This window comes from Shewanella sp. (genome assembly GCF_041630135.1).
In the GTDB taxonomy this organism is placed as follows: domain Bacteria; phylum Pseudomonadota; class Gammaproteobacteria; order Enterobacterales; family Shewanellaceae; genus Shewanella.
On sequence record NZ_JBFKLW010000013.1, the window covers coordinates 1 to 57,671 of the forward strand.

50 protein-coding genes, 1 tRNA gene and 1 pseudogene (1 of these 52 running past the window's edge) are annotated in these 57,671 nt (G+C 51.8%); 29 read left to right on the forward strand and 23 right to left on the reverse strand.

Annotated elements, in window-relative coordinates:
• Both ABYK60_RS05280 and ABYK60_RS05285 read right to left on the reverse strand, forming a co-directional pair.
• Window positions 1-210: pseudogene (locus tag ABYK60_RS05280) on the reverse strand (glucose/galactose MFS transporter); the annotation flags it as partial.
• 50 nt (window positions 211-260) lie between these two features.
• A complete protein-coding gene (locus ABYK60_RS05285; RefSeq protein ID WP_372870881.1) occupies window positions 261-1,901 on the reverse strand; it encodes an alpha-glucosidase family protein in 1,641 nt (546 codons plus the stop codon).
• Between the two features lie 488 nt (window positions 1,902-2,389).
• Between ABYK60_RS05285 and ABYK60_RS05290 the strand changes: the two genes are divergently transcribed.
• From ABYK60_RS05290 to ABYK60_RS05305, 4 genes are all read left to right on the forward strand, one after another.
• The gene (locus ABYK60_RS05290) at window positions 2,390-5,137 is read left to right on the forward strand and encodes a TonB-dependent receptor (RefSeq protein WP_372870882.1); all 2,748 of its coding nucleotides are present in this window, start codon (window positions 2,390-2,392) and stop codon (window positions 5,135-5,137) included.
• A gap of 106 nt (window positions 5,138-5,243) precedes the next feature.
• A complete protein-coding gene (locus ABYK60_RS05295; RefSeq protein WP_372870883.1) occupies window positions 5,244-6,764 on the forward strand; it encodes a tryptophan halogenase family protein in 1,521 nt (506 codons plus the stop codon).
• A gap of 27 nt (window positions 6,765-6,791) precedes the next feature.
• The gene (locus ABYK60_RS05300) at window positions 6,792-8,717 is read left to right on the forward strand and encodes a glycoside hydrolase family 13 protein (protein ID WP_372870884.1); all 1,926 of its coding nucleotides are present in this window, start codon (window positions 6,792-6,794) and stop codon (window positions 8,715-8,717) included.
• Window positions 8,717-10,720, forward strand: a complete 2,004-nt coding sequence (locus ABYK60_RS05305; RefSeq protein ID WP_372870885.1) for an alpha-amylase family protein — start codon at window positions 8,717-8,719, stop codon at window positions 10,718-10,720. The genes ABYK60_RS05300 and ABYK60_RS05305 overlap by 1 nt, the downstream gene beginning before the upstream one ends.
• Before the next feature lie 182 nt (window positions 10,721-10,902).
• Here the strand turns inward: ABYK60_RS05305 and ABYK60_RS05310 are convergent, their stop codons facing one another.
• Complete coding sequence (locus ABYK60_RS05310) at window positions 10,903-11,520, reverse strand: FMN-binding negative transcriptional regulator (RefSeq protein WP_372870886.1); 618 nt, start codon at window positions 11,518-11,520, stop codon at window positions 10,903-10,905.
• 539 nt (window positions 11,521-12,059) lie between these two features.
• Here ABYK60_RS05310 and ABYK60_RS05315 point away from each other — a divergent pair.
• Window positions 12,060-13,658 (forward strand): MFS transporter, encoded by a 1,599-nt coding sequence (locus tag ABYK60_RS05315; protein ID WP_372870887.1) that lies wholly within the window; start codon window positions 12,060-12,062, stop codon window positions 13,656-13,658.
• A gap of 26 nt (window positions 13,659-13,684) precedes the next feature.
• Window positions 13,685-16,222, forward strand: coding sequence for a glycoside hydrolase family 15 protein (locus ABYK60_RS05320; protein ID WP_372870888.1), 2,538 nt, complete (start codon window positions 13,685-13,687; stop codon window positions 16,220-16,222).
• A 121-nt stretch (window positions 16,223-16,343) separates the two neighbouring features.
• Here the strand turns inward: ABYK60_RS05320 and ABYK60_RS05325 are convergent, their stop codons facing one another.
• Together ABYK60_RS05325 and ABYK60_RS05330 are read right to left on the reverse strand one after the other, a co-directional pair.
• Window positions 16,344-17,372: a LacI family DNA-binding transcriptional regulator gene (locus tag ABYK60_RS05325; protein WP_372870889.1), complete on the reverse strand. Its 1,029-nt coding sequence runs from the start codon at window positions 17,370-17,372 to the stop codon at window positions 16,344-16,346.
• A gap of 116 nt (window positions 17,373-17,488) precedes the next feature.
• On the reverse strand, window positions 17,489-18,175 hold the full coding sequence (locus ABYK60_RS05330; protein WP_372870890.1) for a DUF3334 family protein: 687 nt from the start codon (window positions 18,173-18,175) through the stop codon (window positions 17,489-17,491).
• 404 nt (window positions 18,176-18,579) lie between these two features.
• Between ABYK60_RS05330 and ABYK60_RS05335 the strand changes: the two genes are divergently transcribed.
• The 6 genes from ABYK60_RS05335 to ABYK60_RS05360 all read left to right on the forward strand — a co-directional run bounded on the left by ABYK60_RS05335 (window position 18,580) and on the right by ABYK60_RS05360 (window position 24,377).
• Complete coding sequence (locus ABYK60_RS05335) at window positions 18,580-20,196, forward strand: methyl-accepting chemotaxis protein (protein WP_372870891.1); 1,617 nt, start codon at window positions 18,580-18,582, stop codon at window positions 20,194-20,196.
• A gap of 108 nt (window positions 20,197-20,304) precedes the next feature.
• On the forward strand, window positions 20,305-20,703 hold the full coding sequence (locus ABYK60_RS05340) for an ACT domain-containing protein (protein ID WP_372870892.1): 399 nt from the start codon (window positions 20,305-20,307) through the stop codon (window positions 20,701-20,703).
• Between the two features lie 63 nt (window positions 20,704-20,766).
• Entirely contained in the window at window positions 20,767-21,024 is a 258-nt protein-coding gene (locus ABYK60_RS05345) for an HPr family phosphocarrier protein (RefSeq protein WP_372870893.1), read from the forward strand.
• A 15-nt stretch (window positions 21,025-21,039) separates the two neighbouring features.
• A complete protein-coding gene (gene ptsP, locus ABYK60_RS05350) occupies window positions 21,040-22,743 on the forward strand; it encodes a phosphoenolpyruvate--protein phosphotransferase (protein WP_372870894.1) in 1,704 nt (567 codons plus the stop codon).
• A 71-nt stretch (window positions 22,744-22,814) separates the two neighbouring features.
• Window positions 22,815-23,324 carry a PTS glucose transporter subunit IIA gene (gene crr / locus ABYK60_RS05355; RefSeq protein WP_372870895.1) on the forward strand — a complete coding sequence of 170 codons (510 nt, stop codon included), beginning with the start codon at window positions 22,815-22,817 and terminating at the stop codon, window positions 23,322-23,324.
• 447 nt (window positions 23,325-23,771) lie between these two features.
• Window positions 23,772-24,377 carry a GIY-YIG nuclease family protein gene (locus ABYK60_RS05360; protein ID WP_372870896.1) on the forward strand — a complete coding sequence of 202 codons (606 nt, stop codon included), beginning with the start codon at window positions 23,772-23,774 and terminating at the stop codon, window positions 24,375-24,377.
• A gap of 41 nt (window positions 24,378-24,418) precedes the next feature.
• Here ABYK60_RS05360 and ABYK60_RS05365 read toward each other — a convergent pair whose 3' ends face one another.
• From ABYK60_RS05365 to radC, 6 genes are all read right to left on the reverse strand, one after another.
• Entirely contained in the window at window positions 24,419-24,838 is a 420-nt protein-coding gene (locus tag ABYK60_RS05365; RefSeq protein ID WP_372870897.1) for a hypothetical protein, read from the reverse strand.
• Window positions 24,832-25,377: a hypothetical protein gene (locus ABYK60_RS05370; protein ID WP_372870898.1), complete on the reverse strand. Its 546-nt coding sequence runs from the start codon at window positions 25,375-25,377 to the stop codon at window positions 24,832-24,834. The genes ABYK60_RS05365 and ABYK60_RS05370 overlap by 7 nt, the downstream gene beginning before the upstream one ends.
• A 5-nt stretch (window positions 25,378-25,382) precedes the next feature.
• Window positions 25,383-25,928, reverse strand: coding sequence for a recombinase family protein (locus ABYK60_RS05375; protein WP_372870899.1), 546 nt, complete (start codon window positions 25,926-25,928; stop codon window positions 25,383-25,385).
• Window positions 25,929-26,062: 134 nt separating this feature from the next.
• Entirely contained in the window at window positions 26,063-26,254 is a 192-nt protein-coding gene (locus ABYK60_RS05380) for a hypothetical protein (RefSeq protein WP_372870900.1), read from the reverse strand.
• 53 nt (window positions 26,255-26,307) lie between these two features.
• The gene (locus tag ABYK60_RS05385) at window positions 26,308-26,760 is read right to left on the reverse strand and encodes a DUF2787 domain-containing protein (RefSeq protein WP_372870901.1); all 453 of its coding nucleotides are present in this window, start codon (window positions 26,758-26,760) and stop codon (window positions 26,308-26,310) included.
• A complete protein-coding gene (gene radC, locus ABYK60_RS05390; protein WP_372870902.1) occupies window positions 26,757-27,242 on the reverse strand; it encodes a DNA repair protein RadC in 486 nt (161 codons plus the stop codon). The genes ABYK60_RS05385 and radC overlap by 4 nt, the downstream gene beginning before the upstream one ends.
• Window positions 27,243-27,398: 156 nt before the next feature.
• Between radC and ABYK60_RS05395 the strand changes: the two genes are divergently transcribed.
• Window positions 27,399-27,872: a hypothetical protein gene (locus ABYK60_RS05395; RefSeq protein ID WP_372870903.1), complete on the forward strand. Its 474-nt coding sequence runs from the start codon at window positions 27,399-27,401 to the stop codon at window positions 27,870-27,872.
• A 60-nt stretch (window positions 27,873-27,932) separates the two neighbouring features.
• On the opposite strand, the gene ABYK60_RS05400 is transcribed toward ABYK60_RS05395, so the two are convergent.
• The 6 genes from ABYK60_RS05400 to ABYK60_RS05425 form a co-directional block, all read right to left on the reverse strand.
• Complete coding sequence (locus ABYK60_RS05400; protein ID WP_372870904.1) at window positions 27,933-28,103, reverse strand: hypothetical protein; 171 nt, start codon at window positions 28,101-28,103, stop codon at window positions 27,933-27,935.
• A 48-nt stretch (window positions 28,104-28,151) separates the two neighbouring features.
• Window positions 28,152-28,604 carry an acetyltransferase gene (locus tag ABYK60_RS05405; protein ID WP_372870905.1) on the reverse strand — a complete coding sequence of 151 codons (453 nt, stop codon included), beginning with the start codon at window positions 28,602-28,604 and terminating at the stop codon, window positions 28,152-28,154.
• Window positions 28,605-28,687: 83 nt separating this feature from the next.
• On the reverse strand, window positions 28,688-28,855 hold the full coding sequence (locus tag ABYK60_RS05410; protein ID WP_167388660.1) for a hypothetical protein: 168 nt from the start codon (window positions 28,853-28,855) through the stop codon (window positions 28,688-28,690).
• Between the two features lie 112 nt (window positions 28,856-28,967).
• Window positions 28,968-32,132, reverse strand: a complete 3,165-nt coding sequence (locus ABYK60_RS05415) for a type I restriction endonuclease subunit R (RefSeq protein ID WP_372870906.1) — start codon at window positions 32,130-32,132, stop codon at window positions 28,968-28,970.
• A gap of 34 nt (window positions 32,133-32,166) precedes the next feature.
• Window positions 32,167-33,540: a restriction endonuclease subunit S gene (locus tag ABYK60_RS05420; protein ID WP_372870907.1), complete on the reverse strand. Its 1,374-nt coding sequence runs from the start codon at window positions 33,538-33,540 to the stop codon at window positions 32,167-32,169.
• Window positions 33,541-33,688: 148 nt separating this feature from the next.
• Window positions 33,689-35,698 carry an N-6 DNA methylase gene (locus ABYK60_RS05425; RefSeq protein ID WP_372870945.1) on the reverse strand — a complete coding sequence of 670 codons (2,010 nt, stop codon included), beginning with the start codon at window positions 35,696-35,698 and terminating at the stop codon, window positions 33,689-33,691.
• An 811-nt stretch (window positions 35,699-36,509) separates the two neighbouring features.
• On the opposite strand from ABYK60_RS05425, the gene ABYK60_RS05430 reads away from it, so the two are divergent.
• Together ABYK60_RS05430 and ABYK60_RS05435 are read left to right on the forward strand one after the other, a co-directional pair.
• Window positions 36,510-36,836, forward strand: coding sequence for an ArsR family transcriptional regulator (locus ABYK60_RS05430; RefSeq protein WP_372870908.1), 327 nt, complete (start codon window positions 36,510-36,512; stop codon window positions 36,834-36,836).
• A gap of 138 nt (window positions 36,837-36,974) precedes the next feature.
• Window positions 36,975-39,647 carry a phage/plasmid primase, P4 family gene (locus tag ABYK60_RS05435; protein ID WP_372870909.1) on the forward strand — a complete coding sequence of 891 codons (2,673 nt, stop codon included), beginning with the start codon at window positions 36,975-36,977 and terminating at the stop codon, window positions 39,645-39,647.
• 60 nt (window positions 39,648-39,707) lie between these two features.
• Here the strand turns inward: ABYK60_RS05435 and ABYK60_RS05440 are convergent, their stop codons facing one another.
• The gene (locus tag ABYK60_RS05440; protein ID WP_372870910.1) at window positions 39,708-41,462 is read right to left on the reverse strand and encodes a recombinase family protein; all 1,755 of its coding nucleotides are present in this window, start codon (window positions 41,460-41,462) and stop codon (window positions 39,708-39,710) included.
• A 54-nt stretch (window positions 41,463-41,516) separates the two neighbouring features.
• On the opposite strand from ABYK60_RS05440, the gene ABYK60_RS05445 reads away from it, so the two are divergent.
• The 11 genes from ABYK60_RS05445 to ABYK60_RS05495 all read left to right on the forward strand — a co-directional run bounded on the left by ABYK60_RS05445 (window position 41,517) and on the right by ABYK60_RS05495 (window position 50,564).
• Entirely contained in the window at window positions 41,517-41,891 is a 375-nt protein-coding gene (locus tag ABYK60_RS05445; protein WP_372870911.1) for an arsenate reductase, read from the forward strand.
• Window positions 41,888-43,033, forward strand: coding sequence for a succinyl-diaminopimelate desuccinylase (gene dapE / locus ABYK60_RS05450; RefSeq protein ID WP_372870912.1), 1,146 nt, complete (start codon window positions 41,888-41,890; stop codon window positions 43,031-43,033). Before ABYK60_RS05445 ends, dapE begins: the two co-directional genes overlap by 4 nt.
• Entirely contained in the window at window positions 43,033-43,731 is a 699-nt protein-coding gene (locus tag ABYK60_RS05455; protein WP_372870946.1) for a M15 family metallopeptidase, read from the forward strand. The genes dapE and ABYK60_RS05455 overlap by 1 nt, the downstream gene beginning before the upstream one ends.
• Complete coding sequence (locus ABYK60_RS05460) at window positions 43,728-44,555, forward strand: alpha/beta fold hydrolase (protein ID WP_372870913.1); 828 nt, start codon at window positions 43,728-43,730, stop codon at window positions 44,553-44,555. Before ABYK60_RS05455 ends, ABYK60_RS05460 begins: the two co-directional genes overlap by 4 nt.
• A gap of 117 nt (window positions 44,556-44,672) precedes the next feature.
• Window positions 44,673-45,854 (forward strand): porin, encoded by a 1,182-nt coding sequence (locus ABYK60_RS05465; RefSeq protein WP_372870914.1) that lies wholly within the window; start codon window positions 44,673-44,675, stop codon window positions 45,852-45,854.
• A gap of 62 nt (window positions 45,855-45,916) precedes the next feature.
• Window positions 45,917-46,294: a phosphate ABC transporter substrate-binding protein gene (locus ABYK60_RS05470; protein WP_372870947.1), complete on the forward strand. Its 378-nt coding sequence runs from the start codon at window positions 45,917-45,919 to the stop codon at window positions 46,292-46,294.
• A gap of 154 nt (window positions 46,295-46,448) precedes the next feature.
• Window positions 46,449-47,060 carry a carbonate dehydratase gene (gene can, locus ABYK60_RS05475; RefSeq protein WP_372870915.1) on the forward strand — a complete coding sequence of 204 codons (612 nt, stop codon included), beginning with the start codon at window positions 46,449-46,451 and terminating at the stop codon, window positions 47,058-47,060.
• 173 nt (window positions 47,061-47,233) lie between these two features.
• Window positions 47,234-48,421: an 8-amino-3,8-dideoxy-alpha-D-manno-octulosonate transaminase KdnA gene (gene kdnA, locus ABYK60_RS05480; RefSeq protein WP_372870916.1), complete on the forward strand. Its 1,188-nt coding sequence runs from the start codon at window positions 47,234-47,236 to the stop codon at window positions 48,419-48,421.
• Between the two features lie 18 nt (window positions 48,422-48,439).
• Window positions 48,440-49,510, forward strand: coding sequence for a 3-deoxy-alpha-D-manno-octulosonate 8-oxidase KdnB (gene kdnB, locus ABYK60_RS05485; protein WP_372870917.1), 1,071 nt, complete (start codon window positions 48,440-48,442; stop codon window positions 49,508-49,510).
• 56 nt (window positions 49,511-49,566) lie between these two features.
• A complete protein-coding gene (gene kdsB, locus ABYK60_RS05490) occupies window positions 49,567-50,304 on the forward strand; it encodes an 8-amino-3,8-dideoxy-manno-octulosonate cytidylyltransferase KdsB (RefSeq protein ID WP_372870918.1) in 738 nt (245 codons plus the stop codon).
• A gap of 14 nt (window positions 50,305-50,318) precedes the next feature.
• Window positions 50,319-50,564, forward strand: coding sequence for a DUF2897 family protein (locus ABYK60_RS05495; protein WP_372870948.1), 246 nt, complete (start codon window positions 50,319-50,321; stop codon window positions 50,562-50,564).
• Between the two features lie 140 nt (window positions 50,565-50,704).
• On the opposite strand, the gene ABYK60_RS05500 is transcribed toward ABYK60_RS05495, so the two are convergent.
• From ABYK60_RS05500 to dnaQ, 3 genes are all read right to left on the reverse strand, one after another.
• Window positions 50,705-50,781: transfer RNA gene (locus tag ABYK60_RS05500), tRNA-Asp, on the reverse strand.
• A gap of 107 nt (window positions 50,782-50,888) precedes the next feature.
• On the reverse strand, window positions 50,889-52,184 hold the full coding sequence (locus tag ABYK60_RS05505) for a TIGR03503 family protein (protein ID WP_372870919.1): 1,296 nt from the start codon (window positions 52,182-52,184) through the stop codon (window positions 50,889-50,891).
• A 5-nt stretch (window positions 52,185-52,189) separates the two neighbouring features.
• Complete coding sequence (gene dnaQ / locus ABYK60_RS05510) at window positions 52,190-52,918, reverse strand: DNA polymerase III subunit epsilon (RefSeq protein ID WP_372870920.1); 729 nt, start codon at window positions 52,916-52,918, stop codon at window positions 52,190-52,192.
• Between the two features lie 71 nt (window positions 52,919-52,989).
• On the opposite strand from dnaQ, the gene rnhA reads away from it, so the two are divergent.
• The gene (gene rnhA, locus ABYK60_RS05515; RefSeq protein ID WP_372870921.1) at window positions 52,990-53,466 is read left to right on the forward strand and encodes a ribonuclease HI; all 477 of its coding nucleotides are present in this window, start codon (window positions 52,990-52,992) and stop codon (window positions 53,464-53,466) included.
• Between the two features lie 59 nt (window positions 53,467-53,525).
• On the opposite strand, the gene ABYK60_RS05520 is transcribed toward rnhA, so the two are convergent.
• On the reverse strand, window positions 53,526-54,422 hold the full coding sequence (locus ABYK60_RS05520) for a LysR substrate-binding domain-containing protein (RefSeq protein WP_372870922.1): 897 nt from the start codon (window positions 54,420-54,422) through the stop codon (window positions 53,526-53,528).
• 12 nt (window positions 54,423-54,434) lie between these two features.
• On the reverse strand, window positions 54,435-55,160 hold the full coding sequence (locus ABYK60_RS05525) for a class I SAM-dependent methyltransferase (protein ID WP_372870924.1): 726 nt from the start codon (window positions 55,158-55,160) through the stop codon (window positions 54,435-54,437).
• 205 nt (window positions 55,161-55,365) lie between these two features.
• On the opposite strand from ABYK60_RS05525, the gene gloB reads away from it, so the two are divergent.
• Both gloB and ABYK60_RS05535 read left to right on the forward strand, forming a co-directional pair.
• Window positions 55,366-56,163, forward strand: coding sequence for a hydroxyacylglutathione hydrolase (gene gloB / locus ABYK60_RS05530; protein ID WP_372870926.1), 798 nt, complete (start codon window positions 55,366-55,368; stop codon window positions 56,161-56,163).
• A gap of 134 nt (window positions 56,164-56,297) precedes the next feature.
• Window positions 56,298-57,671, forward strand: partial view of a LysM peptidoglycan-binding domain-containing protein gene (locus ABYK60_RS05535; protein ID WP_372870927.1) — the 5' portion only. The gene runs 135 nt beyond the window's last position; 1,374 of the gene's 1,509 nt are visible here — the first part of the coding sequence; it begins with the start codon at window positions 56,298-56,300; the stop codon falls past the right edge of the window.

Consider the following 57,671-nt stretch of genomic DNA (forward strand, 5'->3'; position numbering starts at 1 on the left):
ACCAAAAAAGCAGAACTGAATAAGCATTGCCTGGGCATAACTGAGATTGAACACCGCCTTTAAATGCGGGATCAAAATATCGTTAAGGCAGGTAATGAAACCCCACATAAAAAACAAGGTGGTCAGTGATGCCAGTGCAAAACCCACATTACCCTTTGCCGGGTTGGTCTGCGTACCACTGGCCGTTGTCACCGGAGCGCCGGATGCCATGTTGTTCTCCTTTATCTTGTTATCATTATTTTTGTGTTCCGTTATCCGGCTCAGTCAGGCTGCATTGATAGTAACAAGGCACCGTAACCATCAAACTCAACCTGCTTGCCGGTTTTACTGTCGGTCAGTACCGCACCACCAAGACCGTGTCCACTCAGGGGTGTATAACGGTATGTCTCGGGCAAATCGAACACCTGCTTGCCATCAGATAAATTGAACGCACACAGGATAGACTCGCCATCAACCGACCTAGCAAAGCTCAAAACGGGCTCGTTGCTATCAATAAAGTTAATCTCACCAGCAACCAGAGACGCATATTGCTTGCGCCACGCCATAAAGCGGCGGAATTGATTGAGGATAGAGTCTGCCATCATTTCCTGAGATGACACACTAATATCACGATGACTTTCCGGTAGTGGCAGCCAGGAAGCCTTATCGCTAAAGCCCATAAACTGCCCTTCACTGTGCCATGGCATAGGTGTGCGGCAACCGTCACGGCCCTTGAAATTAGGCCAGAAGGCAATCCCGAACGGGTCTTGCAATGCATCAAAGGGAATGTCAGCTTCGGTAAGCCCCAGCTCTTCCCCTTGGTAAATACACAAGCTGCCGCGCAGACAACCCAAAAGCGCAGAGAGCATTTTTGCCATCTGAGGTGTACCCTTTCCCTGTCCCCAGCGGCTCAGTACCCTTTCAACATCGTGATTGCCGATGGCCCAGCAGGGCCAGCCGTCACCAATGGCGTTTTCCAGTGCTTCCACCGTGCTGCGGATATAACTTGCGCTGTAATCCTTGGTTAAAAGCTCGAAACTGTAGGCCATGTGCAGGCGGTTATCGCCCTTAGTGTATTCGGCCATGGTGGCCAATGAATCTTCGCTTGAGACTTCGCCCAAGGTCACAGCGCCCGGATAGCGGTCGATCAGCGCACGTAATTGTTCAATAAAACCCAGGGTTTCAGGGCGTTCGTTGTTATACCAGTGGTACTGGTATGCATAAGGATTGTCTTCCGAGAAGCCCCTGCCCTGACGCTTATCTGCCGGTTTTGCCGGGTTGTCGCGAAGCTTGGCATCATGAAAACAAAAGGTAATGGCATCAAGGCGGAAACCATCCACACCCTTTTTAAGCCAGAACTCGACGTTATCGAGCACGGCACGGCGAACATCTTCACAATGGAAATTCAGATCAGGCTGACTTTTTAAGAAGTTATGCAGGTAGTACTGTTGACGTCTTGGCTCCCATTCCCAGGCACAGCCACCAAAGATTGCCAGCCAGTTATTTGGCGGAGTACCGTCTTCGCGGGGATCGGCCCAAACATACCAATCGGCTCTGGGATTATCTCGGCTCTGGCGGCTTTCTTTAAACCAGGCGTGCTCATCTGAGGTATGACTGAGAACCTGATCGATAACCACCTTCAGCCCCAAAGCGTGGGCTTTGGCAATCAGTTCGTCAAAGTCAGCCATGGTGCCGAACATGGGGTCGACATCCAGATAATCGCTGATGTCATAACCAAAATCTTTCATTGGCGAGCGGAAAAAGGGTGATATCCAAATGGCATCTACATTCAGGCTGGCGATATAGTCCAAACGTTGAATGATCCCTTTCAGATCGCCGATACCGTCGCCATTGGTGTCCTGCAGGCTGCGCGGATATATCTGATATATGGCGGCGCCGCGCCACCAGGGAGTATTGCTCATTCTCGCCTCTTTTTTATGGCCAATTGGCCTTTGGAACCCGCTTCACTGTTGGCAGATTGTTACCCCAACGTGTGCAGTTCTGTGTCGCTGATAGTGCGATGAGAATACGTGACAAGCAAAACCCCCAGCAATACACCTGCATACGTATGCAAAGCCTGACCACAATAAACTCAACAACAACACACCAATTAAATACATTAAAATTAACGAGTTATGAAGAGAAAGGCTTGTAGCACATTTGTTACCAACCTTCATGACTATTACGGGTGATGGTATGGGTAGGGCTTTGAATACGTATGCACTCAGTTGTGAACCAGAATAAGGCGGGAGTAGTATCTTCACCGTTGCGCAACAAGTTGGTCATAAAAACAGCTCTTATGCAGTCAATTAAGTGCTTGGATGCCCAATTACACCAATAAACAAAGACTGTTGTCCCAACACTTCAGTTCGCAGGCACCCTAGCCCGGCGACACAAAGGGGAAAGATGAATGATGCAATTTAAACCAAGTGTGCTCACCCTGGCGCTTATCGCCGCCGGTGCAAGCATGTCGAGCTATGGCGCCGAAGAAGCAGCCAACACTCAAACTGCCACCGAAGAGCCCATTGAAGTTATTCAGGTAACCGGGATCCGCCGTTCACTGCAAGAGTCTCAGGCAACCAAAATGTCTAACTCTTCAGTGGTTGAAGCCATTTCCAGTGAAGACATCGGCAAACTGCCTGATGTCAGTATCGCTGAATCTCTGGCCCGCCTGCCAGGCGTAGCGGCGCAGCGCCTCGATGGCCGCGCCAACGTGATTTCTATCCGCGGTCTGGGCCCGGACTTTACCACTGCCACCCTCAACGGTCGCGAGCAGGCATCGGTAAACGACAACCGTGGCGTTGAATTTGACCAGTATCCTTCTGAACTGCTCGATCAGGTAGTGGTTTACAAGACCCCCGATGCAACCCTGATGGCGCAGTCCATCGGTGGTACCGTCGATATGCGTACCATCAGCCCCCTCGCCCATGGCGAACAGACTTTTGTTATCGGTGCCCGCGGCGAATACAACGATTTGGGTGCTCTGAACAGCGACAGCACCGACAAGGGCTACCGCTTCAATTTCTCGTATGTGGATCAGTTCCTTGACGACACCCTGGGTGTAGCCGTGGGTTATGCCCGCATGAGCTCTCCAAACCAGGAAGAGCGTTGGCAGGCCTGGGGTTACCCAGAACATGAATTTGTGACTACCAATCCAAAAGTCTTGGGTGGAGCCAAACCATTCGTACGTTCTAGCGAACTCAAGCGCGATGGCGTGCTGGCTGTGGTCGAATACCAGCCAAACGATAAATACCGCAGCCTGTTCGATCTTTACTACTCCAAGTTTGAAGATCAGCAACAGTTGCGTGGTATCGAAATTCCTGGCGCCTGGGGTGGTCCTGCACCTTGGGATCCCATTGGTTGGGCCAACAAAGGCATTACTGCGACCGCACAGGACAATGGTTTGATCACCGAAGGTGTTATCAAAGAAGCTGCTGTAGTAGTTCGTAACGATATCAACACCCGCGACGCCGACGCCCTGTCTATTGGCTGGAACAACCAGTATCAAATCAACGACAACTGGGCAGTTGAAGCCGATATCGCCCTGTCCCGTGCCAGCCGCACCGACATAGGTATGGAAAGCTACAGCGGTACCGGCCGCGGTAATGGCAATGGCGCCACCGATACCCTCGGGTTTGCCTACGACGGAGAGGGCCGATACACATTCAGCCACGATCTTGATTACGCCGATGCAGCACTGATTAAGCTGGGAGGCCCTTTCAGCTGGGGCAATCCAATGGGTCCAGACAGTCAGGACGGCTTTATCAACAAGCCTGAAATCGATGATGAACTCAAATCCATGCGTCTTGCCGCCGAATATATTTTTGATGACGGCGCCGTGCGCAGCATCGAGTTTGGCGTCAACTACACCGAACGTGAAAAAAGCAAGCTGGATCAGGGCTTCTACCTGACCCTGAAAGACTACCCAAGCATGGTGACCGTGCCTGAGAAGTATCTGCTGGACCCAACCTCACTGGAATTCTTCGGCATGGGTAACATGCTGAGCTACGACTCTCTGGCGTTCTACAACGATGGCAACTACATCGAAACCAACGCTGATACTATCGACCTGAGCCGTGCCACCAACTCCTGGAAGGTGTACGAGGAAGTCACCACCGCCTTCGTTAAGGCCAATTTGGAAACCGAAATCGGTGGTCTGCCGCTGACCGGTAACGTTGGTCTGCAAGCTGTGCACACCGATCAGAGCTCTGACGGCACAGTCGCGACAGTTGATTCAGGCTCTGTGGTGAAAACTCCAATCACCGCCGGCGACAGCTACCTTGAGTGGCTGCCAAGCATGAACCTGACTCTGGAAGTGGCTGAAGATCAGGTGGTGCGCTTTGCCGCTGCCCGCACCCTGACCCGTGCCCGCATGGATAAGATGAACGCCAACGTCAACTTCAGCTACGACGCCAATCCAAGTGACGGCGTGAACTGGAGCGGTGGCGCCGGTAATCCCGAGCTGCGTCCCTGGCTTGCCCGCCAGTATGACATAAGCTACGAGAACTACTTTGCCGATCAGGGCTACTTTGCCGTCGCAGCGTTCTACAAGGATTTGGAAAACTATATCTACAATCAGAACAGTGACTTTAACTTTGGCGAAGTCTTCCCGGACGTGCCAGGTAACCCAATCGGTAACGTCAGCCAGCCACAAAATGGTAACGGCGGCTACATCCGCGGTATCGAAGCCACAGTGCAGCTGGACTTTGGCTACTTTGCCCCGGCAATGGAAGGTTTCGGTGTGTACCTGAGCGGTACCTACAACGAAAGCGAAGTGAAAGAAACCGCCGATTCAGAGCCAACCACATTGCCTGGTCTGTCTGAAAAGACCTTCAACGCCACCATGTACTATGAGAACAGCGGCTTCCAGGCACGGGTAAGCTCACGCTACCGCTCAGACTTCCTCGGTGAAGTGACCAAGATCAGTCTGCAGCGTGAAAACGTGAACATCATGGCCGAAACCGTAGTGGATGCACAGATTGGCTACGACTTCTCTGAGAGCGGTATTGATGCGCTCTATGGTCTGTCAGTGCTCTTCCAGGTGAACAACCTCACCAACGAGCCGTTTATCTCCTACTTCGGTGATGACAAGCGCTTTGTTCGTGACTACCAGAACTATGGCCGCAACTTTATGCTGGGTGTGAACTACAAGTTCTAAGCCAAGCGGCTACCTGACTGCCCTCACACCCGTGAGGGCATTTTTTTATCCGCTGTCGCCTGATAAGGTTCAGAACCGACCAACGTTGCCTGATCCGGAGCGCAAGATGACAAATCCTCAAACCCAAATCAAATCAATGCTGATTGTCGGTGGCGGCAGCGCCGGATGGATGAGCGCCGCCCTGCTTGCCCGCGTATTCAAAGGCAGACTTGCCATCACGCTGGTGGAGTCCAGCGAAGTGGGCACCATAGGCGTTGGCGAAGCAAGCATTCCGCCACTTACCCTCTTTAATCAGGCGCTTGGGATAGACGAAGCCGAATTTTTGCGCCGCACCCAGGGCAGCATCAAACTCGGTATCGAATTTCAGGGCTGGGGCGACAAACACAGCTGCTACATGCATGCTTTTGGCGCAATGGGCAAAGACCTGGGGCTTATTCCCTTTTATCAGCTGTGGCTGAAAGACCGGGCCGAAAAAGGCGCAAGTGCTCAAAGCCACACTGATTTCTGGCGCTACTCTTTCAACAGCCAGGCCGCCAAGGCCAATCGCTTCGCGCCCATGGCACAGATTAACGGCACGCCACTCCAGGGTCTTACCCACGCCTACCATTTCGATGCCGGGCTTTATGGCGAATATCTTAAGGATTTCAGCACGGCGCTCGGCGTCAAACGGATTGAGGGTCACATTGCCGCGGTGAACCTTGAACAAGGGCATGATGAGCCCCGCATCGCCTCTGTTACCCTTAAAACCGGCGAGACGCTGTCAGCCGATTTTTATATCGACTGTTCGGGCATGAGAGCGCTGCTGATTGAAGAGGCTCTTGGCGCCGGTTTTGATGACTACAGTGCCCTGCTGCCTTGCAACCGTGCAATAGCGATACCTTCTGAGCGCACCGAGCCCCTCAGACCTTACACCCAGTCCATTGCGTTTGAAGCCGGATGGCGCTGGCGCATCCCCCTGAATCATCGCACCGGCAATGGGGTGGTGTACTCCAGTGAATTTATGTCCGACGATGAGGCCGAAACTAAGCTGCTTGAAGGCCTGGATGGAAAAGCCCTTGGCGAGCCAAGGCGCATCCGTTTTACCACCGGCAGGCGTAAACGGCAGTGGGCCGGGAACTGCGTCGCAATCGGCCTGTCCAGTGGTTTTTTAGAGCCCCTTGAGAGTACCAGTATCCATCTGGTGCAATCAGCCCTGATGCGGCTGGTACGGTTTTTCCCTGCCACCACAGACTTTGAGGCAAGTCGAGAGAGTTTTAATCGCGACTCAAAACAGGAACTTGAAGAAATCCGCGACTTTATCCTGCTCCACTATGTGCTTAACCGGCGAGATGAACCCTTCTGGCGCGCCCGTACGGCGGTGGCATTGCCCGAAAGCTTGGCCAGCCGGATGGCGCTTTTTACCGAAAACGGCAGCCTTGAGCGCCACAGTGATGCACTCTTTTCCGAGCTGGCATGGCAACAGGTTCTCCTTGGTCAAGGTCTGTCCCCAAAAACTTATGCCCCGATAGCAGATACAGTGGCATCCGCCCAAATAGCCGAATACCTCAATAATATTGCGAGAATTCAGCAACAGGCGCTTTCGGCATTACCACTTCACAGTGATTTTTTGGCGACGCTGCCGCGCTGACATGACCACAGTTAAAGGAATTCCGCCATGCCCTATCCACTCTTATCCGCCCGCATGATAAGCGTTTCAAGCCTGATATCACTGTGCTTATCAGCCAACGCAATGGCCATTGACACCAGCGTTACAAAGGCTACGTTAACAAAAAATGCTGCTGTGGAAGTGTCACCACCGGACTGGTGGACTGACATGCAAAACCCGACCCTTGAGCTGATGCTTCACGGTGAGAATCTCAGTGGCAGCAAGGTAAGCATCAAAACAGACACCGGCGGCGACGCCGGTATTAACATCCTGAGCATAAAAAATGCCGACAGCCCCAACTACCTGTTTGTGACCCTTGATTTGTCCCATGCCAAAGCTGGCGGCTATGTCCTCAAGGTTGTGAAAAATAACGCGACCCTGACTGTGCCCTATGAACTCAAGCATCGAAGCCATGGCATGGCACATCAGGGATATTCCAATCAGGACGTGATTTATCTCATCACCCCGGACAGGTTCGCCAACGGCGATACCGGTAACGACAATGTGCAAGGCTATGCCGAACGCACCAGGCCAGACTTTGATGGCGGCCGTCACGGGGGCGATCTGGCAGGGATCGCGCGCAGACTCGATTATCTCAACGACCTAGGCATCACCCAGCTTTGGATTAATCCACTGCTGGAAAACGCCCAGCCTGAGTATTCTTACCACGGTTACTCCATCACCAATCACTACCAGATAGACCCGCGCTTTGGCAGCAACCATGATTACCAAATGCTCAGTGAGGAAGCTGGTCAGCGCGGAATGGGCATTATCATGGATGTGGTACTCAATCACATTGGCTCGGGCCACCCCTGGATGCAGGACTTGCCGTTCCAGGACTGGGTAAACCCACAAACTAAACACACCAGCCACAGACGCACCGCAGTGCAGGACCCTTATGCCGCACCAAAAGATGCGGCCGAGTTTGCCGATGGCTGGTTTGTGGATTCGATGCCCGATCTGAATCAGCGCAACCCACATCTGGCGCGATATCTTATTCAGAACACCCTCTGGTGGATTGAAACTGCCCGGTTAAGCGGCCTTCGCATCGATACCTGGTCGTATTCAGATAAAGCCTTTTTGAAGGCCTTTTCCCATGCAATGCTCACCGAATATCCCAGGTTGAACATGGTGGGTGAAGAGTGGAGCAGTAACCCTGTGGTGGTGAGTTACTGGCAGGCCGGCAAGCAAAACCCCGATGGCTATGACAGCGAACTGCCGGGGCTGATGGATTTCCCCCTTTACGAAACCCTGCTGCAGGCCGTAAACGAAGACGAAAGCTGGGGAACGGGCCTTATTCGGCTATACGAGGCGCTGGCCAATGACAAGCTGTACCCTAAAGCGCAAAATCTGGTGCTGTTTGAAGGAAATCACGACACCAACCGCCTCTACAGCCTGCTTGGGCATGACATGAACAAGTTCAAGCTGGCGCTGGCCTACGTGCTCTTGTCAAACCGGGTACCGCAGATTTTCTATGGCACCGAGTTTGCCATGCAAAGTCCGGTTGAGGGCCGCAACGATGGCGCTGTGCGTGCCGATATGCCGGGTTTCACACAGCCAGCCTTCGGGCCAAAAGAGATAAACGCCATGGCTGCGGAGGCCAAAGAAGCCTTTGCCTTCACCCGCGCGCTATTGCATTACCGCAAAACAAGCGACGCCATTCACCATGGCAGACTGATACACTTTGTTCCCGAAAACGGCCTCTATGTGCAGCTGCGACTCGCGCCCGAGAACCAGGGGCAAAAAGCTCAGACCAAAGGCAAAAGCCTGATGGCGATTTTCAATAAAAACAATGATTCAACCAAGCTGAACATGCAGCGCTTCGCCGAGTTCCTGCCTATTGGCCACCCGGTAGCAGATATTCTTGAACAGCAACATTTTTCGCTGCCAGCCACGCTGGACGTGTCAGCCCCTGTGACCTTATTGGAGTTTTAATGACCATGGATTTGTTTACTACAGCACCCGCCTGCCACCCTGTTCGCTTTAACGTGCGCAGCCTGTGCACTTTGGGCGCATTAACGGCCCTGCTTGCCATCAATGGCTGCGCCGCGCCCGCAGAGAGTGCTGCCAATACCGCAATCAATGCCAACACCCGGCCCGATACTGCACAAAAGTCCCCTCTTATTTACCAAATGCTGCCACGGGTGTTTGGTAACCAGAACCTGACCAATAAGCTCTGGGGCAGCATCACGGACAATGGCAGCGGCAAGTTTGCCGATATCAACGATGCCGTGCTGGCCGATATCGCCGATTTGGGTGTGACCCATGTGTGGTACACAGGGGTATTGCACCATGCGTCGCTCACCGACTACAGCGCCTATGGCATAGATAAAGACGACGCCGACGTGGTTAAGGGTATCGCAGGCTCGCCTTACGCCATTCGCGACTACTACAACGTTAATCCGGATCTGGCGCTCGATCCGGCAAAACGCCTGGATGAATTCAAAGCCCTTATCGACCGAACTCATCAGGCCGGGCTTAAGGTGATTATCGACATAGTGCCCAACCATGTGGCGCGCCGTTACCACTCCATCAGCGCCCCCGAGGGCGTTGAGGATTTTGGCGCACGGGACATTACCTCGGTTGTGTTCGATAAACACAATAATTTTTACTATGTGCCCGGCAGCGACTTTCAGGTGCCCCAAGACACCAACAGGCCACCAGCCGCAAACCTTGACGGAGTTGGCGCCGCTCAGGATGGCCACTTTGCAGAAAAACCGGCCAAATGGACCGGCAATGGCTCAAGCGCTGAGCAGCAACAGGCCAACCAGCCGGGGCTGAACGCCCCCAAGCCAGACGACTGGTATGAAACCGTAAAACTTAACTACGGTATTGATCCCGACGGCAAACAGCACTTTCCGGCACTCCCACAGCAACTTGCCTTTGCCCCGATAGCTCACCATCAGGCCTTTTGGGCACAGCAGGCCGACTTACCGGATACCTGGCTTAAGATGCGTGATATCAGCCGTTTCTGGCTGAGTATGGGAGTGGATGGCTTTCGGTTCGATATGGCCGAAATGGTGCCTGTGGCCTTCTGGAGCTTCCTTGCCAGTGATATCAAGTCCTATCGCAGTGACGCGCTCTTGATTGCCGAGGTCTACAATCCCGCGTTGTATCGGGATTTTATTGGCCTGGGTAAGTTGGACTTGTTGTACGACAAGGTAGGTCTGTACGACACCCTGAAGGCTGTCAGTCAGGGCAAGGCACCTGCCGGACAAATTCAGCAGCGGTTAGATGAAATCAAGCCCTACGCATCCCATATGCTGCATTTCCTTGAAAATCACGACGAGCAGCGTCTCGCCAGCCCCGAATTCCTAGGCGACGCACAAAAAGCCTTACCCGCACTGGCGGTATCGACCCTCGCCACCGAAGGGCCCTTTATGCTCTATTTCGGTCAAACCCTGGGGGAAGACGGCAGTGAATCCGGCGGATTTGGCAAACCCAGTCGCACCAGTATATTTGACTATGTGGCGGCTCCCGCCATGGCGAGGTATCTGCAAACAGACGATAAAGGCACCTTTGGCAGCAACAGCCAGCCTCAGGAGCTGGTGCTTCGGGCCGACTATCGCGCCCTGCTCGCTCTGGCCGCTGAAATCAAGTCTGAACCTGTTGCCAGGTTTTCTGTGTTTCAAGGTGCCAGGATGACCAATGGCCAATTGCGTAAACACAATTACGTCAGCATTGCCCGTGGCGACTATGTCATTTTGGCAAACTTCTCCGATGCACAGGTGGCAGATGTTGGCAATCCCGGCAAGCCATTCGCCCTGTTTGAACCTATGACCAAGCCCCGAGGAACTGAAACCGGGACCGAGACTGAGGCCACGGCAGAACGCAGTGATGTCTCCATGCCAGAGCTGCTGTTACGCCTGCCACAGGCAGCTGACAGTGAAGGACTTGCGCCCTGGGGCGTGAACATCTATAAATTGCCATCAAAATAGTTTGCAACAAAGTAAAAAGCACGGCCTGAATTGTGTTCAGACCGTGCTTTTTTTATACCTTAACCAAGTTTTCTTGCCCTTTAACGCCTGTGTCACTCACATTACCGCCATCACTTTCACCTTGCCGGTTACCTCTCGTATCACTGGAGTGGCGGCTACTCCTGCTACTCATGATACTCGTGCTACTTGGGTTCCACGACCCCAGTGCCCAGTTGCAAGTGGGACATCTCAGTCAGCAATGCCTGAGCATCTTTATGACCTGACGCTTCAAGACCGGCCACAACGCCTTGCTGATCTTCGAGCTTTCGCTGCTGCCCAAGTTTAGCCTTGCCTTCGATTTTTTCGATTACAACCTCAAATGCCACTATGGCCGAACTGAGTTTTTCCACATATTCACCGGGCATTAACCCTGAATCCAACAGCGTTGGCTCGAAGCGGTTGACCGTATCCATTAAGCAGCTGATGGCCTGCTCACCCTCAATCAGTTTAAGCTGACCTGTTACGTGCACGGCAGTGTAATTCCAGGTTGGCACTGCGGGACCTTTGGCGTACCAAGCCGGACTGATATAAGCATGTGGCCCTGAAAATACCGCCAACACCGACTGACCATCTATCGATTGCCACTGGGGGTTGGCTCTGGCCATGTGGCCATAAAGCCGGGTGCCACATTCGCTTATGATCAGCGGCAAATGGCTGGCTTCAAGCCCGCCTTCAGCGGAAAACATCACAGCAAAAGGCTCGCGCCTGATTAGTTCACAGGCTTGCGCCAGTTCAAGTTGTAGCTTGGGTGGAATGTACACAAATTGCTCTCTGCTGAATTGTACCGGTAACGCTGGCTGATATTTACCAACCTGAAGCGCACAGATTAAACACCAACATCAGCTTAACAGGCTTGATGACAAATCAGAAGGAGGCACCTGAAAATACACAGATATTCAATCACTAAGAAAATTTACCATCGTTTATCCACATCCAAACCCCTGTTACATCAAGGTTACTGCAGCGGCATGAATACGTATGTAGAGAGTTGTCAGTTACATTGCTGCAACTTAGGATGAACACGCTGATTATGGGCCCCTTCGGGGGCTGGGTCGTTACGGAAGAATGGACTTTCCGGCTTTGGAGTACCTTCCCGGGTTTCGCTGCCACGAAAACGGGTTTAAGGTCTTGGGCGGTGAGGGTCTGAGGGAGATCCTCGCCGCTTATTTTTATCCTGTTCAAAGTAGCATAAACCTGTATCCGGAAGCATAACTGTACCCATCAGCATCAATGCCCAATAATAACAGACAAGGCAGCTCCCAAAGAGCGCAGCCATTGCCGGTCAACAAGCAGGACACCTATGAACTCATCCCGCACTACTGCCCTTGACAGCGCCGAGGCAAGCCTCAACCAGCAGCCCAGCGCCCAGCAAAAGCCGATGCTGTCGTTCTGGCAAATTTTCAATATGTGTTTTGGCTTCCTCGGCATTCAATTCGGCTTTGCCCTGCAAAACGCCAACGTCAGCCGTATTTTCCAAACCCTTGGCGCCAGCATCGATGATATTCCGATTTTGTGGATTGCAGGCCCCCTTACCGGCCTTTTGGTACAGCCCATTGTTGGCCATTTGTCTGATGGTACCTGGAACCGTCTTGGCCGTCGCAGACCCTACTTTTTAATTGGTGCCGTACTGACCACACTGGCGCTTTTTGTCATGCCCCATTCCCCGTATCTGTGGGTTGCGGCAGGCATGTTGTGGGTGATGGATGCCTCGATAAATATCGCCATGGAGCCTTTTCGGGCCTTTGTGGGCGATAAGCTGCCCCAAAACCAACGTGCCAACGGCTTTGCCATGCAAAGCTTTTTTATCGGTATTGGCGCTGTAGTGGCCTCAGCGTTGCCCTATTTTTTGTCTAATTACGCCGGTGTAGCCAATACCGCGCCTGAAGGCCAGATTGCCGATACAGTGCGTTACTCCTTCTACCTTGGTGGCGTGGTGCTGTTTTTGGCTGTGGGCTGGACCATAATCACCAGCCGTGAATACAGCCCTGAGCAAATGGCCGCGTTTGAGAAAGCTGATGCCAGTGATAACAAAGTCGAGAAGGCACACAGCCGCAGTGCTGTCCAGTATCGCAGTGGTGCCCTTATCTGGTCTGCTGCCGGCCTTGCCATTACAGCGCTGACCGCCACGCTCGCCCTTGATAAGCAGCTGTATATTCTCGGCCTGGGAGTATTCGCCTTTGGCCCGCTGCAATATTACTGCGCTGGCGTGGTCAGTCGCTGCGCCGGTGAAGCCAATGCAGAGGCTCGCAGCAAGCAAGGCATGGTATTCACCGTGGTGGATGACCTTTTCCATATGCCCGACGCCATGAAGCGCCTGGCCTGGGTACAGTTTTTTTCGTGGTTTGCCCTCTTTGCCATGTGGATCTACACCACAGCGGCAGTGACCTCCTTCCATTACGGCACCTCAGATGTGCTTTCCAAGGCCTACAACGATGGCGCCGATTGGGTCGGGGTGCTGTTTGCCGCCTACAACGGCTTTGCGGCCCTGGCCGCCATGGTGATACCGCTGATGTGCATAGCATTTGGCCTGCGTGCGGCACACATGATTAACCTTTGCTTTGGCGGTCTGTCGCTGATGAGCTTTTTCATCATCAAAGACGGCAGCATGCTGTGGCTGCCCATGATCGGCGTTGGTTTTGCCTGGGCGTCGATTTTGTCTGTGCCCTATGCCCTGCTGTCCACCAGCCTGCCTGCGGGCAAGATGGGAACCTACATGGGGATCTTTAACTTCTTCATTGTGATCCCGCAGCTGCTGGCCGCTACTGTGCTGGGATTCATCCTTAAAATGGTGTTCGCCAACGAGCCCATTTATGCCCTGATTGTTGGCGGACTCTCCATGGTGATTGCTGCCCTGTGTATGTTGCGCCTGCCAAACACAGCGCCGTCCAACAACGCCTGATACCAATAAAAACCGGAGACATTGACATGCCATCCATGACCTCTTTTGTACGGCAAAATGCCTGCCAGCGAACCCGCCTGAGCGCCCTGTCTTTGGCCGTAGTGGCCGCCCTCGCTGCCGGTTGTAATGATAAAGCTCCCAAGCCTGCCGAAGACAGCAGTGCAACTTCAATTGATGTTAGCATTGCCCCGGGCGCCCCCGGCGCCACACCCACCTGGGCCTTTGCCGGCAAAACCGGTATCGGCACCAGTTATGAGCCCTATATGGATGGGAAGTATCAGGGCAGCGATGCCAATCCGCTGAGCCGGGTGTGGTTCTCTGTCGCCGATGGTGTACTGACCGAAACCATGTACGGCCTTATTCATAACGCCCAGCTGCGGGAACTGTCTTTTATTATCAAAGGGAAAGACTTCGTCGACTTTGAAGCCAAAGACACCAGCCACAGCCAGCGCTACCTGCACACAGATGCGCAGGGGCGCCCTGAGTCGCTGGCCCTGGTGCTGGAAAATACCGACAAGGATGGTCAGTACCGGATTGAAAAGCAGCTTATTACCGACCCACACCGTGACGCGCTGGTGATGAAAGTGACTATTACGGCCATGGCCGATGGCATCACCCCCTATCTGTACGCCGATCCGCAAATGGATAACGGCGGCGTCGATGATATTGCCTACCTCTCCGACGGCGGTTTTATAGCCGCCCAGGGCAGCACCACAGACGCCAAAGGTGACACAAGTGCCATGAGCATTCGCACCAGCGTGCCTTTTATCGCCCGTCAGGTTGGCTTTGAAGGCGTCTCATCGGGCGTAGAGGCTATCAAGCAAGGCTCTGCCCTGAGTGGCTTCAGCCAAACCTTTGAGGGTGCGCCTGATGAAGCAAAGCAGCTTGGCAACATTGCCTTAAGCGGACAATTTGCGCCACTTAACAAGGGCGAAACACTGAGCATGGAAGTGGTACTTGGATTTGGAAAAGCCAGCAGTATCGCGGCTGCTGCGGATGCTGCCGAAAACACAGCTGAAGCGAGCCTGGATACCGGTTTTGATGCCCTTGCCGCTGACTTTGCCGGTAATGACAAGGCACAGGGCTGGCGTCAGTACCTTAAATCGCTGCCCGCGCTCAATGCTATGGCGAAGCAAACAGCCGACGGCGGCAAGCTGCTGAATCTCTCAGCCATGGTACTCAAAGCACAGGAAGACAAGACCCACGCAGGGGCGCTGATTGCATCCCTGTCCAATCCCTGGGGCGACACCATAGCGGCAGTCACTCCAAGCACTGGCTATAAAGCCGTTTGGCCACGTGACTTTTACCAGTGCGCCATGGCATTTTTGGCCATGGGCGATACCCAAACCCCCAAGGTTGCGTTTGAGTACCTCAAACAAATTCAGGCAGGGCCAAACCTCGCGGGCTATGAAGGCGTTCCCGGCTGGTTTTTGCAAAAGACCCACGTCGATGGCGAGATTGAATGGGTTGCGGTGCAGCTGGATCAAACCGCTATGCCGGTGATGCTCGGCTGGAAACTCTGGCAAGCGGGCGTGCTCAGCGATGATGAGGCCCGCAGTTGGTATCAGGAGATGCTCAAACCGGCAGCGGATTTTCTGGTGAGCGGCGGCGCCGTGAGCCTTGACTGGAACAAACGCAGCATCACGCCGCCCAAAACCCAGCAGGAGCGCTGGGAAGAGCAGGAAGGCTATTCCCCTTCCACCATGGCAGCGGTGATTACAGGCCTGAATGCAGCCGCCGCCCTGGCCCGTCATGCAGGTGATGAGCAGTCTGCCATGACTTATGCAAACGCCGCCAGCGACTACGCAGCCCAGCTTTCATCACTTACGGTTACCAGCACAGGCCCGCTTGCCGCACATCCCTACATAGTGCGTCTGTCACCCAATGGTGAGCCCAACAGCAGTGCCAAACTGGCCGACAACAACGGCAGGCCCGGTCTTGATCAGCGTGAAGTGCTGGATGCCGGCTTCCTTGAGCTGGTGCGCTACGGCGTGGTCAGCGCCGATAACCCGCTTATCCGCGACAGTCTGGCGTTGGTTGACAGCGAAGCGCTGAGTGACAACCTGAGGGTGAAATACAACTTTGTGACCCGCTCTGGCAACCCTTTCCCCGGCTTCAGACGCTACGGCAATGACGGCTACGGTGAAGACACCCAAACCGGCGCCAACTATGCTGAAAAAGGGGAAAACAGCCCCAACCAGCGTGGCCGGGTCTGGCCGTTCTTCACTGGCGAGCGTGGCCACTACGAGTTGGCGGCAGTGACCCAAAATGGCAATGCCCTCAGCGATGAAGCGCGCCAGGCGCTGGTCAGCATCTATGTTGCCGGGATGGAGTCCTTTGCCAACGCCGGTGGCATGCTGCCCGAGCAGGTATGGGATGGTATTGGCGATGCAACCCGTTTTCAATACAAACCCGGCGATGGCACCAACTCGGCCACTCCGCTGGCCTGGACCCATGCCGAGTATGTCAAACTGGTTCGCTCGGTCACCGATGGCGCTGTGTGGGATGGCTACCCGTTCAAAACAGACGCCAGCTTTGGTGAAGCCAAAGAGCCTGCCAACTAACGGTCTGCTCAAGTAGAACCATTGCAATAAAAAAGGAGCCCACAGGCTCCTTTTTAATTGTTAACGCAGCCGCTTTTCATTACAGCCCAGCGGTTTACCTTATGGTTGTGGCGGATAAGCGTCAGAGGTCGATGCCGCAGGACTTTCGAACCACCAAACTGGTGGGAATGAGTTTTGGCGGTACTTTTTCGCCGCGAATAAGTTTAAGCAGTGACTCCACCAGCATTTCACCGGCAAGCTGGGTATTTTGCTTGATGGTGGTGAGCGGCGGATTGGCAAAACTCGCCACCGGAATATCATCATACCCCACCACGGCCACATCTTCCGGCACCCTGAGCCCAGCTTCTTTGAGGGCGCGAATGGCACCGACTGCAATCAGATCGCTGGCGGCAAAAATCGCATCAAAGTGTGCGCCCTTGCGAATAAGCTGACCAGCCGCCTCAAAACCGGCATTCTCGGTGCTGATGGCATCCACCTGACGGCGCTTGTCAACGACAATACCTGCATCTTTGAGGGCTTTGACATGCCCCAAATACCGGTCACGAAATTCGGGGCTATGACTGGAAGCATCCCCCAAAAAAGCAAATTCGCGCCTGCCAAGGGAAATCAGATGCTCTGTGGCAATCAAACCGCCCTGTTGATTGTCGCAGGCCACCGACGCCACTGAGGATTTATTATGCTCAGCGCCCCAAATCACAAAGTGAGTGTTTTGCGATAACAGCCGCTCCAGCTTGTGTTCGTAATCCACAAAGTCGCCATAGCCCAGCAAAATAATACCGTCAGCCTTGTTGCTGTCTTCATAGTCGGCGTGCCAATCGCTTGAGAGCTGCTGAAATGAGATAAGCAAATCATAGCCTTGCTTGGCAGTGGCCCGGGTAATGGAGCCGAGCATCGACAGGAAAAACGGATTGATGAGCGAATCATCATTGGTGGGATCTTCACATAACAGCAGCGCCAGCGTGTGGCTGTTCTGGGTACGCAGATTACTGGCGTTTTTATCAACCTTGTAATTCAGTTCCCGTGCTATCGCCTTGATTTTTTCTTTGGTCTCTTCACTTACGAGCGGACTGTCCCGCAGCGCCCGGGACACCGTGGACTGGGAAACCCCTGCACGGTATGCAATGTCAATGGAAGTCGCTTTGCTGGTCATATACGGACTCTACATATCGTTGCCCGGCGACTATCGTCCGGGCATCAGACCGCGACTGAGTTGGTCGCAGCAACCTCATGGTAATTCAACAAAAATCCCCTGTATAGCTACAGCTATCAGATCCCAAGTTCATCGAGCAGATCGTCAGCATCGTCGGCCACTATGCCCTTACTGGCCATTTGAGACCATGGCGACTTGGTATTGCCGTGCTCTTCGATTAAGGAGTCAGGATCGAACTCCTCATCCATTTCAAATTCTTCTGTTTTGACAAATTCCGTTCCGTCCATGGCAAACTCAAGATAAAAAATATGGTTGCTCTCGGTTCGGAAAGATACTCTTCTGGTCACAGGTTCATCGAGATTGGCATCAATCGAGATAGTCAATTCTTTATTAATGGTCAGCATCTTGGGCTGGCTTTGGCTGATGGAAGTCTGCAGTTCCTTTGACACCTTGCCAATGAAGTCTCCGAGGATCTGATTCATCAACTCCCCCATGACATTGCCCACTTCATCTGAAGTGTGGGAAAACGCCAGTTCACTCTCAGGCATACCCATGTTGAGCATATAGCGGCGATAAATCTCCACCGCAGCGTCAGCCGAAAAGTTGATCACCACCAGACCGGAAAATCCACCGTCAAAAATGGAAAAACAGCCCAAATCCGGGCGTAACCGAGTCCGGCCGATATTCTGAACCATGGCGGCATGGGTTACCCTGCTGCCACTGGTATGGGAAAGAACATGTGACACCGAATGACACAGCTTTAATAAAATATCATCGGAAGTAACTGTTTGCGTGGTGCTCATGGTGATTCGCCCTGTTCTATAGATATTTTATCTTGTACATAAATTATCGATTGTTCAAAGGTAAAACAAACCAAATGCCTTTCAATTGCTCAATTTGACAACAAAATTCCATTTACACCATAGGAAAACATCTCATGTTGCTGTGCCGGGGAATTGGAGTAACGCTATAAGGTGCAGCGAAAAGACAACTTTCGTTGTCCTTCACGCAATTTTAGTACCGAAACCAACCAATCTTCACTTCATTTAACCCGTCGTTAGCGCTTTATATGAACCTTTGATACTGAATTGAGGTGCGGCAGATCACGGAAATTAATTTTTCAGTCTTTTTTTTACACCTGCGTACCGCTGAGCACAACGAATTGTCCGGTAAAATCTGTCGGTCTAACCCACATTTGGAGGTGGAAATGATTTCCCTGCTCAGAAAGTTCACCATACTGCAGCGGTTGATACTCATGTTGGCCCTGGCGGCTCTGGGTACCTTTTGTTTTGCAGCATTTAATATTCAGGAACAGTACAACAACCTGGAAAGTCAGAAATGGCTGCAAAATGATGGTCAGCTGGATACCGCCCTCTCTATCATCGATGCCCATTATCGTCAGTCACAAGCCGGAACCATTTCCGAACAGGATGCCAAGGCTGAAGTGGCTGAACTATTGGCAACAGCACATTATGGCAATGGCGGCTATTTCCTGCTGGTGGATAAAAACGACACTGTAATTGCGGCCGGCGGTCAGCGTCATCTCACCGGTCAACCACTTTCAGACAGGGCATTACAACAACTGGTAAGGGAAGCACGACAACAAGATAAGTCCATGGCCTCGGTTTACACCCTTAATCCGGATACCAGGGTTCACAGTGAACAACTGGCTGAGGCCAGAATGTTTCAACCCTGGAACTGGGCCGTTATCACCGGCGCCTTCGTCACCGATATCGATGAGGCCATGCACACGGCAATCTGGCACACCTTAATCATTATGATGGTGATTTCAACGCCTTTGTTCGCCCTGTTTATGGCTCTTAATTTCTCAATTACATCCCCCCTTGGTGCAGCAATTGACGCCATGGAGGATATCGCTGATGGCGAGGGCGATTTGGGTGCGCGCCTGGATCCGCAAGGTAAAGATGAAGTCGCCCGCCTTGCCGGCGCTTTTAACCGCTTTGCCGAAAAAATCGGACTGCTTATTAAAGATATCAAACCCATGGGCGCTGAATTGTCAGAGGATGCCACGGCACTGACCCGCGCAGTGGCAACGGCCAATCAGAGCGGCGAGCAGATACACAGGGAAACCGAAAGCGTTGCCGCGGCCATTCACGAAATGCTGGCAACCAGCCATGAAATGGCCAGAAACACCCGGGAAGCCGCCAACTCTGCCTCCCGGGTAAAATGTCAGGCACAGGAGAGTCAGTCTCTGATGAATCAAACCGTCAATCAAACTGAAGTACTGGTGGATAAGCTGGTTACCGCAGAACAGACAACGATTCGCCTAAGCAGTGCATCCGGTCGGATTGGCGGTATTTTGGACGTGATACGTTCAATTGCAGATCAAACCAATCTGCTGGCACTCAATGCCGCCATTGAAGCAGCACGGGCAGGAGCTCATGGGCGGGGCTTCGCCGTGGTGGCAGATGAAGTCCGTGCATTGGCAAACCGTACCCAGGATTCAACCAATGAAATCCAAAAAATAATTTCGGAAATTCAAAATGGTATTGATGAAGTAACTCAATCAAACAGTGCCAATCAGCAACTGTCGAGTTCACTGCAGAGCCGGGCAAGACAGGCCGGCGAGGCGATGGGCGCCATTTTATCGCTGGTTGCCCACATCAACGATATGAATACTCAGCTTGCCAGCGCAACCGAAGAACAGTCGCTGGTCACGGAAGAGATAAATCGTAACATCAGCAATATATCAGAGCAGATGCAACTTTCGGTCCGCACCAACGACAGTAACAGTCGTGCCGCAGCCTCTTTGCAGTCCATCGGCACTACCCTGGCTCAGGCTCTGGGACAATTTAAAGTCTGATAGCGTCATGATAGAGGGATCGCTACAGGTCCCTCTTTTTATGCGTTAAATTTGTGTTAGGCTAGACACATAAGTCAATTTTGGCAGGTCAATAAATGGAGGTAGTTTGTGCGCATGACTCTGGCGGTGCATCCCGAACTTTATACCATTCACAGCTTCAGCCCTGAAGCGGTATTACCTTCTGATGTTTTTACCCAGGAAATGTTTTTCATCGGCAAAACCCGCGAAGAACTTTCTGTGGTAGTGCCATCCCATCTTACGCTGGATAGCCTGGAATGTGAGTCCAATTGGATTTGTCTTGAAGTGCTTGGCCCCCTGGGGTTTTCGATGACAGGTATATTGTCACGGATCTCCGGCGCGCTGGCTGAAGTGCAAATCAGTATTTTTGCCATTTCCACCTTTGATACTGATTACATCCTGGTAAAAAAGGACAAGCAATCCCAAGCGCTGACTGCGCTTAAAAAAAGTGGTTACCAGATAATCGAATATCCCGAACGCCGTACCTGACCGCCTTGCCTGATGTTGTTGCTTGGTGGACAATAGCCCCACAGAGTCTCAAAAATTCAAGCCATGTACGAAAAAACAGTCACCATTACCGCACCACATGGGATCCATACCCGCCCAGCCGCCTTACTGGTTAAGGAAGCCAAATCATTTGGATGTGACGTAATCGTTGAGTGCAACGGAAAGCAGGCCAGCGCCAAAAGCCTGTTTAAATTACAAACCCTCGGATTATACCAGGGCGTCAATGTCCGTGTTTTTGCACAGGGTCCCGAAGCCGAAGAGGCTGTAGAAAAAGTCTCCGCTTTATTAATTACATTGAGCTGAAGCGTCGGAGGACTTATGCAGGTTAACGGAATAGCCATCAAACCCGGCGTCACCTTTGGAGAGGCCTTGCATCTGAATCACAGTCATAAGCCACTGGATTATCGGATGCTGCCCATAAAACGGGTGCCGCAGCAGGTTAAGCGGCTCGATGATGGGCTGGCGCGTCTTAAAGAGCAGCTACAAACCAGCCTTAATGCCCTCTCGGTGGAAAGTGACACCCATGCCCTGGTTGAAGCTGACCTGATGTATCTGGATGACCCAGAACTTCGTAATCACATCGTCGACACCATCACCCAATTACAATTTTCAGCCTGTGTTTCAATTGAACGGGTATTTGCTCACCAAGCCAGTGAGCTTGAGGCGCTGGAAGACCCTTACCTTGCCCAGCGCGCTGAAGATGTCCGCATCCTGGGTAAAAGACTCATTCAGGCAGTGTTTGGCAAATCGGGCGCTGAGCCGGGAAAGCTGACCACACCCACGATTTTGCTGGCCGAAGACATTACTCCTGCCGAATTCGCCACCTTACCGCTCGAGAACGTTGCCGGCATTGTGCTCAAAACCGGCGGGCTGACCAGTCATACCGCTATTCTTGCCCGCGCCGCCGGCGTTCCTGCACTGCTGAGCACTCCGTATGGTGAACTCGGTATCGTTAATGGCGATACCCTTGTCATTGACGGTGACAGTGGCACTTTAGTTAAAAATCCCACGAACGATGCGCGTGTCGAACTGGAATTGAGAGCCAAAGAAAGCGCGGCAGCAAGAGAAAAACTGAACGCGTTTCGTGACAGAGCCGCCATGACTGCCGACGGGCACGAAGTGAGCTTACTGGCGAATGTTGGCAACCTTAATGACATAGTTCAGGTTGCAGGCCTGGGAGCCGACGGTATTGGACTGCTTCGCACCGAATTTTTATTGATGCACAGCCTAACCCTTCCGGACGAGCGCAGCCAATACCAGCTTTATTGCGACGCCCTGCATGCACTGGAAGGACGGGTGCTGACCATACGGACCCTGGACATAGGGGCAGACAAAGAACTGCCTTGTCTGTGTCTGCAAAAGGAAGAAAATCCTGCGTTGGGAATGCGTGGCATACGCTATACCCTCGCCAACCCCGATTTACTTAAAACTCAACTTCGGGCAGTTCTCAGAGCGGCAAATAAAGGCCATATCAGGCTCATGTTCCCCATGGTCACTCAGGTGGAAGAATTGGACGCGGTTATCGCTCTGCTGGAAGAATGTCGCTGCGAACTGGACAACGAAGAGAAAGGTTTTGGCGACATCAGCCTTGGCATAGTAGTGGAAACCCCAGCCGCAGTGCTCAACCTGCCTGCTATGTTGCCCCTGCTGGATTTTGTCAGCATAGGCACCAATGATTTAACTCAGTACGCCATGGCCGCCGACCGCGGCAATCCTTGTCTTGCCAAAGACTATCCGGCACTGTCTCCTGCTGTTTTGCGCCTTATCAGTATGACATTGCAAAGCGCTCGCAGTCAGGACGTTAAAGTGTCTTTGTGCGGTGAAATGGGCAGCGATCCCAAGCTGGTACCGCTGCTGTTAGGGCTGGGGTTCGACGAAATCAGCGTGAACGTAGGCTCTGTGCTGGAAATCAAGGCCACCATCTGTTCGCAGGATATTCAGCGTTGCATCCAGCTAGCCGGTCAAGCTTTGATGGCAGACCGGCTAGCTGAGTTAGCCGACTGTATAAGTAGCTATAAATAAGCTAAATGTTTCAGTATGATGTCAATTCCGCTGCCGCAAAGAGCAGCCTATGAACAAAGAGGCAAGCAGTCATGGGATTTTTCAGCCGTATTCGGCGACTGATTTCCGGGGCGCCAACCATTGAAGGTGGCATTGCCATCTACGCGCCGGTTTCCGGCGAAATTTACCCCATCGAAAAGGTGCCCGATGTGGTATTTGCCGAAAAGATTGTCGGCGATGGCATTGCAATCGATCCGGAAGGCGACACCATTCTCGCCCCCATCGACGGCACTATCGGTAAAATTTTTGAAACCAACCACGCTTTCAGTATTGAGTCACCACAGGGACTCGAGCTGTTTGTACACTTTGGCGTTGGTACGGTGGAGCTTCGCGGTAATGGCTTTAAGCGCCTCGCGGAGGAAGGCCAGCAGGTTAAAGCCGGCGAACCAGTACTTGCTTTCGATCTTGAGTACCTCAAGGGGCAAGTCGATAGCCTGCTGACACCGGTAGTACTGGCCAATATGGAAGATATAAGATTTCTGGAGAAATCCCATGGCCGGGTCGAAGCCGGTAAAGATATCATTTTCACCGTAGAGATTTGAAATTCCTTCAAGGGGCCGCCGGACACTTGAGGCCATTAGGCCCAAATGCCACAATGCGGCCCTTTCCTGTTATTAAGCGGAGTCCCCACTGTGACACTCTTTGGTATTAAAAACTGCGAGCTATTTTTGTAAGATATGCCACAAATGACTAAAAGAAAGGCTGAGCGCTCTCCTTTCTCGAGCCTAACCAATCCATTGGGGTGAAGAATGTTGGGGCCTGTGCCATTCGAGAAGAAAACAGACGTCCTGTGACGCCTTCGTTCAAGAATGTGGCGGGAGGGATTCGAACCCTCGACACCGCAACCTAAATCATAAAAACCAATAAATCATAGTGTTATACACCTAGACTTATCCAAATTGTATCCTGACTTTGTACAACCCCACATCGTGCAGAGAACGACAGAGAATCTATACTGATGGGACTTATCATAGTTGTCAGACGGTGTCATGGATAGTCAGTTAAAGCAGTTTCTTAATTGGGGATCTGAGCATCCTGTCAAAACAGCAGTTGTAGTAGTCGGGACTGTTGTAGTTACTGTTGGTGTGGCATACATTGCGGGTCCATATCTTTGTCGTTTGGTCGGACCGATTGGGGCTGGACTTGCAGAAGGTATGACATCGAAACGAAAAACGAATCCTCAAAGTAACGAGGCACGACAGGCCAGTAACTTTCAGTGCAAGGCATGCTCCCCAACGCCAGATATAGACACGGTTTCTAAAACCACCCTAGAGACTGGCTTAGCTGGCTCTGCACTTAAACCGGGCAGGCCTTGCCAACATGAATCCTGCAACTCTATTGAGAAAGGACTACGCGGTGTCTATAGAATCAAAGATGAGGACAATACACCCAAGTACATTGGTAAAACTGTCGATATGCGTCGACGGTGCCAAGAGCATTCTCGCAGTGGTGTGTTCAATGAAGATTGCGATCGCTTTGAAGTCTTACCAGCCAAGCAGGAAGCTAGCATCATCCAGTTGTTTGCAGCGGAAAGAGAACAGATAAAACGTCATTCTCCCTATCTTAACAAAACTGCTGGTGGTAATGGCCGTTGACCTAGCCTCATAGACATGCGGCGAATTGCTAAAAGAAGGGCTTAACGCCCTCCTTTCTCGAGTCTAATCAACTCCATAGCGGTGAAGAACATTGGATCCTGCGTCATTCGGTTCGCCAAGAACTCCAGGTCAGCCTTATTGCACTCCATGCCTTTTACTTGGTTGGGAGCCCACACTTTCGCCAGGTTATCCAGTTGGTCAAACCACATTGAGGCCCTTCCTTCAGGAGCCATAGACGCCTTTAGTTCATCTCTGATGTTTTGCTGCCACAGCATGATCTGCTTGTCGTGGAGCTGTACCATCAGGGACCAGTCTTCTTGGTACTCAGGAGCCTTGTTTAGACATAAGGCAGACACCTCTCGCCAAGCGTAAGCCCGTTTGAGGTACTCCATCATGTCGTTTGCCGCTGCTGGCTTGACCATCATCAGGAACAATATGGTTAGCGTTGCTATTCTTACCATTTTAGGAAGGTCCTGAAGTACCAATCAAATGGTGTGAATACTCCATTCCAGCCCATTCCATTACGACTTTGCCAATCATACATAACCAAGAGTTGATTGCTATCAAGCACTTCATCCAGTTCTTCCACACATCCTGCAACGTGCTTGGCGAAAGTTGCATCATTTTTTGCCTTGGCGGATTGATAGAACATGAGCAATTGAACTGAAGTAAGAACTGTTATTTTGGTGGGTTTATCTAATGTTGATGAGGCAATGTATAGCTCCTCAAAGCAATTCCAATCGCATTGCTTTGGGATCCTTGCCTGCAAGGTTGACGCTATCTCTTTAACTTCCTTTTCGATAACCTTTTTGTCTCCCCTGAAATGGTAATCAGGCCAGCTGAGTCCACCCCGGCACTGTTCAGATAGTACCGCCCCCATTTTCTCACCTTGCCATTTGGGGATGTCATAAGCTCCCCAGTAGATAATCGCGTTTAACCCCAGGAAAGCTCCTAATCCAATTAATACTCTTTTCTTCAAAACCGACTTAATATCCATCATTACCTCTATCGTTGTTCTCTTGCTATCCGTTGCACACTGGACAGGGATATACCCGTTCGTTTGGCGATTTCGGGCTTTGGTATCCCCTCTTCCAGCATTGGCACGACTTGGTTTCTCTTCAGCATGGCTGTTGGTTTACGGCCTTTGTACTTGCCCCTTTGCTTGGCGAGTGCAATGCCTTCGGCCTGTCTTTCCAACATCAGCTCCCGCTCAAAGGTGGCAATAGCTCCCACCATGGTCAGCATCAACTTTCCGGTTGGGGTGCCGGTATCAATTCCGAGATTCTGGATCTGTAATGACACCTGCTTCTTCGCCAGGTATTCGGCAATCTCAAGTAGATGCCGAGTGTTTCTGGCGAGCCTGTCCAACTTGGTCACAATGACCACATCTCCCTCTCTGACAAACTCCAGCATCAGTTGCAGTTGCGGACGGTCATCCTTGGCACCACTGACCTTTTCCTGGAATACCTTGTCGCAAGCGGCCAGTGCTTTCAGTTGTGCATCCAGGCTTTGTCCCGTGGTAGAAACACGGGCATATCCGATCTCTGCCATAAGAAACTCCTGTTCAATAGGGCAAGGTACACTGACCAAGCATTTCAGAAGGTGCGAATGGACCCATGTGACACGGGTGAAAGTACCAATCACACCCATGTCACATGAGCTTGGTTAAATGACTTTGCAAACAGTCAGTTACGATTCTCTTGATCTTCGTCATCAAGAGGCTCTTCCCAGGCTTCCTCTTCCGACAAGTAGCGTTCGGTGAAGGCCTGGATAAGTATCGGCACTATGGTCAGCAGTGCGGCTTTAGCGACCCGTTTGAGTAGCTCGTTTATGATGTTCTCCTTTGGTTGGTTGATAACGGGCAGCCGAAACCCCACCACATGGGCCCATGTAGTGACGGATTGACTGCCGTTCGGTTGATTGGGACAGCTTAGTCCCAGGTGACGGTTAGCTGATAAACGCCTAACCGGAGGTAGTAGCGGAAGTTGGCCTCCCAGACCCGGTAAAGTCCCCGGAAATGGTTGAGCGGATACTCCCCCATGTAGGCCTGATACCCGGTGCCATTGGACAGGTTGAAGTCCAGCTCTTTCTCCAGCTCGGGATACACCCGGCCAAAGAAGGCAAAGTCAGTGACATACACCAACCGCCATCCAGAGCTAGAACCTGATTGCTCAAGTCTGATCTCCACTGGGTGATAGCCACCCTGCTCCGCTGAGTAATCAGGATCCCGATAGTTCAGGGTTACGCCATTAGCGCCCTGCTCGTTTGGATGTGCCTCCAGTGTTTTCCGTAGAATGCCAACCAGCGTGACAGTCACAGGCAACCAGCGGCGTGCCTCCACTAAATCGATTGAGATAGCTTGCAGAACCTTGCCGTCCGTCATAACCAGCCCCTCTCTGCAAACGACACCACATCCACCTGGCCGATAACCAGATGATCCAGTACCGGCACATCCACAGTGGCCAGAGCGTTCACCAGACGCTCTGTAATGCGTCTATCAGCTGCCGAAGGCTCTGGTATACCCGAGGGATGATTATGGGCAAATATCACCGCTGCGGCGTTCCTTGAAAGAGTCAGCTTAACCACCTCCCTCGGATAAACAGCGGCGGCATCTATGGTGCCAAAGAACAACTCCTCACAGGCAATCAAACGGTGCTGGCTGTCCAGCAGCAGTACCGCAAAAACCTCCCGCTCGTAAGCCGCCATCCTTAGCTTCAGGTAATCCTTTACCAAAGCCGGAGAAGTGAACACCGAGGTTTTGGCACTGTGGTCCTGATAGCGGGCCTCCAGAATGCTTATCGCCTCCCGAATGACCCGTTCCTGATAGTCCCCCTGAAGAGACGTTGCCTTTGATGTTAGTGACATAGCAAACCCTTCCTATTGATTTAATTCAGGTTTCTTATGCCTCAAAATGAGGGGATTGATTAACGGTATAAGAGGCTTAACGGACGCCTGATCGCATTAAACTAGTAATAACGGGGATGACAAAATCTGCCCCACCAACCAATTGGAGAAATCGAAATGTACGAACCATGTACGCCAGCACAATACCTGGCCCCCGTGCCCAACACCCGCCGAGGTGACGTCCGCTGGCCTGAAGAAGTTGCATTGAACTACCCGCCATTATTGGTGCTGGAGCGATGTAAGGAGAAGGAACGGGAACGACAGTTAGACGGAGCTCAGGCCTCCAAATTGCCATACTTTGACGTAGAGATAGTGCCCGACAACTGGGGGACACGGCAAAAACAGATGAAGCTCACCGGCGAGTTATTTGATGGCGACTTCAGGGACCCTGATGCCATTACACGCTTCCTTATCGCGAAAGGCTTTACCCCGGAATCGATAGACCTCAGCAAGGGTGAGGTGCTTTACGCTACCCACCCCAAGGAGCATCTGCCGTTCATGCACTGGATTGTTCGGTTGCTTGTCCACTTTCAGGCTACCGGTGAATGGCTGAACGTCGCTTACTGGTATGCGGACTATCCGGACCAATAAGCAACACATAAAAGAAAAGGTAGCCCTGAGGCTACCTTTGCGAAGTACAATCAAACACCATCACTGCATGGCAGCGGCTTGTTCAATCACTTTTCGCTGCTCTGCTGAGGCTGCTTTCAATACCTGTGTAAACACCTTCTTCTTGTCTCTGGAAGAAGCATGCAGCACAAAGTCCGACAGCTTACTGCTTTTGGGTTCAGCGTCTTTGGACTTGAGAAACTTGTTAGCCACATATCCTCCCTTCTGATGTTGGACTCCAGACATCCAACCATACTCTATTCAACCAGACACAACCGTGTACATCGTAACTAACCCTTTCTCGTTGCTAGTTGTATGTATGAGCTTGAAGCCTTGGGTTTGATATAACTCGATCAATGGAGGAGTGTTTTCACATTCAAGAATGATTGCTCGACCACCAACCAAAGCTCTAGCCTCATCAATGACCATATATACTTCATCGAGTATACGGCGTAAGTTTATGGGGTTAGGCACAACAGAGTAATTCTTGCCGATCTGACCTATCAAGTAAGCTTTAACTCTCTCTGCCCGTTTACTAAAGCCATCAAGCTTTTTAACCTGGGCCCCAGACAACGAGGTGTCGTTAAGTTGCAACTCTTTAAATGACAGGGAGAAATAGGCCAAAATACTACCATCTTGGCCGACTAAAAGATAAGTCCTAGCCGCATCCCTACGTTCAAAATCGATTGCCTTATTGTGAAGAAACGACTCCACATCAGCATTTCTTGGACACGTAAATGAACTAAGGAGCTCTCTGACTTCTGTTTCAGAGAACTCCCCGCTGTTTAATAGGTCACTTATTTTGACAAGCGTTGTTTTAATAGCCTAATACCTTTCTCGGCATCTTTCTTATGATCGCGATGCTTCACCTTAACTTTCCTGGGTGATTGCATGTCACTCTTTAAGTGTGCAATGGCATCGCTATCGGCAACAACAAAGGCTCTGTCAAATGAAGTAGTAGACATAATGAACCTCCTCAGTTGAACGGCTGCAGATCATAGCCTAACTTCCCTGTACTGACTAGACCGTCAATATGTTTTCAGCATATCGCAGCAAATCTTTAGTTTCAATGCGATGTTACCCCCTCATCTCCCGGCCAAGGCCCTTCAGTAGCACATCCAGCAGTAGGTTTTGTAGGATCTTCGCCGTATCTGGGCGTGACAGGTAATCCATCGACATCCCCTGCTGGGTATCCATACGGTCGATCACCGCCTCATCCACCGCCTTGGGGAAGTCGCCCTGCATAATGGCCTTGCGATCGTTGTTATGGATTTGGGCCATCACAGCTTCGTTTTCGGCGATTTTACTGGCCATCCCATGGAGCCAATCAAGCTTATCTCCCTCGGTCACCCCCTCACCGAAGGCCTCGTTTAACCTGGCGAGGATCTCCGACAGAAAATCCTTTTTATCCTGCTTGGGCTTGGCTGAGCCCAGGCCAGTAATGCCATCGAGCCCTTCGCCCTGGCCTTCCCTCAGCTGTAAATCCTGGGTACGTTTCTCTTTGAGCTTGTAGTGGCTGAGCACAAGGCCATCGAGGTCGATGTCATCGTCCTCCAACACCTCTTCCCGCAGCAATGGCAGCAGGTGTTTGGCGTAAGTGCTGAGCTGCTCCAGATCCACAGCGTTAAATGGCGTTATCTGCGAGGCAAACTCATAGAAACGAATAAAGCTGTTCAAATCCTTCTTGAACATCACCAACTCGTTACGGGCTTCCTCGGCAGCAGCAATCCGCTCTTCGGCGTTACTCTTGTCCACCTCGGTGCCATGCAGTTTCAACTCTTTAAACTGGCGTTTGGCGGCCCTTAAGGTGTCCATCGCCAACTGATAGCGTTTAAGGAAACGGTCGCGGCCCGGCGACAGGTAATGCAGCAGGCCCTCAGTGCCCCGTTTGGGGTCGAAGTATGAGTCAGCAAAGGCCTCAACTTCACTCCACATAAAAATCCCCTCATTCACCAACTTGTGCTTAAGGTCATACACCAGGTTGGGATCTGAGGTCGTTTCCAGGGTGGCGGTTTCATAGTACTTCTGGAACTCGGCCAGCACATCATCCGGGTCATTCACAAAGTCCAGGACAAAGGTTCTGTCCTTGCCGGGATACGTGCGGTTAAGCCGCGAGAGGGTTTGGATACAGTCCACCCCGGTCAGCTTCTTATCCACGTACATGGCACACAGCTTGGGCTGGTCAAAGCCGGTCTGGAACTTATTGGCCACCAGCATCACCTGATAGCTGTCGGTATCGAATGCCTTACGCATGTCCTGGCCATTCAGGTTAGGGTTCATGCTGCGTTCTGTGTGGGCTATCCCTGTGTCCGGATCGGTCACCTCACCTGAGAAAGCCACCATGGCAGTGATGTTGCCATAGCCCTGCTCGGCCACGTACTTGTCAAAGGCGAGCTTATACTTGGCGGCCTCAAGGCGGCTGCTGGTGACCACCATGGCCTTGGCCTGCTGGTTCAGCAAATGGGCCACATTGGCCTTAAAGTGCTCCACTATCACCTGCACCTTCTGGCCTATGTTGTGCGGGTGCAGCCTGAACCACTTGTTTAAAGTCTTCTTGGCCTTCTTGCTGTCTACTTCCTGCTCGGCCTTGTCGCCGCTGATGGCCATCTTGTACGCCAAGCTGTAGCTGGTGTAGTTTTGCAGCACATCGAGGATATAGCCCTCTTCAATGGCCTGTCGCATGCTGTACACATCAAAGGCTTTGGGCTTGTTGTCATCGCTTAAGGGCATCGCCGGGTTATCCGGCCTGCCAAACAGCTCCAGCGTTTTACCCTTGGGGGTGGCTGTAAAGGCAAAGTAGCTGATGTGATTGCTGCCAAGGCGAGCCGCCAGGGTCATGTTCATCACATCCTCGGCGCTCAGCTCTTCATCCTCATTCAGCTGCTCGGCCATCAGCACTTCACGCAGCTGCCTTGCAGTGCTGCCACTCTGGCTCGAGTGGGCCTCGTCGGCAATTACCGCAAAGGTATGGTCCTTCAGGCTGGTGGACTCCTGAATGGCTTTCAGCACATAAGGGAAGGTCTGAATGGTCACCACAATAATCGGTGTACCGTTGGCCAGTGCCGCCGCCAGTTGGGCAGACTTGCTGCCATCGCCCTCATCGCGGTTAATCCGGCTTATCACTCCTTCGGCATGCTCAAACTGGGAGATGGTTTCCTGCAACTGGCTGTCGAGCACAGTGCGGTCGGTAATCACAATCACCGACTTAAACCATTTGTTGCCATCGGCGTGATACAGTGACGCCAGCTGATGGGTCAGCCAGGCAATGGAGTTCGACTTACCCGAGCCCGCCGAATGCTGGATCAGGTACTTGTGGCCGGAGCCTTCCTGCTGCACCTTAGCAAGCAACTTGTTCACCACCTGCCACTGGTGATAACGGGGGAAGATAAGGGTTTCTTTCTTGTGTATCCGCCCAAGGGCATCTTCCTGCTTTTTCACCTCAAGATGGATAAAACGTCCCAATATCTTGAGCCAGTTATCCGGTGAAAGGATTTCATCCCACAGATAACCGGTAGCAAAGCCTTCGCCCTCGGCAGGCATATCATTACCTGAGCCACCGGCCTTGGTGCCTCGGTTAAATGGCAAAAAGAAGGTGCTGTCACCGGCAAGCTTGGTGGTCATGGCCACTTCAAACTGATTCACGGCAAAATGCACCAGTGCCCCACGGCGAAACTTAAGCAGCGGCTCGTCCTTGTTGCCAGTTTTGGGCAGGCGGTCTTTGCGGTACTGCTGTTTGGCGTTCTCAAGGCTTTGCTTAAAACAGGACTTAAGCTCTAATGTCGCCACCGGCAAGCCATTCAAAAACAGCGTCAAATCGATGCGGCCATCATAGCCATTGGGGCTGTAGATAAGCTCTGGCACGACTCTTAAGCGATTGGCCTGATATCGGCTGATAAGCTCGCTATTAAGGCCGTGATCGGGTTTAAAGGTGGCAAGTCTCAGCCTGGCCCCCCGGTCTTCCAATGGGTTTCTGAGCAGCCAAAGGGTGCCCTTATCGGGGTGCTCAAGATGCCTTACCACGGCACTCAGCAGGTGCTTTTCCGTCGCCTCGGGGTAGATACGGCAAAAGCCTTCCCAGGCCTGCGGCTGGCTTTCTTTGACATAGGCCAGCAAGTCTTCAGGATAAAGCGCCCGCTCTTTATCGAAGCTGGCGGAATCGCCCACCAGCCAGCCCTGAGATGCCAGAGCATCGATAATGTAGTTCTGAAACGCCAGCTCCCTGGCCTTGGCTTCCATGCTCATTGGCTATCCTTCAACAGGGTTATCTTAAGGGAATTCATGCGGCATCCTCCTTGACGGGTGGTGTCCAACCACGCAGATCAATCTTGCCGGTCACAGCAGCAGAAATCAGGGCGGTGCGGCGTTCTTGTAAAAGAGCCACTTGTCGAAGCCCCTTACTTATCGCCTTATCAAACAGTTCCTTTTTACATTTCGTGTACTGTTCAATATCTTTTTGCTCATCCATTGGAGGCAGTGGAACAGGTAAATTTCCGAATCCCTCCTGATTTACATAAACGAGCGTTGCTGCAGTTCCAACCAAATCAAAATATACCTTAGAGCAGCCAATCAGGTCTCGAAGGTATGGAGCAGAAATTTTTTTGGGGATATAGGCCTGCAATTGTTGATTGATCACCACATCAACGTCCAGAACAGACGCAATACCAAAGTTACCAACACAACTCGCAACAACTGCACCTTTTCTTAGTACTTTTGAACCAGCTGCTTCAAACGCATCTATTGAGACGAAACGTTTTGTCGCCTTAATGTTGTCACTCTTCATGTCTTCCATGGTCGCCCAATTTACGCCAACCCCAGAGTCGTTCAGCTCAGGCTTATTTCGTTGTGGCACAAAGATGTCAGAGACTAACTTGGCACGAGTAACACCCCAATGCTCTGGCACTTGGCCGAGCCACTCGACGCCGGAGTCCTTCATGGGGGCTGCTGGGTTTAGGCCCTTGGTGACGGCGTGGGAGATGACCGCCTGGCGTTTTTCCTTGAGCAGTTCAATCAGCCGCTGCTGCTTGTCAATCAAGCTGTCTATCCGGGCGGTTTCGTAATCGAGGAAGGCGGCGATGGTGCGTTGTTCTTCGATTGGAGGGACAGGTAAAGCTACATCCTTCAAGATCCCTTGGGTAACACTAAAGACCTTAACCCCTTTCACAGCCAATTTAACTTGGCTCCGACATTCCAAAGAATCAAACGCATAAGCTAGAAAGCGAGGTAAATTGTCATGTTGAGGACGAAGAACTACTGTGTGATAACCCGCAAACAGGTCACAGCTACCATCAAAATGAGTAAAATTGCCAGCACCCTCCAAATCTTCGGAAGTATCAGCAAACACAAAATCTCCCCTGCGAAGAAGAGCACCAGGGTTAGTCTTTAAGTATTCCGAGGATACACACTTTAATGGATGGATTACCGGGTCAACTACAAATCCATATTTTGAATGTACTTCTCCATAGTTCACTACGGGAATACCGGTATCTTCCAAATTAGCCTTTGTAATGTTCAAACCCCTACCAAATGAAAAGAGGTAATTAACCTTCTTTACACCCCATGTAGCGGGGAGCCGCCCAAGCTCCTCAACTCGAGAATCCTTGTAATCAGCATACCCAACGTACTTGTTATTCAATGCGGCTTGTTCACTCATACTCGCCCCCCGATTGCGGATTTTGGGTTCAGGGCAAGGCGTCGCGGCGCACAGTGAGGGAGCATAGCGAGCTGATTTCTCGGAATGGGTGACCGAGCGAGCACCGGGACAACGCCGCCATGGATACAAAAGACCATTCGGAATGTCATCAAGAGTGTACCTCCGCCAACAGCTGCATAATCTCCTTCGCCACCTCATCCAAATCGGCATCAATCTCTTGCAGCGAACGTGGTGGCTGGTACTGGTAGAAATGGCGGTTAAAGGGGATTTCGTAACCCACTACCCCGACCTTGCCATCGAGGGGGTCGGTTTTGCTGGTGTCTATCCAGGCATCGGGTACATGGGGCAGCACTTCACGGGCAAAATAGGCGTTGATGTCCTCTGTCAGTGGCACGTTTTCGTTGTCGCGAAGCTCGGTGGCAGGCTCCGGCTCACCCTTGCTGATGCACACCTTGGCCGCCTCATCCTGCTCGCCCAGGCTTGAGTACAGCAGCTTAAGCACGGCCGCTGGCAGCTTGTCCGCTGACATGGCACTGAACGCCTTGGTGAAAGCCTTTTTGAACTCATCGCGGCTTAAGAACTTGTCGCTTGCAAGACTTGCCAGTGACTTAAGGACATCGGCTTTGATGCTGGCATCGAGCTTTTCCCAGGCTTTGCCCTGCTGCAATGACTCGAGCTTGGCGGCATCCTTGGGGTAAATGGCGAGCTTTAACGGCCGCTCAACCGTGATGCGGCGATAACCAAAGTCGGTGGTATTAAACACCTTGGCGATTGGGCTATCGACTGCCTTGCCATCGTAACGGCTGTAGAGCTCGACAATGGTGTTGATGGCGGCTTCATCGAGGAACTTGCGTTTACTGCCGAGCGACTTACGCATGCTGGAGTGCATATCGGCAGCATTGATAAGCAGCACCTTGCCCTTACGCTCAGCCGGTTTGTGGTTGGACAGCACCCAGATGTAGGTGGCGATGCCGGTGTTGTAGAACATATCGGTGGGCAAGGCCACTATGGTATCGAGCAAGTCCCGCTCAAGGATATAGCGGCGGATTTCGCTCTCACCACTGCCTGCCCCGCCGGTAAACAGCGGCGAGCCGTTGAGAATAATGCCAATACGGCTGCCCTGGGCTTTATCCGAGCCGGGGTCGGCGGGCTTCATCTTGCTGATGAGGTGCATCAGGAACAGCAGCGAACCATCGGATACCCTGGGCAGGCCGGGACCAAAGCGCCCCTCGTGGCCCTTGAGCTTGTGCTCGTCGTTAACCTGCTTTTCAACCTTCTTCCAGTCCACCCCGAATGGCGGGTTGGAGAGACAGTAATCGAAACGCTCGAAGCCTAGTTGGTCATCGGAGAGGGTGTTACCCAGCTTGATGTTGCTGATGTCCTGCCCCTTAATCAGCATATCGGCCTTACAGATGGCGTAGGACTCGGGGTTGAGTTCCTGACCATAGGTGGCAAGGCGGGCCGACTCGTTGATTTCGTGCAGGTATTCCATGCCAGACGACAGGAAGCCGCCGGTGCCTGCGGTGGGGTCGTAGATAGAGCGAACCACACCGGGTTTACTGAGGGCATCGTCATCGCCGGTGAACACCAATGAGGTGGTGAGCCGGACGATATCGCGTGGGGTAAAGTGCTCCCCGGCCGTTTCGTTGGAGCTTTCCGCGAAGCGGCGGATTAGCTCTTCAAACACCAGACCCATGTGGTAGTTATCAACCGCGGCGGGTGACAGCTCAAACTCACGGAACTTTTGCACCACCTGATACAGCAAGTTGGCATCATCCAGGGCGTAGATGGTGTTGACGAAGTTGAAGTGCTCGAAAATTTCGCGGGCATCTTTAGAGAAGGCCCGCACATAGGCATCGAGGTTATCGCCGGTGTGGGTTTCACCGAGCTTGGACAGGTCCATTTTGGAGCTGTTGTAGAAGGTCTGGCCGGAGGCATTGAGCAGTAACTTCTCGCGGGCGAGCTCCGGCAGGTCTTTGGTGGCCTCAAACTGAGCCAGCACCTTGTCTTTACTCCCTTCCAGTACGCATTCGAGGCGGCGAAGTACGGTAAACGGCAGAATAATGCGGCCATACTGGGACTGTTTGAAATCACCTCGAAGGAGGTCGGCGACTGACCAGATAAGACCGGCCAAAGAACTGATGCGGGAATGGTCCATACGTATGCTCACAGCCTTACCAACGCACTCCGGCATCGGCAGCAATTGGGTTTACGACAAAAGTATCCCGCAGTGTACCAACAGCCCTATAGGGTGAACAGTTGTTATTTCACAGTTTTTTACTCTGGATAGAGCATTCGGTTAAGCCTTCTGCAAGCCCCCCTCATGGCGGGATAAATGACCTGCAAGTTCCTTAAAGCTCAGTCAAGCCAGCTGGTGGATAATTGTGCTGATTGACTGGTGATGGCTGCCCCTGCAATGACCTCAAAGAGACTGTCAGGGAGTGCTCTTTAGCTATTGGCACTGACAACTGCCCTGCTTCCACTGTCAGCCGCCTCTCATTCATCCCTCAATCATTCCTCGATAGACAGAGCTGCTGATCCTCTGCCGATTTCTGAAAGCAGCTGTTCGGCCAAAGCCCCTGCAAACAGGGCACTTTAACGGATTAATGGATTTACTCTGCTGATTTTCTATTGATTTTATAAAAGTATCTAAGGGAATAAGAGATAAGAATAGTTTAGTCAGTTTGCTGATTTTTCGGCAGAGGGGGAGCTGTAGGCTAGACAAGACTCAGGTTGCAGCCAAACCAAACCTGATCGGTCATAACATGTTGTAAAACAAATGCTATTCCATTAGGGAATTACATATCGCTTGCATATGAATATATTTCATATTGCGACATTCAACGCTGATAGCAAGGACTTCCTCCGATTCACTCATTTTGGACTGATACAGGGGGTTTTACTGGCGGGAAAAATCGATTAAAACATTAATAAGGGTGTGACATAAAATGACACCCGCAGGAGATAGTATGTTTAATCAATTAGTTAATAAGGAGGTGTCGGCACAGCATAACGCAGCTGATGCATCAGATAGCTTCAAGGTGCCTTTCGAGCTGTTACAAAACCAGCTTGGTAAGACCCTCTTTGAGATTAGCCGTTTGTCGGTCCATAACGGACTACTGCAAACCGGCAATATCAGCCTCGCCAGATTGCTGGCCAGGCGTTGTGGATACTCACTTAGAACTGCCAGACGTCATATCAGACGTTTGCAGCTGGCTGGATTACTGACCAGCCAAACCAACCAAACCGCAGCGGGAATGCAAGCGGTTAGCCTTTATCAGCGTAGATTCGATTGATGAGGTAAATGCCCCGGCAAGTGACTCAGGATAGAGCACCCACCGGGGAAGAGCCCAAACAAGGCTCGAAGGCCAAAATAGCAGGTTTTCTCAATAGTTATTTTAATCTGCTGGCCTATGTTTCAAGGAGATGTCCTCATGACATCACGCAATATAGCTTCAATCCGTAACACCCATCCGATGCTGAAAGAGCACCGTTTAGCTGGCGTTAAGGCCATGTTCGATTTGCCAGAACTGATTTGCCAGCTCACCGGCAACACCATCAAGCCAACGCAATCCGACTGCTGCCAACTCGACGACGATGTATGCCCCTTCTGTGGTCATAAAGGCTGCTTTAAGATTTACCATAGCGACTCTGAAGAGCAGCACTATCACTGCTATTCATGTAAAAAGCATGGGGACATCTTTAGCTATTTAGTAACCTGCAAACTTGCTAAAAACGCCTACGACGCAGCCAATAAGCTGCTGCGTGGTGAGATTGAAGGGATTACCGTTAACACCCAGCCCCGCACCCAGACCACCAAAGCTGCTCAAGAAATGCCCGAGTTGGCCCCTGAGCAATTTGAGCGGTGTCAGGCGTTGCTGGAGAAAGCATGGGAGTACTATTGGGAACCCATGTTAGAGGATAACAGCCAGCACCTGTCGTGGCTGATGGACAAGCGAAAACTAAGCTCAAACACCTTGATTGATCAGGGCGTTGGTTTCAGTCGCGGAGGGCTATCGCGTCACCTGATAGATGCTGGTTTTACATTGGACGAGATGTATGCATCAGGGCTGGTGGCAGAAACCCAATACGGACCGAGGGACTTTTTCCCCAAAGGCGTCTATATCTTCCCTCACCTTGATGAGCAGAAGCATATCTGCCGCTTTACCTTTAAAGATCCCAGGAAAGAGAAGGAGTTTCAGCTTCAAAAGATTCACTGGCTCAAAGGCATTCAGTTTTACGGCCAGGATTCGATGTTACGCCCAGGTCTTGTGGCACTGGTGGAAGGCGAGCACGATCTGCTGGCCATGATTGAGCACGGTTGGCAGGGTCCTGTGCTGGCGAGCAATGGCCAGTTGAGCCAATCCCAGCTGAGCTGGCTGAAGGAGCGGCTACAGCAACGTGAGCTGGTTACCTTCTTCGATATGGACGATGCCGGAAACAAATACCGCGAGCGAGTCGGAGTCCTCGGTTTACCTTCGTTAATTCAGGTAACGCTGCCAGAAGGTCAAGGCAAGGACATTGATGACTACCTTCGTAGCGAAAGTCCGATGAGCCTTGATGAGTTAATCAGCACTTGCGGTACCCATTATCCACCAGCCGAAGCCAGCTCAACTGAAGAGTCGGCAGAGGCTGAAGATGCACCAAAAACCTCTGCAAGCATTTGGGACTCCATAGACCCAAATACCTTCAATGACGTTGGGAATGCTGATCGGCTCGAAACCTTTTGGGATGGGCACGTACTTTTCGTTCAAGAGTTTAACCAAATGTATCACTTTGACGGTTGTCTCTGGCAAGCCACTAGAAAAGCTGAGCTAGATGACGCAAAAAGGGTGGGGAAAAAAATCATCGAGCATGGCTTGAAAGTAAAGCGGCAAGCCGCAACTGCCGACGACGAACAGATGGTGAAACTCGCTGATAAATACATCAACTTTGGCCGCTCAAGTCTCAATCGTAAGAAGTTACAGGACATGCTGGAAGTGTACGAATCACGCCACCAGATCAGTGCAAACTGCTTTGACAGTGATCCAATGATATTGGGCGTTCAGAATGGTGTGATTGATCTAAGGACAGGTACTAGGGGCAATTCAAGACATGATTTGTACATCAGCCGCTGTAGTGAAATCACCTATGACGAGTCTGCTACCTGCCCCCGCTGGGAGCAGTTTATCGATGAAGTCACCTGCGGTGATAAGGAGTATGGTCAACTATTGCAGCGAATTGTTGGCTACACCTTAACCGGCCGCACAGATGAGCAGGTGATGTTTTTCCTCCATGGGCATGGCTGTAACGGTAAGAGTACCTTAATGAATGTCCTGCAAAAGCTGATGGGAAGCTACTACCACCAGATAAACAGTGATGTGCTGTTACAAACCAATGGCAATGGCAAAGGCCCCAATCCGTCTCTGGCCAAGCTGGTGGGCAGTCGGCTGGTGGTGGCTAACGAACTCCCTGAGGGATCACGCATGGATGAGAACCTGGTTAAGTCGATGACCGGTGATGACATCATCGTAGCCCGGCAGGTCTATGCCAAGCATGAGCTGGAGTTCAGGCCTAAGTTTACGCTGATGATGATCGGTAACCATAAGCCGGTTATCCGGGATACCAGCCCAGGGATGTGGCGACGTATCATCATGCTGCCCTTTAATGCCAGCTTTACCGGCTCGCAGTTGGATCCACGGCTTATGGAGAAACTTAATGCCGAGCTGCCTGGTATCCTCAACTGGGCCATCAAGGGCGTGCAAATGTGGCTTGAACAGAGTATTAAAACGTCACTGCCAGCCAGTATTCGTGCCGGGATTGATGAGTATCGTCATGAGTCAGATCTACTGGCCAACTTCCTGGAAGAGGTTACCCAGAGCGACCCAGAAAGCTACATTCCGACCGATGAACTGTACGATAAGTTTCGACAGTGGGCCGAACGGGACAGCGATTGGAAGATGACCCGCAACATCATGACCAAACGGCTGGTGGACAAGGGATTCAGCAAGGTACGGAAACAGAATAAAGCCTGCATACAAGGCATTATGCTAAAGCCCTGTTCGGTAGGCCGTCATGACTTCTATAGCCCTGTAGTTACTGCACCCGAGCCGAGATACCAAGTCTAAAGATTGGTGCTAAGTGATACGTCAGGGGGTAGCCCCCCCTGACTACACTAAGTGCAGCACTTAGTGCCGCACTATCAAATCTTCAAGAGTTATCCCTATTGGGTCAGCGGATTTAAGGTCATCAGCGGTGAATACATCATTGCCTTCGATCGCTGGGTAAGCTGACAGCTCTACATCTTCTGGGAACCAGCGAGTATCAATAAACGGGGCATCCCGAATGGTCTTGCATACCGTCATACATTGGTTATCCAATAGTTCACTTCCTCCCAGTTCAACACCTCGTCTTGGCTTCCACAGGGTTTCAAATATCTGCTCACAGAGTAGCGTTTCATCTTTTAAGAAGTATCTGAAGGAAATAACATCGGCATCGGTGCTGAGCTCAATCCTGGCCACACTCTGAACCAGCTGAGTGTTGAACTGGCGTCGCGACTCTGTGGTGCCGAGTTTGTCTGTCGTTAGCAAGGTAACTGTTTGCACAGCACCTAGAATGGCATCACGCTCAACTTCGAGTGAAGATAACGCATTTCTCAAAGCCTTTACCTCCGACTCCAAAGAAACAAACTGTGCTCTGAGCTCGGTGCTCTGCGGGAATTCAACCAGTAATTGGGTAGCGTTGGCATGCCTCTTCGCTGCTTTTACAATGAGATCTTCAGTGACTGCGATTTGCTGCTCCAAGGCCGTGAGCATTTCATTGTTTCGGTCCATTCGGCTGAAGATACGGGGAAAGTGGCTAATTGCTACCAGCATTTGCGGCTCCAGATGCTCGTACCTGATGAATGGTACGTCACAATCACCGGCAGTTTTCATCGGGCAAACCAGATAGTGCCTTGGTTGCTGTTGTGTGCCTTTGTTGTGATACCTTAGTAACTCACCACATTCACACCTAATCACTCCAGAAAACAGATAGTTGAATTCTCCTTTACGATAGGCTCCACTATGCTTATTCCGGATGCTTATCAATCTCTGCACGCGGTTAAAGTCCGCTACTGATATGGCCGCAGGATAGTAGTCTGGAATGGGTTCTCCCACTGGCTGCCTGACACCATCCACTCTGGTCATTGGCTGATACTCACCAATCACTGATCTACTCTTGAGTATCTGCCCGACACCGGCAGGTCGCCACAGCACCCCCTTGCGAAAGGTTTTGATATTCTCCTTATTCAAGATGGCAGCAATCTGCTCAAAGCCAGAACCACCCAACGCCAGCTCAAATATGCGGCGAACGACATCAACCTCTGGGTGCTTCAGGACTAGCTGCTCGGCGTCCCAATCCAGCCACGTTGGTAACGCTGAATTCTTTATCTTTTTGCCTCTCGATGCCGCCTGTTTACGTTGCTCGCTCCAGGCTGCTGACGCCCTGCGACTCTTCATCTCAGACTCTTCGTTGGCTCTGCTCATGTAAACCAAACTGGTCATTAACTTGACCATGTCGAGCCCACCAGACCGGTATACTTGCTTATCAAACAACGTTACTACCACTACGCCTGAGTTAATCAGCTCGAGGAACTTTGCCAAGGCGGTTTCAACCTGCTCCCGGCTCAGACGGTCATGGGACTCCACCAACAGATAGGAACCTTTGGCAATGAGCCCTGACTTAACCATCTCCAGAAACTGGCCTAATGCAGCTTCCCTGTTCGCCCCTCTAAACGCACTGACACCGATATCAGCCACGACATCTTCTTCGAGTTCAAGTCCGTGCTCTATGGCATAAGCTCTGGCCAATGCAATTTGACGGCGATAGCTATCCCCCTGCACTTGTCTTGGGGTACTGAATCGCAGATAGGAATATGCCTTAATTTTTTGAGTGCTGCTCATCCCTACTTCCTCTGGTATGCTTTAGGCCAATTGGATCTTAATACTCTGAACTCTATGACGACATTAACAAAGTCCACGCCCATAATGTACGGCATTTCTCCCAAAAACTGCGATACCGTAAAGAAGGCCCGTAAGTGGCTCGAAGCCAACGGCCATACCGTTCCTTTCCATGATTTTCGTGTCGATGGTCTGGCTGCTGAGCAGCTGAACGACTGGGTTGAGCGCATCGGATTTGAGCCGCTGTTGAACAAAAAATCTACCAGTTTCCGTGCCCTGACCGATGAGCAAAAGCAGGATATTGACGCCACCAAGGCCGTTGCACTGATGCTGGACAACCCCACCCTTATCAAACGTCCGGTGCTGGTTAAGGGCGACGCGGTGTACACCGGCTTTAACGACAAGCTGTACAGCGAGGTATTCGGCCAATGAGCCATAACACCCACAGTGACGTGATTGAACTGACCCGCGAGCTGATATCGCGCCCGTCGGTCACCCCCCTCGATGAAGGCTGCCAGGAACTGATGGCCAAGCGCCTGGCCGCCATCGGCTTTAACATTGAGCCCATGGTGTTTGAAGACACCACCAATCTCTGGGCCCGCCGTGGAACCGAAGGGCCACTGTTTTGCTTTGCCGGCCACACCGATGTGGTGCCCGTTGGCGATATGAACCGCTGGCACACGCCGCCCTTTGACCCTGTGGTGATTGACGGTTATATCCATGGCCGCGGTGCCGCCGATATGAAAGGCTCCCTTGCCGCCATGGTGGTGGCCGCCGAACGGTTTGTGGCAGAACATCCAAACCATCCCGGCTCAGTCGCATTCCTGATTACCTCCGATGAAGAAGGCCCCTTTATCAATGGTACGGTGCGGGTGGTAGATACCCTTGAAGCCCGCAACGAGAAAATCACCTGGGCGTTGGTTGGCGAGCCATCGAGCACTCACCAGCTTGGTGATGTGGTGAAAAATGGTCGCCGCGGCAGCCTCACCGGCAACCTCACCGTAAAAGGCATTCAGGGTCATGTGGCTTATCCGCATTTGGCCGATAACCCGGTGCACAAGGCAGCACCTGCGCTGGCTGAGCTTGCCCGCATCGAGTGGGACAAGGGCAACGAGTTCTTCCCGCCCACCAGCTTCCAAATAGCCAATATCAATGCCGGCACCGGCGCGTCCAACGTGATCCCGGGCGAACTCAGGGTGATGTTCAACTTCCGTTACTCCACCGAAGTGACGGCAGAAACCCTGATCAGTCGGGTTCTTGGCATTCTTGATGCCCATGGCCTCGATTACGATATCAACTGGGTATTCAACGGTCTGCCGTTTTTGACCGGCGATGGTCCTCTGCTGGAAGCCACCCGCGAAGCCATTTTTGAGGTGACGGGTATTCACACCGATCCGCAAACCACGGGGGGGACCTCCGATGGCCGCTTTATTGCCCCCACAGGCGCTCAGGTGATTGAATTGGGCCCGGTAAACGCCACGATTCATAAGGTTAACGAATGCGTTAAAGCCAGCGATCTTGAGCTTTTGACCAGCTGCTACCAACGCATATTGGAAAAACTACTGTGCCGATAATGCCCCTTGGCGCCAGAGCCTCAATCTACGGCTTAAGCCAGCCTGAACTGGTAAATGCCGACGGCTTTTTAATGCGCCCTGGTACTGCCAGGGCGTATCTGGCTATGAAACAAGCCGCCGCTGCCGATGGCATAGCTATGGCCATTACCTCGGCATATCGTGATTTTGGCCGTCAGCTCACCATTTGGAATGGCAAAGCCGAAGGCAAGCGACCACTGTTTGATGCCACAGGCCAACCTATCGATATCAGCGCGCTCAGCAATGATGAAATAGTCAGTACCATTTTACTGTGGTCCGCGCTGCCTGGCTGTTCCCGACATCATTTGGGAACCGATCTGGATTTGTACGATGCAGGCAACATCAGCCGGGATGCGCTACAGCTCAACACCGCCGAATATAGCCAAGGTGGGCCCTGCCACGCCCTAGCCTGCTGGCTGGACCAAAACGCTGCCCGCTTTGGTTTTTTCCTGCCTTATCAGCAAGGTAAAAGTGGCGTATCACCTGAACCCTGGCATATAAGCTTTGCACCCGAAGCCGAGCCTCTGCAGGCCGCGTTCGACACTGCCGAGCTTTGCCGACACTTACAGACTCAGCCATTGGCATTAAAGGATGCAGTGCTTGTGCGTCTCGATGAGCTGGTCGACCGTTATGTCCGTTATTATGCCCCACCGACTTTTACACTGGATGATGTTTTATGACTTCCTTTGATGCCTTCAGACACAGCTTTCAACTTGCAGATACCCACTTAAGTTATCTTGATATGGGCCAGGGTCCTGTACTCCTGCTTGGCCACAGTTACTTGTGGGACAGCCAGATGTGGTGTGAACAGCTTGAAGTACTTGCAAAGCAATTTCGGGTGATTGCGGTGGACTTGCACGGCCATGGCCTATCAGGGTCTGTACCACCTCGGGTGAACAGCCTGCGCATTGTGGCCGATGACATGCTGGCGCTGATGGATGACCTTAATATAAAAGAGTTTTCTATCCTGGGGCTCAGCGTGGGCGCCATGTGGGGCGCAGAGCTTGCATTAAAGGCCCCTGCCCGGGTGCAGACGCTGGTGATGATGGACAGCTTTATCGGCTTTGAGCCGGAAATTACCCGCGCCAAATACTATGGCATGTTGGATGCGATAACAGCCGCTGGCGGTATCCCTGGCCCCATGATTGATGCCATAGTACCGCTGTTTTTCTCAAACAGCCCGGATGAGCGTCATACCAGTGCCTTTGCTGCCAGCCTTACCAGCCTTGAGGGAGCGCGCATCGCCGATATCGAGCGCATGGGTCGTTTGGTGTTTGGCCGGCGCGACACCATGGACGATGTGCACAAACTCACTCTGCCAGTACTTATCATGGTGGGAGTGGAAGACAAAGCCCGAAGTGTACTGGAAAGCTATTTGATGCATGAAGCCATTGATGGCAGCAAGCTGGTTCACATCCCTGCCGCTGGCCACATATCCTGTCTCGAGCAAAGCGCTTTTGTAAACGATGCGCTGCTGGCCTTTTTCAGCAAGCACCTGCACTGATTTCAGCTGAATGCTGTTATGAGGAGCCGTAAGGCTCCTTTTTGTTACCAAAAGGTGAATTTTTCTATTTATCAACTAGCTTTAAACTGTCTTTCCCCCTCAAAAGGACTAAGAGCCATGAGAAAAAGTGCAGTCGCAGCGACCATTGCCGCCATACTAGCCTCTCCCGGGGTATGGGCGGAAATCCAAATCAATGGTTTCGCTTCCATAGTGGCTGGCAGCAGCCTTGATGATGATGAATCCCTTTACGGTTACGACAGCGAGATTGATTTCAACCAAAACACCAAGTTTGCCATTCAGGTTGCAGCAGATCTGGGCGGTGGGCTGAGGGCAACAGCGCAATTGCTTTCCCGCGGCCGAAACGACTATGACGTTGATTTTGAGTGGGCCTATCTGTCCTACGACATCACAGACAATTTGATGCTGATGGCCGGCAGACAACGCTTTAACCTCTACAAGTATTCGGACTACATCGATGTAGGCTACGCCTATCACTGGATAATGCCACCTCAGGGCGTGTATTCACTGCCCTTCAGCAGCGGTGAGGGTGTTGGGCTGGTGTATTCAACCTTGTGGGGTGATACCGATGTTGGCATCACCTACAAGTACATTACCTCTGCTATCGATGACTATGTGCCATCCGGCACCAATGTTGCCCCGGCGCCGTATTCCGCCAAGGGTCATATCGTTAATCTTAACTTTACCACCGGTGACTTCGAATACGGCTTAAACCTCGGCTATGTGGCAGAACTCAGCTACGAATACCCGGATTTAATAGCCTTGGCGACGGCCGTTGACGGCACGGGCCTGTTTCCTGCAGACACCGGCGATGAGATTTTACCCATAGACGATTCAGCTTCCATCATAGGAATTCACGGTAAGTACGATCCTGGCAACTGGTTCATTCTGGCGGAGTACACCAGTATTGACCTTGATCCCAGCGCTTTCGCGTTGCAAGACTCAGCATTTGTGTCAGCCGGGATCCGGTTTGATTCCATCACCTTGCACGCTACTTATGGATGGGATGAAAACACGCCCCAGTACGATGCCTATGACGCTATGCTACCTGTGTATAACGCCGCCCCGGGGCCTGTGCAGGCACAGCTGGCACCACTGATGGCAGGCACAAAAATGGCACTGGAAACCCAGCAACAGGACAGCTATTACTACACCCTTGGCATGCGTTGGGATTTCCATCCCTCTGCTGCCTTTAAGATGGAATACACCGACTTTACCAATGACAAAGGCCCAGCGGCTGACGGACAGGTGCTCCTCATGGGCGTTGACCTGGTCTTTTAAGGAGAAGCATGATGAATAAGTTTACCTCTGTGCTGATACCGGGCCTTATCACTCTGGGTCTGATGGTGCTGGCGCCAGCTGCCATGGCGGAAGTCGCCGTAGTGGTTCACCCCAGCAATGGCGTTGCCATGGATAACGGCGACATATCCCGCATATACCTTGGCAAGTTAAAAACCTTTCCGGGGGGCGGACCTGTGGTACCACTGGATCTAAAAGAAGGCAGCGCCATTCGCAGTGCATTTGTTGATAAGGTGCTTGGCAAATCCGAAAGCCAGCTCAAAGCCTATTGGTCTAAGCTGGTGTTCTCCGGTCAGGGACAGCCGCCAAAGACTGTGGAAGATGCCGAAATGGTCAGTCTGGTAGCAGCCAACCCCAACATGATTGGTTTTGTGGATGCAGCCAGTGTGAATGACTCGGTAAAAGTTATCGCCAGATTCTGACATTTCATAACCAGTAAAAAGCCCCGTTAAGGGGCTTTTTTTCAGCTGCTATTCAGTAATTTGGGTTCTATCTCAATTTTTTAAATGGATTGACCAGCCACAGGAATAAATCCTGATACACTGACGCTGCATTTCGCCAAATTACGACAATAACATGAAATTACTCAAACCCTTGTTCGACAATAACCGTCGATGGGCCCAGCGCATTCAACAGGAAAACCCGGGCTTTTTCGAAACTCTGGCCAAACAGCAAAGCCCTGAATACCTGTGGATTGGCTGCTCCGACAGCCGTGTGCCCTCCAACCAGATTATCGACCTCCTGCCGGGCGAAGTCTTTGTGCACCGCAATATCGCCAATATGGTTATTCACACCGACCTCAACTGTCTGTCGGTGCTGCAATATGCCGTAGATGTTCTCAAAGTGAAGCACATCATGGTGGTTGGCCACTATGGCTGTGGCGGCGTACGGGCGGCCATGGGAACGGCAAGGCTGGGTCTTATCGACAATTGGCTGGGGCACCTTCGTGATATTCATCGTCTGCACCATGAAGAACTGACAAAGCTTGATGATAAGACGCGCTTCGACCGTCTTTGCGAGCTCAACGTGATTGAGCAGGTGGCCAATGTCAGTGCCACCAACATAGTGCAGGAAGCCTGGTCAAGAGGTCAGGAACTGGCCATTCACGGCTGGATCTATGGTATCGATAATGGGCTGCTTACCGATCTCGATGTAACAGTCGATCGCAACGCGTTTGTCGCGCAGTAAAGTTGCCGTACATTCACCGCTTCACCCCATATTGATACAGGGCAGTCATATGACTGCCTTTTTTAATTTTTTCGCGCCTGCTTATCGCTATCAAGTTGCCAACCCAGTTATAATCGTTGGGTTTTTCATTGCGCCACAGGCGCTATGCACAGAATTTTAGGAGAATCACTTCCATGCCCGGTTTTGAAATTTTTGGTCCTGAAGAAAAGCAGGAAGTCGCAGATGTTATGGAGCACGGCTTTACCTTCCGTTACAACTTCGATGGCATGCGCAATGGCCGCTGGAAGAGCCGTGAATTTGAACAGCTGCTGTGTGAAAAAATCGGCGTAAAGCACGCCCACCTGCTGTCAAGCGGTACCTCTGCCCTCACCACAGCACTGATGGCCGCTGGCATTGGTGCCGGCGACGAAGTAATCGTGCCTCCCTTTACCTTTGTTGCCACGGTTGAAGCCATCATGATGGCTGGTGCCGTACCTGTATTTGCCGAAATCGACGAGACCCTGTGTCTTTCACCCGAAGGCATTCGCGCGGCCATTACCCCACGCACCAAGGCGGTGAACTTTGTGCATATGTGTGGCTCCATGGGTCACATGGACGAAATCAAGGCCATTTGTGATGAGCACGGTATCGTTCTGCTGGAAGATGCCTGTCAGGCCATCGGCGGCAGCTACAAGGGCAAAGGCCTGGGTACCATTGGTCAGGTAGGTTGTTTCTCTTTTGACTCAGTGAAAACCATTTCCTGTGGCGAAGGCGGAGCCGTTATCACCAACGACGAAACCATCTACAACCACAGCCACATGTTCTCTGACCACGGTCACGACCACATTGGCAACGATCGCGGTGCCGAGAAGCACCCTATCATGGGTCTGAACTTCCGCATCAGCGAAATGAACGCTGCCCTGGGTCTGGCACAGCTGCGTAAGCTCGACACCATCCTCGACATTCAGCGTAAAAACAAAAAGCTGATTAAAGACGCCATGGCCGAGATCCCCGAAGTAAGCTTCCGCGTTATCCCGGATCCAGAAGGCGACAACGCCGGCTTCCTGTCCTTTATGCTGCCTACCGAGGCGCGCACCCATGAAATCAACAAGGCGCTGGCTGCCAACGGTGTGGATGGCTGCTTCTACTGGTACGTGAACAACTGGCACTACCTGAAGAACTGGAACCACATCCAGAATCTGACTGCACCAGCCGCGCTGCCGATCACACTGGTGGCCGACAAGCCTGACTACACTCAGGTTTCTGTGCCAAAATCCGATGCAATCATGAGCCGCACCATTTCCATGCTCATCAAGCTCAGCTGGACTGAAGAACAGATCCAGCAGCGTATTGCCAACATCAAGAAGGCATTTGCCCAATAATAGACGGGAGTCTTTTGCATGAAATTCAGAAATTTCAAAGCTGTACCTAAGATGATCTTCGGTCGCGGCGCCTTTAACCAGCTGGACGAAGTGCTGGCTGCCGAGCGTAAAAGCGACGAGGATTTCGTGGTATTTCTGGTTGACGATGTACACCAGGGTAAGCCACTGGAAGGTCGCATTCCTGCCAAGGCCCACGACAAGATTATTTGGGTTAACGTAGACGAAGAACCTTCTACCATTCAGGTTGATGCCCTGACCGAAGAAGTTCAGGCTTTTAACAGCAAGCTGCCGGTAAGCGTAGTAGGTCTGGGCGGCGGCTCCACCATGGATCTGGCCAAGGCCGTGTCTTTGATGCTGACCAACCCAGGTGGCTCTGCCATGTACCAGGGCTGGGATCTGATTAAAGTTGCTGCGGTGCACCACATTGGTATTCCAACCATTTCCGGTACCGGCGCCGAAGCTTCACGTACTGCAGTGCTGTGTGGCCCTGAGCGTAAACTGGGTCTGAACTCTGACTTCACCGTGTTCGACCAGATCATCATGGATCCTGAGCTGATTGCCGGCGTGCCTGTGGATCAGTGGTTCTACACAGGTATGGACTGCTACATTCACTGTATCGAGTCGCTGGAAGGCACCTTCCTGAATGAATACTCCAAGGCCTTCGGCGAGAAATCACTGGAACTGTGCCGCGAAGTGTATCTGGATGACCATCCAGAGAAAGACGACAAGCTGATGATGGCCTCTTACATGGGCGGCATGTCTATCGCTTACAGCCAGGTGGGTGCCTGTCACGCCCTGTCTTATGGTCTGGGTTATGTACTGGGCTACCACCACGGTATCGGTAACTGTATCGCCTTCAACGTGCTGGAAGAATTCTACCCAGCCGGCGTGGCCGAATTCCGTACCATGATGGAAAAGCACAACATCACCCTGCCAAAGGACATCTGTAAAGATCTGCCTGACGAAACTATCGCCCGCATGGTGAAAGTGGCCAAGAGCCTCGGTCCGCTGTGGCACAACGTCTATGGCGACGGCTGGGAAGAGAAAGTCACCGACGAGATGCTGACCAAGCTGTATCGCCGCATCTAGTTTTGTGTAGCCGGGCTCCTGCGGGAGCCCTGTTTCTTTGTGCTAAGGATTTATCCATGAACGTGACCCTGCTTATTCCGGCCCGCTACGGCTCCAGCCGTTTTCCCGGAAAGCCTCTGGCCCCCATCAATGGCAAACCCATGATCCAACACGTATACGAGCGTGCCGGACTTGCCAAGGGCCTCAGCGCCATTTACGTGGCCACGGACGATGAACGCATCAAGGATGCCGTTGAAGCCTTCGGTGGCAAGGTGGTGATGACAGGCGCTGATGCCGCATCCGGCACCGACCGTATCGAAGACGCCATCACCCAGCTGGGTCTGGGCGACGACGATTTGGTGATTAACCTGCAAGGGGATCAGCCGCTTATCGATCCGATTTCCATCGAGCAGATTATCGAGCTGTTCAAACGTCATCCGGGCGAGTTTGAGATGGCCACCCTGGGCTATCAAATCACCGACAAAACCGAGCTTGACGATCCCAAGCACGTGAAGATGGTGTTCGACAACGACATGAATGCCCTCTACTTCTCCCGCGCCCGCATTCCCTTCGGCCGCGACGTGAGCGAGTATCCGGTGTACAAGCATCTGGGTGTTTACGCCTATACCCGCCGTTTTGTGCACACTTTCAATAGCCTGCCGCTTGGGCGTCTTGAAGATCTTGAGAAGCTCGAACAGCTGCGCGCACTGGAATATGGCCACAAAATCAAAGTTGCCATCAGTGCCTTCGACTCACCGGAAGTGGATACGCCAGAAGATATCCGCCGCTGTGAAAATCGCCTGAAGGTAGACTGATGAACGGCGCCTCTATGTCGACATTGGAAGTGGTACTTATCATTGCCCTTGTGATTGGGGTGATTTTGTCCAACCTGGCAGTACTCAAGTACAGCGCCAAGTTTAAAATGCCCCAGTTTGGCGAACCTAAGAAGCCCGGCGACGATAAAGCAAAGGGCGAGCAGGACAGTGAGCAAAGCCCCGTTACCAACGGTGAGAATACCAACACCTCCGGCAAAGAGAGCGGCAACACGACCACACGGCAGAAAAAACCAGACTGATGGGTTGCTAGAAATAAATAACGCCTCTTAAATGGGGCGTTATTTATTTCCAGCTTTTTTAAACCACCTTCTGAAGAGGATGGCTAAAGGCTAAAAATCAAAAAGCCCAAGCTATTTAAAAGCTTGGGCTTGATTAATGTTGGCGGAGCGGACGGGACTCGAACCCGCGACCCCCGGCGTGACAGGCCGGTATTCTAACCAACTGAACTACCGCTCCCCAATTGATTTCTGGATAATATCCAGTCGAAAAATTCCGGTCAACGGCTTTTTTAAACTTTTAAACCAACGGGTTAAATTTCAACCACCCCATAAAATTAAGCCGCGTTAATCATCTGGAATAGTTAAATCAATATCATCCAATGTCTCTTTTACGCTCTTCTCAGACGCCGTTCTGGACGCGGCTTCAGCAGCAGCCCCTTCCAGTGCTTTTTTAAGTGCCTGCCGTTTACGCCAGAATATCAGGCCACCAACCCCCAAAAGTAACAATCCCAGGTTAATGCCGATCAGCAAAAACATCGCTTGCTCTTTTGCTTCTGCTTCCTGCTGCGCAGCAATGGCAGCTTCTCGGGCCGCCATCTCCTCTGGGCTGGGGGGCGGCGCTGGTGGTTCAATCAGGTTAAAAAACTGCTCAGGGAGACTGAGAACAATTTCACGGCCTTCATGAGTCGTTGCAAAGGCGTCGCCTTTCAGGCGATAGCTGCCGAATTCATGGACTTCGGGTAACACAAATTCAGCATTATCGGAATCGAGTTCGGAGATTGTCAGTGGTAATTGCAAACCAGCCGGACCGACGAGTTCCAACTCAAGCAATGTCTCTGATACCTTAAGCGCTTCAGCATTAATGGTTATGCCCAGCTTATAGCGCCCGGTCAAAGGATCATCAGGCGAGATAAGCTCAAGTTCGATAGGATGTTCTGAAAGTAAAATCTCTGTTTCCAACTCCCTTTCAAACACATTGTTTCGAGCCCGGACAAGATACTTATAATGCCCCCAGGGCTGATTCAAATTAAGTTTACCGGTAAAAAGCCCATCATCAGGGCGTCCGTCCAGTTCTTCGCCGTCATCCTTGTAGCTGCCTATTGTGAGGGTTCCCGTTGCAAAATTTTCGTCGCCGGGTTGATGGTTACTGATGAACCTGGCAGTCCACTCCACCAGATAATCAAGGCCCGGCATTCTCAGGCGTTCTTTGTCACCCATCAGCCTGGCAGCTACCTTGATCCGTTCGCCCTGATATAGAGGTTGTGGCAGAGGATCAATCTCTATCGACAGGTCGCTGACCATCACCAATCTGGAGCCTTCGGTAACCTTACCCAACAATTGCCACGGGCCGGGCTCGGGATTTTCGATGGTTATGATGTCGCCGGTTACACCGTCGGTCCATTTCACTGTGTCAGGGTGTCTACCGGCATACCATTTGGAACCATCGGGTAACACAACAACCACCGGCGCCGAACCATAATCTCGCTGCACGATCAGCGTGAGACGGTCGACCATGTGGTCAATGCGAAACCGATTTTTAAGTTCCCGCGCCTGTTCCTGCGGTACAGACTCGGCCGCAGAAACATTGGCCGAGCCACCGCAGATAAAAATAAGCAGCAATAGATGCAAGGCTTTGAACAAGGTGATTATCCCCGCCAGAGGCATTTGCCCGATTTGCCTACCAAATCAAGCCGTTTTTCATGATTATCCAGTTCATCGGCCGTTGCGCGAACAACTTTAAGTGGTGCTCGGTTGTCCTGCAGTCGCATGATACCGCCGTCAGCCTGGCCGCCTTCATCCGCATTCAAATTAAATTTGGTTTGGCCGCCGGTCATTATGAGATACACGTCGGCCAGAATTTCAGCGTCGAGCAAAGCGCCGTGATATGTGCGGCGGGAATTGTCTATGCCATAACGCTTACAGAGCGCATCCAGATTGTTCTTTTGTCCCGGATGTAAAAATTTAGCCACGGCCAGCGAGTCAAGTACATCACAGATGTCTTCTACCACCGGGCCTCTTGGACTCAGCATGGAGAACTCGTGGTTAATAAAACTCATATCGAACGATGCGTTATGTGCCACCAGTTCGGCACCGCGGATAAACTCTATAAAGTCACTGGCCACCTCATGAAATCTGGGTTCGGCGGCTACCCGCTCGTTGGTAATACCGTGAACCGCAATGGCTTCTTCATCAATCAGTTGACCGGGATTAAGATATTGATGATAGGTACGACCTGTGGGACGGCGATTAATCACCTCCACACAACCAATTTCAATAATTCGATGGCCAAGGTAAACAGCACCTGCCCCTTGGTTCATACCTGTGGTTTCGGTATCGAGAATGATCTGCCTTTCGGCGCTGGAAATGATATTCATAGGAAATTCTGGCCTTTATAAGGCGAAAAACGGTTATACTCGCCGGGAATCATGACTATGGTAACAACTTGATGAGCGAACACAAACAGATCCGGATTTACACCGACGGATCCTGCCTTGGCAACCCGGGACCGGGTGGCTACGGCGTGGTAATGATCTATAAGCAGCACCGTAAAGAATTGTCAGGCGGCTATGCTCTTACCACCAACAACCGTATGGAGCTGCTGGCCCCGATACTGGCGCTGGAAGCCTTAAAAGAGCCCTGTGATGTGGTACTCACCAGTGATAGCCAGTATATGCGTCAGGGGATCACCGAATGGATCCATGGCTGGAAGAAAAAAGGTTGGGTTACCGCCAGCAAAACGCCGGTAAAGAATGTCGACTTGTGGAAGCGCCTCGATGCAGCGGCCGCCAAACATAAGGTGGATTGGCGATGGGTGAAGGGACACGCGGGGCATGAGGAAAACGAGCGCTGTGATACCCTTGCCCGCGAAGCGGCCGAAGCAAATCCAACCACGGTGGATGAAGGTTACCAGGCATCTGTGTGAATGAATCAGCAGTGCTATTCACCGTGCCGTGCAGTATCGTGCTATACCGTACATTCAGCTTAAGGTCGGATATCGAAGAATCTTTTGCAGAATGCGACAAAGGCCTCAGCTAACGCCGTTGGCTGGCGGCTCTTGTGGCGAATAAGAAAGAACTGACGTGTGAGCGAAAGGCCTTCAATCTCAACCAGCCCAAGCTCCCTTCTGGCAAGTTCACGCTCAAGCGCCAGTTGCGACAATACTCCCAGCCCCGCGCCCTGCTTTACTGCAAGCTTGATGGCATCGGCGGTGGAGAAACAAAACCGCGCCTCAGGATGCAGCCCCAAATCGTGGGCCGCATTGACAAAAACTTCACGGGTTCCAGAGCCTTCTTCCCTTAGCACCCAGGGCTGACCGCGCACATCCTCTACCGACACCAGTTTACCCGCAAGAGGGTGCGCCGGATGGCAAAACACCTTCAGGCTGTCTTTGTGCCAGGGAGTAACAGTTAAGCGTCTGTCGATACAGTGCCCTTCAATAAAACCAAGCTCTACATCGAAATCAGCAACTTGCTCGATAACCTTTGTCGTATTGTGAATAGAAACGTCTACCAGGGTTTCACTGTGCTGCTGACCAAAAGCCACCGCCGACTTTGCCAGTAAGAAGTTGCCTATGGTGGTACTGGCCCCTACTTTCAATTCACCGGCAAGTACTGATGAACGGGCAGAAAAAAGCCCCTCTATTTTTTCAGCCTGATGCAAAAATTCGGTGACGAGAGGCAATAATTGACTACCCTGAGCATTCAGTTTAAGGCGATTGCCTATCCGCTCAAACAGCCGAACTGACAGCTGTTTTTCCAGCTCACCAAGCGCCATTGAAGCCGCGGGGCCCGTCATGCCCAGCTCATCGGCGGCGCGACTCACCTGCCCTTGCCTTGCAACGGCTTCGAATACCTCAAGCTGCCTTAACGTCATTTTCATTGATTACACGCCCTACTCTTCAGTCATGGCCCTATTTATCCGGCTTGCGCGGCCGGCACTGGTGGCCGTTGACCATTTGGGCTGTCTGAGTTTCCACTTTGCGCCAACAGGCGTGAGCGGTATGTCGATTTTACGAGCCACAATCAGGTAAAAACTGCCGGCACCGGGTAACCATGCCTGCAGCACATCCTGCCAGAAGCCAAAACGCTCAGGCGAGCCAATCAGCGGGTGATAAAAAAAGCGCTCGTCGCTGACAACCTGATATCCCAGCAGCCCCAACCAATCCCTGACCCTTGACGGTAGAAAAAACTGACCATCCCAAGGAGCACGCTCGCGATGTGATGGCAATAACTTACCCAAAAAAAGGCTGCTCAATGGATTACACCCTACGATAAAAAGGTATCCACCACTGATAAGCACTCTGTCGGCCTCGCGCAAAATCCGGTACGGGTCAGGTTCAAATTCCAGCAGCAGACTCATCAGCACTGCATCAATACAGGCGTTTTGGAAAGGTAATTGGTGAAATTCGGCCTGAACGCCAAGGCCTTCTGCACAGTCAAGCGTAATTTGATGGCCAATTTTACAGGCTGATGTATCCAGCGAAGAGGACAACTCTCCCAATTTTAACAAGTGATAGCCAAAGACTCTCGGCCACCAGTAAGCCAAGGTCTGGTTTACCGCTGTCATCAACTGTGGGTGTGCTGGCAGCGCCTGCCAGGGCTCCGGGGCTTGAGTCATGAGCAATTGATAAAATTGTTCGGTGCCACCAGCATACCGCAATTTTTTAAACTATGGCACTGCCCCAACCCCACGCTATCCCCTCACTGGACGATGTAATTAAATCCCTGGTAAGCGTAACAATCGTGAAGAGGTTTTCACTGTACTTTCATCATAATGCCGTGACACACTCGGCTACCTCTTAATCTTTTGACCGAACCGCCTTATGTCGTCAATAACGCCGATTGCCGCCTTTAACGATAACTACATCTGGATGCTTCGCCCCCACGATAAGAGTCAAGGAGTCATTTTGGTTGACCCCGGAGATGCCATCCCTGTGATTGACAGACTTGAACAGGAATATTTGCGCATCGATGCCGTACTGCTAACACATCATCATGATGACCACAGTGGCGGTATCTCTCGGCTGCGTGCATGGGCACGACATCAAGGCCATAGTTTTGCCGTTTACGGCGCCCCATCTTCTGAATTTACCGATGTGCCATGTACTGATGGCGATATTTTTTCGTTGAAAATTCCCGGTGACGATGAGAACTCAGTTACCCTGCGTGTACTTGGCGTACCCGGTCACACCCTGGATCACCTTGCATTTGTGATGGACAAGGCTCTGTTTTGCGGCGATACCCTTTTTTCGGCTGGTTGCGGCAGGCTATTTGAAGGCACGCCAGAGCAGCTTTATGCTTCACTGGCAAAACTAAAAACGCTGCCCAAAGATACCAAGGTTTACTGCGCCCACGAATACACGCTCTCAAATCTCAGGTTTGCCCAGGCAGTGGATCCCGACAATCAGGCACTGGCAGCCTACGTTAACACTGTTGAAAAAATCCGTGCAGCCCAGCAGCCCTCTGTCCCATCGACACTCGAAACCGAGATGGCCATTAACCCATTTTTACGGGTAGAACACCCCGCTATTACCAGTGCCGTTTCTCAACATTGGCGCCAAATAATACCGGATGCAGTGACCTGCCTCGCCCTTTTACGGCGCTGGAAAGACAATTTCTGAACTTTAAGGTAACATGACGGTCTTTTTGTGAGCAGCCAACAAAACACTGGCCGCCTTTGGCTTTAATCTAATGCTCGCAACAGGCCCACCAGGCTGGGCTATAAAACCAAAAACAAAGAGGGTTGCCTGTCACAATGCGACACTACAATTTACTGTTAACCGGCGGCGTTTTGCTGTTGTCCGGATGCCAACTGACACCATATGATCATTCAACCACCGAAAATGAAACTGACTTTAATCAGGTACTGATCGCCGAAACACCATCATTGCCAGACTCAGTGACAGTTGAGCATAGTCAGGTTGAGGTCAAGGATTTATGGCAAAGATTACAGGATGGTATGCAATGGGAATCACCCAACGAAGACTATATTGCTCCCTATCGTAATCGTCTGCTGGAAGATCCCCGTCATCTCGAATTGGTTTTCAATCGTGCAGAACCCTTCCTTTACCATATCGTCGAAGAATTAGACAGTCGCGGTTTGCCACTAGAGCTTGCCCTGCTGCCTGCCATCGAAAGTGCTTTCGATCCCCAGGCTATTTCACACGCGAGCGCATCAGGCCTGTGGCAGTTTACGCCACCCATAGCACGTTACTTCGGTTTAAAAATGAACTGGTGGTATGACGGGCGCAACGATGTACGGGCATCAACCAAAGCAGCTGCAGACTTTTTGGAATACCTCTATGACCGGACAGGTCAGAATTGGCACTATGCCATCGCCGCCTATAACAGCGGAGAAGGCCGGGTTTTGAGTGCGGTAAAACACAATGAGCGCCTCGGTAAGCCTGTTGATATTTGGGCACTGCAACTTCCCAAAGAAACCCGTAATTATGTGCCTAATTTGCTGGCATTAGCTGATGTGATAAAGCACGCAGATCAATATGAGTTAACATTGCCAACACTAAAGAACGAGGCAGTACTTGATGTCGTAGACATCGGCAGCCAGATAGAAATCGAACTGGCCGCAGAAATGGCGGGGTTGGACATCAATGAACTCAAAGCGCTGAACCCAGGTTTCCGCCAATGGGCTACCGCGCCCAAAGGGCCACACAAAATATTGCTCCCCTCGGATAAAGTTGAAAACTTTGTGGTTGCCCTTGCCCAAACACCCGTTGAAAATCGGGTAAGTTGGCAACGTTATAAGATTAATCGGGGTGATTCACTGTCCGTTATTGCCCACCGCTTCGGCACCACACCACAGGTACTGAAGCAAATGAACCAAATGAAAGACAATCGCCTTATTGCCGGGAAAGAGCTAATAGTACCCGCTGGTGCAGACAACAGCAGTCAGGCCAATGCAGCAAGGCAACAACCTGCATTGCACTACAGGGTAAAGTCGGGTGACAGCCTCTGGAAAATAGCTAATAATCATGGAATTACCATTGATGAACTTCGCCAATGGAACAAGCTTGACTCTCATGCAGTGATTAAAAAAGGGCAACTGTTAACGGTGTGGCCTGACGCAGTCTCAGACAAAAAATCTATGACCTACAGTGTAAGACGTGGCGAT

What these genes read in the sequence shown, in the direction of transcription:
- dapE (WP_372870912.1), top strand. Translation starts at nt 41,888, where the DNA reads ATGAGCCATAACACCCACAGTGACGTGATTGAACTGACCCGCGAGCTG.
- ABYK60_RS05455 (WP_372870946.1), top strand. Translation starts at nt 43,033, where the DNA reads ATGCCCCTTGGCGCCAGAGCCTCAATCTACGGCTTAAGCCAGCCTGAA.
- crr (WP_372870895.1), top strand. Translation starts at nt 22,815, where the DNA reads ATGGGATTTTTCAGCCGTATTCGGCGACTGATTTCCGGGGCGCCAACC.
- ABYK60_RS05285 (WP_372870881.1), bottom strand. Translation starts at nt 1,901, where the DNA reads ATGAGCAATACTCCCTGGTGGCGCGGCGCCGCCATATATCAGATATAT.
- kdsB (WP_372870918.1), top strand. Translation starts at nt 49,567, where the DNA reads ATGAACGTGACCCTGCTTATTCCGGCCCGCTACGGCTCCAGCCGTTTT.
- ABYK60_RS05385 (WP_372870901.1), bottom strand. Translation starts at nt 26,760, where the DNA reads ATGACGGACGGCAAGGTTCTGCAAGCTATCTCAATCGATTTAGTGGAG.
- ptsP (WP_372870894.1), top strand. Translation starts at nt 21,040, where the DNA reads ATGCAGGTTAACGGAATAGCCATCAAACCCGGCGTCACCTTTGGAGAG.
- ABYK60_RS05335 (WP_372870891.1), top strand. Translation starts at nt 18,580, where the DNA reads ATGATTTCCCTGCTCAGAAAGTTCACCATACTGCAGCGGTTGATACTC.
- ABYK60_RS05365 (WP_372870897.1), bottom strand. Translation starts at nt 24,838, where the DNA reads ATGGTAAGAATAGCAACGCTAACCATATTGTTCCTGATGATGGTCAAG.
- ABYK60_RS05370 (WP_372870898.1), bottom strand. Translation starts at nt 25,377, where the DNA reads ATGATGGATATTAAGTCGGTTTTGAAGAAAAGAGTATTAATTGGATTA.
- ABYK60_RS05395 (WP_372870903.1), top strand. Translation starts at nt 27,399, where the DNA reads ATGTACGAACCATGTACGCCAGCACAATACCTGGCCCCCGTGCCCAAC.
- ABYK60_RS05465 (WP_372870914.1), top strand. Translation starts at nt 44,673, where the DNA reads ATGAGAAAAAGTGCAGTCGCAGCGACCATTGCCGCCATACTAGCCTCT.
- ABYK60_RS05345 (WP_372870893.1), top strand. Translation starts at nt 20,767, where the DNA reads ATGTACGAAAAAACAGTCACCATTACCGCACCACATGGGATCCATACC.
- kdnB (WP_372870917.1), top strand. Translation starts at nt 48,440, where the DNA reads ATGAAATTCAGAAATTTCAAAGCTGTACCTAAGATGATCTTCGGTCGC.
- kdnA (WP_372870916.1), top strand. Translation starts at nt 47,234, where the DNA reads ATGCCCGGTTTTGAAATTTTTGGTCCTGAAGAAAAGCAGGAAGTCGCA.
- ABYK60_RS05520 (WP_372870922.1), bottom strand. Translation starts at nt 54,422, where the DNA reads ATGAAAATGACGTTAAGGCAGCTTGAGGTATTCGAAGCCGTTGCAAGG.
- can (WP_372870915.1), top strand. Translation starts at nt 46,449, where the DNA reads ATGAAATTACTCAAACCCTTGTTCGACAATAACCGTCGATGGGCCCAG.
- ABYK60_RS05360 (WP_372870896.1), top strand. Translation starts at nt 23,772, where the DNA reads ATGGATAGTCAGTTAAAGCAGTTTCTTAATTGGGGATCTGAGCATCCT.
- ABYK60_RS05295 (WP_372870883.1), top strand. Translation starts at nt 5,244, where the DNA reads ATGACAAATCCTCAAACCCAAATCAAATCAATGCTGATTGTCGGTGGC.
- ABYK60_RS05325 (WP_372870889.1), bottom strand. Translation starts at nt 17,372, where the DNA reads ATGACCAGCAAAGCGACTTCCATTGACATTGCATACCGTGCAGGGGTT.
- dnaQ (WP_372870920.1), bottom strand. Translation starts at nt 52,918, where the DNA reads ATGAATATCATTTCCAGCGCCGAAAGGCAGATCATTCTCGATACCGAA.
- rnhA (WP_372870921.1), top strand. Translation starts at nt 52,990, where the DNA reads ATGAGCGAACACAAACAGATCCGGATTTACACCGACGGATCCTGCCTT.
- ABYK60_RS05495 (WP_372870948.1), top strand. Translation starts at nt 50,319, where the DNA reads ATGTCGACATTGGAAGTGGTACTTATCATTGCCCTTGTGATTGGGGTG.
- ABYK60_RS05425 (WP_372870945.1), bottom strand. Translation starts at nt 35,698, where the DNA reads ATGGACCATTCCCGCATCAGTTCTTTGGCCGGTCTTATCTGGTCAGTC.
- ABYK60_RS05445 (WP_372870911.1), top strand. Translation starts at nt 41,517, where the DNA reads ATGACGACATTAACAAAGTCCACGCCCATAATGTACGGCATTTCTCCC.
- ABYK60_RS05415 (WP_372870906.1), bottom strand. Translation starts at nt 32,132, where the DNA reads ATGAGCATGGAAGCCAAGGCCAGGGAGCTGGCGTTTCAGAACTACATT.
- ABYK60_RS05410 (WP_167388660.1), bottom strand. Translation starts at nt 28,855, where the DNA reads ATGTCTACTACTTCATTTGACAGAGCCTTTGTTGTTGCCGATAGCGAT.
- ABYK60_RS05420 (WP_372870907.1), bottom strand. Translation starts at nt 33,540, where the DNA reads ATGAGTGAACAAGCCGCATTGAATAACAAGTACGTTGGGTATGCTGAT.
- ABYK60_RS05460 (WP_372870913.1), top strand. Translation starts at nt 43,728, where the DNA reads ATGACTTCCTTTGATGCCTTCAGACACAGCTTTCAACTTGCAGATACC.
- ABYK60_RS05305 (WP_372870885.1), top strand. Translation starts at nt 8,717, where the DNA reads ATGACCATGGATTTGTTTACTACAGCACCCGCCTGCCACCCTGTTCGC.
- ABYK60_RS05430 (WP_372870908.1), top strand. Translation starts at nt 36,510, where the DNA reads ATGTTTAATCAATTAGTTAATAAGGAGGTGTCGGCACAGCATAACGCA.
- gloB (WP_372870926.1), top strand. Translation starts at nt 55,366, where the DNA reads ATGTCGTCAATAACGCCGATTGCCGCCTTTAACGATAACTACATCTGG.
- ABYK60_RS05315 (WP_372870887.1), top strand. Translation starts at nt 12,060, where the DNA reads ATGAACTCATCCCGCACTACTGCCCTTGACAGCGCCGAGGCAAGCCTC.
- ABYK60_RS05470 (WP_372870947.1), top strand. Translation starts at nt 45,917, where the DNA reads ATGGTGCTGGCGCCAGCTGCCATGGCGGAAGTCGCCGTAGTGGTTCAC.
- radC (WP_372870902.1), bottom strand. Translation starts at nt 27,242, where the DNA reads ATGTCACTAACATCAAAGGCAACGTCTCTTCAGGGGGACTATCAGGAA.
- ABYK60_RS05375 (WP_372870899.1), bottom strand. Translation starts at nt 25,928, where the DNA reads ATGGCAGAGATCGGATATGCCCGTGTTTCTACCACGGGACAAAGCCTG.
- ABYK60_RS05300 (WP_372870884.1), top strand. Translation starts at nt 6,792, where the DNA reads ATGCCCTATCCACTCTTATCCGCCCGCATGATAAGCGTTTCAAGCCTG.
- ABYK60_RS05320 (WP_372870888.1), top strand. Translation starts at nt 13,685, where the DNA reads ATGCCATCCATGACCTCTTTTGTACGGCAAAATGCCTGCCAGCGAACC.
- ABYK60_RS05440 (WP_372870910.1), bottom strand. Translation starts at nt 41,462, where the DNA reads ATGAGCAGCACTCAAAAAATTAAGGCATATTCCTATCTGCGATTCAGT.
- ABYK60_RS05330 (WP_372870890.1), bottom strand. Translation starts at nt 18,175, where the DNA reads ATGAGCACCACGCAAACAGTTACTTCCGATGATATTTTATTAAAGCTG.
- ABYK60_RS05525 (WP_372870924.1), bottom strand. Translation starts at nt 55,160, where the DNA reads ATGACTCAAGCCCCGGAGCCCTGGCAGGCGCTGCCAGCACACCCACAG.
- ABYK60_RS05435 (WP_372870909.1), top strand. Translation starts at nt 36,975, where the DNA reads ATGACATCACGCAATATAGCTTCAATCCGTAACACCCATCCGATGCTG.
- ABYK60_RS05290 (WP_372870882.1), top strand. Translation starts at nt 2,390, where the DNA reads ATGATGCAATTTAAACCAAGTGTGCTCACCCTGGCGCTTATCGCCGCC.